Raw genomic sequence first — 56475 nt, 5'->3', positions numbered from 1 at the left:
CCGCTGCTGATCTCCAGGATCCTGACCCATGGGTCGACGGTTCACGGATCGTCGCAGGTGATCACCTGGACCGGTGAACCCGAGCCGCACCGGCGCACCTTCGCCGAGGTCGGGGCCCGCAGCGCCCGGCTGGCACACGCCCTGCGCGACGAGCTGGGGGTGACCGGCGACGACCGGGTGGCCACGCTCATGTGGAACAACGCCGAGCACGTCGAGGCGTACTTCGCCATCCCGTCCATGGGCGCGGTGCTGCACACGCTCAACCTGCGGCTGCCCGCCGAGCAGCTGGTGTGGATCGTCAACCACGCGGCCGACAAGGTCGTCATCGTCAACGGCTCGCTGATCCCGCTGCTCGCGCCGCTGCTGCCGAAGCTCCCGACGGTGGAGCACGTCGTCGTGACCGGTCCCGGCGACCGCGCCCCGCTGGCCGGCACCGCCGCCCGGGTGCACGAGTACGAGGAACTGATCGCGGACCGGCCCGCCCACTACGACTGGCCGGAGCTGGACGAACGCCGGGCCGCCGCCATGTGCTACACCTCCGGCACGACCGGCGACCCCAAGGGCGTGGTGTACAGCCACCGCTCGATCTACCTGCACTCCATGCAGGTCAACATGACCCAGTCGATGGGCCTGACCGACCAGGACACCTCACTCGTCGTCGTCCCGCAGTTCCACGTCAACGCCTGGGGCCTGCCGCACGCCACCTTCATGACCGGCGTCAACATGCTGATGCCGGACCGCTTCCTCCAGCCGGCCCCGCTCGCCGAGATGATCGAGCGCGAGCGGCCCACCCACGCGGCGGCCGTCCCCACCATCTGGCAGGGCCTGCTCGGCGAACTCACCGCCCGCCCCCGGGACGTGTCCTTCCTCGGCCAGGTCACGATCGGCGGCTCGGCCTGTCCGCCGTCCCTGATGGAGGCGTTCGACCGGCTCGGCATGCGGGTCTGTCACGCCTGGGGCATGACGGAGACCTCCCCCCTCGGCACGGTGGCCCGTCCGCCGGCCCACGCGGTCGGCACCGACGAGGAGTTCGGCTACCGGCTCACCCAGGGCCGCTTCCCCTCCGGCGTCGAGGCCCGCCTCACCGGTCCCGACGGCGAACGCCTGCCCTGGGACGGCGAGTCCGCGGGCGAGCTGGAGGTGCGCGGCCCCTGGATCGCGGGCGCCTACTACAACGGGCCCGACGCCGAACCCCTGCGCCCGGCCGACAAGTTCAGCGCGGACGGCTGGCTGAAGACCGGTGACGTCGGCACGATCTCCGCCGACGGCTTCCTCACCCTCACCGACCGCGCCAAGGACGTCATCAAGTCCGGCGGCGAGTGGATCTCCTCGGTCGAGCTGGAGAACGCGCTGATGTCCCACCCGGACGTCGCCGAGGCCGCGGTGGTCGCCGTACCCGACGACAAGTGGGGCGAGCGCCCCCTGGCCACCGTCGTCCTCCGGCCGGGCGCCACCGTCGACTTCGAGACCCTGCGCACCTTCCTCGCCGAGGAGGGCCGGATCGCCCGCTGGCAGCTGCCCGAACGCTGGACGGTCGTCGAGACGGTGCCGAAGACCAGCGTGGGCAAGTTCGACAAGAAGGTGCTGCGGCGCCAGTACGCGGACGGCGGGCTGGACGTCACCCTGATCTGACGGGACGGACCGTGGGGGCCGTCTCCCGGCCCCCACCTCATCGGCCCCCGCGTCCCGGGTCCCCGCGTCATCGGCCCCCGCGTCCCGGTCCCCGCGTCATCGGCCCCCCACGGCCACCGGCCCCCGCGTCCCGGTCCCCGGGTCGGCCCCCGCGATCCCGGGGACGCGTGACCGGGCGGCGGTGTGGTCACCGCCGCCCGGTGCGAAGTGGTGTGGTCACCGCCGCCCGGTGCGCGCCGTGGCCGCCCAGCCCAGCGCCAGCCACAGCGCCGCCACCGCGCTCACCCCGGTCCATCCCCAGTGTCCGAAGGCGGGGCCCGCGGCGGCCGAGGCGAGGGCCCCGCCGGCGAAGCCGGAGACGACGTAGGCCGTGTTGGCGGTGGCCGGCGTGCTGGTCGTGGTCAGGGCCACGGTCTGGTTGGCGACGTGGGAGGCGACCAGGGCCGCGTGGATCGCGATCGCGGCGGCGAACAGCGCCGGCAGCACGTGCCCGCCGAGCCAGAACAGCGGTACGGCGACCGCGGCCAGCGCATAGGCGGTGCCGACGACCTTCGCGGCACCGAAGCGGTCCACCAGCCCGCCGGCCAGCGGCGCCACCGCGCTGGCGGTCAGGCCGAAGAGGCCGAAGAGCCCGGCGGTCGCGGTGGACAGACCGTACGCGGGGCCGGTCAGCAGCAGCGCGAGCGAGGTCCACAGGGCGCTCCAGGCGCCGAACATCCCCGCCTGCCGCAGGCACGCCCGCCACAGGTCGGGCGAGCGGCGCAGCAGCCCCGGCAGCTCGGCCATGCCGGAGAACAGCCCGCCCTGCCGCACGCGCCGCTCGGCCGGCAGGGCCGCGGCGGTGGCCAGCCCCAGGGCGAGGGTCAGCACGGCGGACCCGGCGAACACCCAGCGCCAGCCGAAGGCCTGCCCGGCGAGTCCGCCGACGACCCGGGCCGCGACGATGCCGGTGAACAGTCCGGCGATGACGGCCGCGACGTGCCGGCCGCGCCGGTCGGCCGGGGCGCGGGCGGCGACCAGCGGGACGAGCAGCTGCGGTACGACGGTCGCCGCGGCGGCGACGAACACGGCGACGGCGAGGACCGCCGTGCCCGGGGCCACGGCCGCGCCGAGCAGCGCCACCGCGGTGGCCACGGTGAGGCCGGCGACGAGCGGGCGGCGGTTCACGCGGTCGCCGAGCGGGGCGAAGAAGAGCAGGCCGGCCGCGTAGCCGAGCTGGGCCACCGAGGCGATCCAGGCGATGGCCGCGGGCAGGGTGCCGAAGTCGTGGGCGATCAGGGGGAACAGCGGGGCCGCGAGGTAGATGTTGGCGGCCGTGACGGCGGTGCAGACGGCGATGAGCAGGAGGAAGAGGGTGCCGGAGGCGGACCGCTCACGTGCGGGGACCCGGATCTCGGCGGGCCGGCGGGTGGTGGTGGCTGACGGCATGAGCGGAGTTACTCCTTAGAGCCGACTCACACAACTAACTGGTTGGTTGAAACTGTGCAACAGCGTGCACCGTCCACCGCATTCCCGTCAACCAAACAGTTGGTTACCGGCCTGGATGCCCCTACCCTGTCCCCATGGCAGCAGTGAGGGACCCCGAGGCCACCAGGGCCCGCATCTTCGAGGCGGCGGTCGCCGAGTTCGCCCGGCACGGCATCGCGGGTGCCCGCATCGACCGCATCGCCACCGCGGCCAAGGCCAACAAACAGCTCATCTACGCCTACTTCGGCAACAAGGCGGAACTGTTCACCCAGGTCCTCGGCCGGTGCATGGTCGACCTGGCGGCGGACGTCCCCGTCGACCCCGACGACATCGACGGCTGGGTCGACCGCCTCCTCGACTACCACGCCACCCATCCCGAACTGCTGCGCCTCCTCTTCTGGGAGGGCATCGAGTACGGCAGCGCCGAACTGCCCGACGAGGCGGCCCGCCAGGAGCACTACGCCCGCAAGGTCGCCGCGCTCCGGGACGGCCAGGAGCGGGGGGTCATCACCGACGCCATCCCGCCCGGCGACCTGCTGATCCTGCTCACCGCGCTGACCAACTGGATGGCCGTGGTCCCGCAGATGCGGCGGATCCTCGCCGGCACGCAGGACGCCGACCAGGACCGCCTGCGGGCCTCCGTCAAGGAGGCGGCCCGCAGGCTGGTCGCCTGCTAGCTCCTGCCCGTCCGGTACCTAGTTGGTGCCGACACGGGCCAGCAGGTCCACGATCCTGCTCTGCACCTCGGTGCTGGTGGACCGCTCCGCGAGGAACAGCACCGTCTCGCCCGAGGCCAGCCGGGGCAGCTCGGCCTGGTCGACGGCGGCCGTGTAGACGACCAGCGGGGTGCGGTTGAGCAGGCCGTTCGCCCGCAGCCAGTCCACGATCCCGGCCCGCCGGCGGTGCACCTGCATCAGGTCCATCACCACGAGGTTCGGCCGGAACTGCCCCGCCAGCGTCACCGCGTCGTTGTCGTTCGCGGCCCGCGCCACCTGCATCCCGCGCCGCTCCAGCGTCGAGGTCAGCGCCAGCGCGATCTCCGCGTGCTCCTCGATCAGCAGCACCCGCGGCGGATGCTGCTCGCTGTCCCGGGGCGCCAGCGCCTTCAGCAGCACCGCGGGGTCGGCACCGTACGCAGCCTCACGCGTCGCCTGCCCGAGACCGGCCGTGACCAGCACCGGCACCTCGGCGGCCACCGCGGCCTGGCGCAGCGACTGAAGCGCCGTACGCGTGATGGGCCCGGTCAGCGGGTCCACGAACAGCGCGGCGGGGAAGGCCGCGATCTGCGCGTCGACCTCCTCGCGGGAGTGCACGATGACCGGCCGGTAGCCACGGTCGCTCAGCGCCTGCTGGGTCGTCACGTCCGGCGCGGGCCACACCAGCAGCCGGCGCGGGTTGTCCAGCGGCTCCGGCGGCAGCTCGTCGTCCATGGGCTGCGGACGCGGCGTGTCCGCCACTTCCACGGCCCCGCCGGGACCGTCCAGCGGCTCCGGCCCCTCGGCGGCGTCGGGTCCCGGTGCGCCTATGGCGTACGACCGTCCCGCCCCCTCGGTGCCCGGGGCCGTCCGGGACTGCCCGCCGAGCGAGGGCTGCGCCACGGGCGCCTGACCGGCCGGCGAGGGCTGCGGGACCGACGGCTGCCCGGCGAGCGACGGCTGTGCGGGTGCCGGTTCGGCCGCCGGATGCGGCCGGGCCGCCTGGTCCGGCTGCGGCTCCGGGCGCGTGGCCGGGTCGGGGGGCGTGCCGAGCTTGCGCCGCCGGCCCGAACCGCCCGGCGTGTGCGGCGGCGGTGTCGCGGTCGGCTGCTGCACCTGGGCGGCCTGCCGGGCGAACGGCACGCCCTGCCCGAGCGTGCGCACGCTGATCGCCCGCCCCTGTGTCGAGTCCGGGTCGACCGGTACGCCGCCCGCGGCCTCGGCGGGCAGCGGCTGGGCGGCCCGCTGGGGCGGCGCGCCACCGGGCCCGCCGGGAAGCGGGGCACCGGGCGCCACCGCCTGCGGAACGGGGGTGCCGGCGGCCGGGGTGCCGGGAGCGGGGGTGCCGGCGGTCGGGACGGGCGTGCCCGCTCCGGGAGCGTCGCCGGTACCCGGCCACTGCTGCGGGGCGCCGGTGCCGGGCGGCACCGGTACGGCCTGGGCGCCTTGCGCCGGTACCTGTCCGGTGCCGGACTCGGCGGGCAACGGCAGTCCGCCCGGGCCCGCCACCGCGGCACCGGCGGGCGGGGTGCCGGGCTGCGCGGCACCCGGGGCCTGCGGCGCCTGGGCGGGAACGGGGTGCGGGCCGGTGCCCTGGGCGGGCACGGCCGGAGGCTGCTGGGCGGGCACGGCGGGTCCGGGCTGCGCCGCGGCGCCCTGGGCCGGCGCGGCCGAGGCCGGTGCCGCCGGTGCCGGAGCGGGCTGGCCGGGCGCACCGGGCGTGGGCCGGCCGGGCCCACCCTGCGCGGGTACGGCGGCGTGGCCCACGGCTGCCGCCTGCGGGGCGCCGGGAGCCGCCGGTACGGCCGCCTGAGGCGCGGCGGGCCCGGCCTGTCCGGCGGGCGGCACGGCACCCGCCTGGACGGGGATGCCCCGACCGGCCGTGCCCTGCTCCGGAATGCCGTGTGCCGAGGTGCCCTGAGCGGGAGCCGTCGGTACGGCCGCCCCCTGCGGCACCTGGCCGGGAACGGGCGGCACCGGAACGGCCTGCGCCGGGACCTGCCCGGGTACGGCCCCCGGCGCCACCGGCTGCGCGGCCTCGGCCGGCCGGCCCACGGCCCGGCGCCGTCGGCCGGTGGGGGCGCTGGTGGGGTGCGGCTGCGGCGGAGTGTGGTCCTCGGCCTGGTCGAGCGGTACGGCGTCGTGCCGCCCGGCGTCATCCGGGACGCCCTCGGCGGTCACCGGCGGCTGGGCGGGCACCCGCACCTGGCCGGGCAGGGGAACGGAGGCCGGCCGGCCGCCGGCGGGGACGGCCGCCCCCGGGGCGACAGGAGAACCGGCGTCCGGGACCAGGGGCGCACCGGCGTCCGGGACCAAGGGCGCACCGCCGTCCGGCGGCAGGGGCACACCGGCGTTCGGGACCAGGGGCGCACCGGCGTCCGGGGGCAGGGGCGTACCGGCGTCCGGCGTCACCGGCACGGCGGTGCCGGACGCCGGGTTCGGGGGCTGCGGGGACCGGTCGGCCTCGGCCGGCGGCAGGGCGAAGACCGTCCGTGCGCCGGCCGCCTCCTGCGCGGCGGCGCGCTCGGCCGCGGCGGCCAGCGCACGCCGGCGCCGCCCCGTCGGCTGCGCGTCCTCGTCCGCGGCGGCCTCGCCGCCCTGCGCCGGAACCGGCGAGGTCCCCTCGGCGGGCACGGCCTGCGCGCCGGGCAGCGCCTGGGCCGCCGGCAGTGCCTGCGGGCCCGGTGCCGGCTCGCCGCCGGCCGCGGGAAGCGCCGCAGGCAGGGCGGCCTGCGGGGCGCCGGAGTCGCGGCGGGCACGCCGGCCCGAGGGCACGGGCACGCCCTGCGGCGGCACGGTGCCACCGAGTCCCGTACCGGAGGCGGCGGCCCCCGTGCCCTGCTCGGCCGCGGTCACCACGGCCCCCTCGGCCACGCCGTCGCCGTCGTCCGTGCCGGTGCCGTCGGTGCCGCGCTCGGCGGGCCGGCCACGGCGTCGCCCGGTCCCGCCGAACTCGTCCTCCGCGCCCTCGGCCGGGACCGCGGCATCCTCCTCGACGGAGGCGGCGGCACGCCGCCGACGCCGTCCGGTCGGTACGGCCGCCCCCGCCTCGACGACGTCACCCGCACCGGGCACGTCACTCTCCAGGAAGGCGTCCGTGGAGGCCCGCCGGGCCCGCCGCCGGCCGCCGGCCTGGTCCGCCGTGACGGCGTCGTCCGCGGCGGCACCCGGGACCTGCGCGGCGTTCGGGACCTGCGCCACCTCCGGAAGCCGCGCGGCGACCGCGCCCGCGCCGCCGCCGAGCGGCACTTCGAGCACGTACGCGCTGCCGCTCATGCCCGGCACCTCGTGCGTCTGGAGCACGCCCCCGTGGGCGCGCACGATCCCGCGCACGATCGGCTCGTGCACCGGGTCTCCCCCGGCATACGGCCCGCGTACCTCGATCCGCGCGACCTCGCCGCGCTGGGCGGCGGCGACCACGACGGTGCTGTCCAGGTAACCGCCCGCGGAGAGCGGCGTGTTGCCGGTGGCGTCGACCCCGGCGACATCCGCCACGAGATGCGCGAGCGCGGTCGCGAGCCGCTGCGGGTCCACCTCGGCCTCGATGGGCGGCGCGTGCACGGCGAACTGCACCCGTCCCGGACCGATCAGCTCGACCGCCCCGTCCACCCCGGCGGCGACGACGGCGTCCAGCATCACCTTCGTACGGGTGATGTCCTCGCTGCCCGCGTCCAGCCGCTGATAGCCGAGGACGTTGTCGATGAGGGTGGTGATCCGCGAGTACCCCGCGGACAGGTGGTGCAGGACCTGGTTCGCCTCGGGCCACAGCTGCCCGGCGTCGTCCGCCGCCAGCGCGGACAGCTCGCGGCGCAGCTCGTCCAGCGGCCCGCGCAGCGACTGCGCGAGCAGCGTCAGCAGCTGCTCGTGCCGGCCGGCGAGGGCCTCGTACCGGTCCTTCTCCCGCTCGGCGAGCGCGGCGTACCGGTCCTCGCCGGACGCCACCTCCTCCGCGTGCTTGTCCTGGAGTTCCTCCAGCTCGGTGACGTGCTGCTGGCGCAGGGCGGTCAGGTCGGAGGCGTGCTCCTCGGAGAGCCGCTCCAGCTCCTCGGCGTGCGCCTTCTCCAGCGCGTCCTTCTCGTCCGCCAGGGCGTCGAACGGCCGCCGGTCGGTGAAGGTCATCACGGCGCCGACGAGCTGGTCCCCGTCCCGCACCGGCGCGGTGGTCAGATCGACCGAGACCTTCGCGTCGCCCTTGGACCACAGCACCTGCCCGCGCACCCGGTGCTTGCGCCCCGAGCGCAGGGTGTCGGCGAGCGGAGACTCCTCGTACGGGAAGGGCGATCCGTCGGCGCGCGAGTGCAGCACCAGGGTGTGCAGTTCCTTGCCGCCCAGTTCACCCGCCCGGTACCCCAGTATCTGGGCGGCGGCCGGGTTGACGAGCACGATCCGCCCGTCGGTGTCGGTGCCCACGACGCCTTCCGACGCGGCCCGCAGGATCATTTCGGTCTGCCGCTGCGAGCGGGCCAGCTCCGCCTCGGTGTCGACGGTCCCGGACAGATCCCGGACCACGAGCATCAGCAGCTCGTCACCGGTGTAGCCGTAACCGTCGTACGCCTGCTGCCCGTTCTCCAGGTTCGCGCTGGTGACCTCGACCGGGAACTCGCTCCCGTCGGTCCGCCGGGCGACCATCCGGGTCGGCTTGGTCCGCCCCCGGGGATCCATGTGATCGGGGCGCCGCATGGACCCGGGGATCAGCCTGGAGTCGAACTGGGGCAGCAGATCGAGCAGCCCACGCCCCACGAGCGCCGTACCGGGCGCTTCGAAGGCCTCCAACGCGATGGTGTTGGCGTTGACGACCGTTCCGTTGGCGTTGACCAGGACCAACGCGTCCGGCAGAGCGTCGAGTATGGCTGCGAGGCGAGCAGCGCCTCGGGATGGCCTGCTGCTCACGAGACGCCTTCCTCCCTGTTACCGCACCTTGCCGACCGCTCGGGCCATCTTGCCAACCGGCCCGCGACGTGTCACGCGAGGGAGTCTAAGGGCATGGGTTGCGCTCGCGACGCCGGATGAGAGGGAGGTCCCACGAGGAAGTGACGGCGAACGCGTGACCGCATGCCGTCGCTCCCCGATACCTGCGCGGGACCTTTACGGAACCGGCGCGTCCGCCCAGTCCCGCGTTCCCCGGGCCGGGCCCATCCCCGGCAGCAGGGGCACCATGCGGTCCCACCGCCCGATCTCGCACCCGTCGCCGCGGTCGTACGAGGCGTCGACCGGGCGTCCGGCCCAGGTGCCGGTGACCCGGGCGGTGGCCGGGCCGCCGTAGAGCATGGTGCAGGTGGTGCCCGGGGCCACCGGCGCGAAGGGGTCACGCCCCCAGCGGGTGCGCGCGTCGAGCGCCCGGCAGGCCCCGTCGACGTCCGGGTGCCGGCCGGCCCCGGGATGGCAGCGGATCTCGTACGTCCCGTCCCGTCCCGCGCCGGCCCCGCGGACCACGACGGTGAGGTGATCACCCTGGTCCTCGGCCCGGACGGGCGGCGGTACGGCACCGGCCGCGGCGGCGGGCACGGCGGTGAGCGGGGCGAGGGACGCGGCGGAGGCCAGGGACGCGGCGAGCAGGCGCCACCCGGCGCCGGGCAGGACGGAGGTCATGCCCGGTCCAACGCGGAACCTCCCGAGACGTTGCGCCGCCCCGCCGGGCGAAGCCCTTTGCCCTGTGGCCCGAGTGCCTAGTACCGTGGGGGGCGATTGGTGACAGGGCACGCGCCTGTGTCATCATCTGCACGCACCACTCGCGCGCTCGCGGGAGCGGTTGTGCTGGAGGCGTCGCCTAGTCCGGTCTATGGCGCCGCACTGCTAATGCGGTTTGGGCCTTAAAGCCCATCGAGGGTTCAAATCCCTCCGCCTCCGCCCCAAACCGAAGCCCCGGTCCCCTGGACCGGGGCTTCGTCGTTTCCCCCCCGGCGCCCCTGCCCCCGCCCCCACATCCGGCGTTTTCGCAGGTCACAAGGGGTGAGCGGATCGGATTTCACATGACGGCGGCAGTCATGTAATGTTCTTCCTGTCGCCGGGAGCGGGCCGAAAGGGCCGGGAACGGGGACAAAACAAAAGAACAAGCACTCGTAGCTTAACGGATAGAGCATCTGACTACGGATCAGAAGGTTGCAGGTTCGAATCCTGCCGAGTGCACACAGGTGAGAGGCCCCGGAGAGATCCGGGGCCTCTTGCGTTTCAGGGGCGTACAGCGGCGAAGTACAGCAACGGGGCCTGGCTCAGCCGGTCTCGGTCCCGCCCATGGCGGCGGACATCTTGCCGAGCGCGGCCCGCCGAACTGATCGTGAGCGAGCTGAGGCGAACGAGATCCTCTGTGCCTGCGCACGGCGGACTTCCTGAAGTCCATCGGCTTCGGAGTCGACGAGGAGCTGTGGGCGATCGATGGCACGGACTGCTCGCCGTGCGACAACAAGGTCCCCGACAGCCACTGAATGGTCCTACCCTGGCCCCTGTCCTCGGTCCCCCGGAGGACAGGGGCCAGCCTTTTCGAAGAGGAATCGCCTTGCCCGCACAACACGACATCGCCGCCGAGACTGAGCTGTGGGACACCTTCGCCGCGTCCGCCTGCGCGGCATCGCGACTCGGGGCGTGGACCTGTCTCCCGTCATGGTCAAGAAGACCACCGCGAAGTGGGCCGGCACCGGCGCCGAGTTCGTGTGCTCAGAGGTTCTGGAGTACCTGAGCGAGCACACGGAGGCGTACGCCGCGGTCTACTCGATCTTCGGAGCCGCCTGGTTCACCGACCCGAGTCGTCTCTTCCCTCTTGTCCGTCAGCGGCTGAAGCCGGGGGGCGTCTTCGTCTTCTCGCAGCCTCCTGCCATCCCCGGCGCCTACGGGCCGCAGGGCATGTACAAGGGAGGCTTCGCCGGCAAGGCGATGTTCACCTACCGCTACAGCTACCGTCCGGCCGTGTGGGAGCGCCTGCTGACCCGGGCCGGCTTCGCCACGGCCAATGCGCAGATCCTCGACGCACCGCAGCCTGGGTATATCAGAACGCTCCTGGTCCGCGCCGTGACCCCATGACCTCTGGCTTTGCCTTGACGGCAGTGGGTGACGGCAACCGGCCTCAGAGGGGCGGGCGCGGGCCGCTCAGGGGTGTCGGGTGGACCATGGGACTCGCCCGGGCCGGGCTGAGTACTCCTACTCATGCGCCCGCCTCGCCCGCACCAGCAAGGTGGCGAGTATGAACCTACCCGTCGCCCCGCCGGCCTTCGACGCGACCACCGGTCCGGGACAGCACCGCCGTGCCGACCGGGGCGCGGACATCGGAGCCGGGTGCGGTCTGGTGTTCCTGGAGCTGACCGCCTTGGCGGTGATCTTCGGGCTCTGGTTCCTGTCCGGGTTCAACCTCGACCCGGGCAAGACCGTCACGACCGACTCGTTGTGGAACTACCTGGCCGCCGCCGGCGGGGTCGGAGTCCTCGCCATCGCGGCGGCTGTGATCGCCGCGCGGGCCGGGGCCGCCATGACGGTGGTCGCCCAGGCCATCATGGCCGCTCTGATCTGCGTCATCGTCTTCGGTGGGGCTGCGGCGCAGTCCCACGAGGACCGGTTGTGCCGTGACATGCCGTCAGCCGCCGGCTGCGAGGGCAGCCACTGGACGGCCACGACGGCACACGGGGACCGTTGAGCGCGATCATCGGCGATCAGTCGGGAGGGAGACGGAGCCCCGCCCAACTGCCTGCCCGGTCCCGCGGATCAGAAGGTCGCGGGTTCGGATCCCGCCGAGTGCGCACGGATCAGCGGCCCCGGAGAGATCCGGGGCCTTTGGCGTTCGCGGAGCCGGAACCGGTCCGCGGGGAGGGGGACGCGTTGCCGGGTCCCCTGGGCGGGGTCACACTGAGGGCGGTGGTCGCGTCCCGGAACGTCGGGCGGACGGGTCCCGGCCGGGACCCGTGCCCCGCTCCTGAAGCGTGTGTTCACCGCAGGGACGCCCACTCTCCGCCGCTTCCGCTACCCATGGACGGAGGGGCTTCATGCTGCGTGCCCCGTGGCGAACCCTGAAAGCATCCGCTCTGGCCTGGCTGGGTGCCGTCACCGTGCTGATCGCGCCGTCGGCCGCCACAGGCGCCCCGCTCCGGGCCGGGACGAGTGCGGCGGTTCCCGATGCCTCCTGCGCGTGGCCGGCCGTCGTCAGGCCCGGCAGGCTGAACCTCGCCTTCCCCGAGTCCAACGCGACGTACTGGATGATGCCGTACCGGCTGGACCGAGGAGACCGCCTGGTGGTGGAGGGAACGTACCCGGCCGCCCGGTTCACCTCGCTGACCTCCTACGACCTCACCGGCTCGCCCGTCGACTCCCTCGCCGACCACCAGATCGCCCCGCGTCCCGGCAGCAAGAACCCGTTCGCCGTCCCGGACGCGGGGACGGACCCGGCGCGGCACCGCTACCGGGTCACGCTGGAGCCGGGCGTCGCGGCCGGTTCCGGCGGCAACACGCTGGCCGCCACCGCGAAGAACGCCGCTTCGGGCGCGGGCTGGCTGGTGCTGCGGATCTACGCACCGGACAAGGAGTCCGACCCGGCGGCCGGTGTCCCGCTGCCCACGCTGACGAGGCAGCGGCAGGGCGGCAGCCCGGAGCCCGTCGCGACCTGTCCCCGGGCCGACGCGGTCCAGGGCCCCTCGGGTCCGGTCGCCACCGCGCTGAAGGACGTGGTGAAGAAGTACGCCCCGACCGGGGGGTTCGCCGGCTGCGGCACGTCCACGGCGAGCGCGCCGGGCTTCGCGCTGCCCAACCGGACCAGCGGGCTGTTCCCCAACCCCTACAACAAGTACCTGTGCACGGAGCTGGCGTACGAGCCCGGCCGCATCGCCGTCGTCCGCGGCAAGGCGCCCACCTTCCCCGACACCGCCAACGGCCAGTCCGTGCTCACCAAGGCCCAGGTCAGGTACTGGTCGCTGTGCCAGAACCAGGTGCGGCTCCCGTACCCGGTCAGTTCCTGCGCGGCCGACTTCCAGACGGCCCGGGACAAGGACGGCCGCTACACCTACGTGGTGTCCACCGCCCAGGACCGTCCCGCCGACGCGACCGCGAAGAACGGGGTGACCTGGATCGACTGGGGCCCCACCGATGTCACCGGCGTGCTCGTCCTGCGCAACATGCTGCCGGCGCGGGACTTCTCCGAGGCGGTCCAGAGCGTCGGGAAGGGGGACGACCCGGCGAAGGCGATGGGCGACTACTACCCGACCGTCACCTACTGCGCCAAGGAGGTCTTCGCCGAGGGCGGCCCCGACGCCTGCCAGGGCTGAGCCGCCGAGCGGGCGCGGAGGGAAGGCCCCGGAGCGGTCCGGGGCCTTCGGCGCGCTCCCTGTTCAGCACTCCTCGTCCGGATCGTTCCGGTTCAGCTTCTCCAGGTATTCGTGGGCCAGGGCCGTGGCGCGGGTGAACCAGTCGGTGATGATCGCCAGCTCCTCCGCGGAGTAGTCGGCGAAGAGGGCCGTCAGGCGCTTGTAGTGGCCCGCGTACACCGCCTCCACGCGGCTGACGGCGGCCGGTACGGCGGCCACCCGGACCCGGCGGCGATCCGCGGGGTCGGGGCGGCGGGTGACGTAGCCGGCGCGTTCGAGGCGGTTGAGGATGCCGGTGACCGCGCCCGTGGTGACGTGGGCGCGGGCCGCGAGGTCGCCGGCGGTCAGCAGGTCGTCGCCGGCCTCCAGGACGAAGGCGAAACAGGTCAGGTCGGTGACGGTCAGGCCCAGCCGCCGGGCCAGCTCCTGCTGTCCGATCAGGTGGGCGGCGATGAGGTGATCCATCGCCGACAGTGCCTGGGCCGGGGTGGCGGGCGGACGCGGCGTGCCGTGCATCTTTCGGAATCCCTTAGCTCGTGAGATATTCGGCCTGTAAACTTCTTAGCTACTAAGGGAACTTGGTACGTCCCCTGGAGGCGGCTCCATGAGTCTGTACGACGAGGGTCACACGATCGCCGGCTGGACCGGCTTCGGTATCGCGGCCGTGGGCAGCGCGGTGGTGGGATGGGGAGTGTGCGCGGCCTCGCTCCCGCTGGTCGTGGGCGGACTGGCGGTCGTGGCGGTGAGCGTCCTGGTGACCTGGGCCCTGCACCTGGCCGGCTGGGGCAAGCCGCCCGGAGTGCGGCCGCGCGGCCAATGGGGCATGCGGATCCGTGATGCCCAGGCCCGGCAGGGGCATCCCGGGTGCGTCAGCTGCCGGCTGGCGGGGCGGGGACGGACGGTGACGTCGGCGACGGCGACGGCGACGGCGTCGGCGACGATGTCGGCGTCCGGGCCGATCGCCGCCGAACCGACCCCGCTGTCCCCCGTCGAGTGAAGTCGAGTGAAGTCGAGTCCAGTCGCGAGCAGTCGCGTGAACGGGCTGTCCCCGGACGGTAGTTGAACACCCGCCTCGGCCTCCGGCGCGTATGAGCACGGGCCCTGGCCTCCGGGGCCGAGGTGACGGCCGGGGAGGCCCGGAGCGCGGCGCCGGGCCGCGGTCCGCCGGGCTCCTCCCCGCCGCCCCGGGCCGCTGTCGGACCCACCTCGTACCCTCACGAGTGATGGCACAGGTGTGGAAGTGCGCGGGGTTGCGCTGGACGGCGGACGGTCCGGCGCTGGAGTGGGACGGCGGGCGGCGCAGTGCGCTGCCCCGGGGGAAGCGGGTCGCCTTCGCCGTGCCGGAGCGGGGTGTGCGGACCTGCGTGGGGGCGCGGGGGCATGCCTGTCCGGTGCGGGCGGCCGTGCCGGGGCGGACCACGGGGGCCCGGTGCGAGGAGTGCGCCCGGCTGGACCGGGCGCACTCCGTGGCCGCCGACACGATCGCGGACGATCCCCGGCCGTACCGCGTCTATCTGGCCTGGTTCGGGCCGGCGATGGTGAAGGTCGGCATCACCGCGCTCGAACGCGGCCCGGCCCGGCTGCTCGAACAGGGCGCCGTCTGTTTCAGCTGGCTCGGCACCGGTCCGCTGATGGCCGCGCGGCGCACCGAGGAACTGCTGCGGGCCGCGCTGCGGGTGCCGGACCGGATTCCGTACGCCGAGAAACGGGCGGTGCGGTCGGCGCTGCCGGCGACCGAGCCGGAGCGGGCCGCCGAGCTGCGCGAGCTGCACGCGCGGGCCGCCGCGCTGTCCGGGTGGCCGGAGTCGCTGCGGCCCGAGCCCTGCCGGGTCGTCGATCACGCAAGGGCTTTCGGTATCGGCGGGGCCCCGGCGGCGTTCGGTGAGGTGATGGAGCTGGTGCCCGGGGGAAGCGTGTGCGGGGAACTGGTCGCGGCGGCCGGGCCCGATCTGCATCTGGCGGCCGGCGGTCGCGGCGCCGTCGTGCTCGACACCCGGCTGATGACCGGCTGGGAGCTGGTGCCGCCGGAGTCGGCGACGGCCGGATGCGCCTTTCCGGTAAGGGAGTTCAGGAGGGCCCCGGACGGGTTGTTCTGAACCCAGGAGTTTCCTGAGCGGCGCCTGTGTGTTTCTCAGGGAAATCACAGATTCGTGAAAGCGTGTTCTCAGAGGGCCCCGACAGGGTGTCCACCATGACCACGACCTCGCCCCAGGGGCGCACCGAACTGCTGAGGCCGGACGGGAGCCCCGTCCGCGTGCTTGTGGTGGACGACGAACTGTCGATCACCGAACTGCTGAGCATGGCTCTTCGTTACGAGGGCTGGCAGATCAGGAGCGCGGGGGACGGGCAGGGCGCCCTCCAGACGGCCCGTGAGTTCCGGCCCGACGCCGTCGTGCTCGACATGATGCTGCCCGACATGGACGGGCTGACCGTGCTGGGGCGGCTGCGGCGCGAGCTGCCGGACGTGCCGGTTCTCTTCCTCACCGCCAAGGACGCGGTGGAGGACCGTATCGCCGGGCTCACCGCCGGTGGGGACGACTACGTCACCAAGCCGTTCAGCCTGGAAGAGGTCGTGGCGCGGCTGCGGGGGCTCATCCGCCGGTCCGGGGCCGCCGACCGGCGGTCCGACTCCGTGCTCGTCGTGGGGGACCTGACCCTGGACGAGGACAGCCACGAGGTCTCGCGGGCCGGGCAGTCCATCCACCTGACCGCCACCGAGTTCGAGCTGCTGCGCTTCCTCATGCGCAACCCCCGGCGGGTGCTCAGCAAGGCGCAGATCCTGGACCGCGTGTGGTCGTACGACTTCGGCGGCCAGGCCAATGTGGTCGAGCTGTACATCTCGTATCTGCGGCGGAAGATCGACGCGGGCCGCGATCCCATGATCCACACCAGGCGGGGGGCCGGATACCTGATCAAGCCCGCCGTGTCATGAGCGGACGACGACGGCCGCGTCCGCGGAAGCGACGAGCTGGACAGCCGCGCACCCTGCGGACGCGGCTCGTCGTCGCGTCCGTGGTGCTGATCGCCGTGGTGTGCGCGGTCATCGGAACGGTGACGACGCTGGCGCTGCGGTCTCATCTGTACGAACAGCTGGACGGACAGCTGCGCGAGGCCGCGGCGCGTCTGTCGGGCGACTTCGCGCCGCCCGGCCCGGCCCGGAGCGGCGGCGTGCCGCGGCTGGAGATTCCGAGCCGCAAGCCGAGCGATCTCGGCGAGTTCGTCAAGCACGGCCCCCAGCCCAGCGGCTCGTTCGCGGCCGTCGTCGTCGACGGCACCGTCACCGACGGCCGGGTCGGCAAGAAGTCCACGTCCACGTTCGACATGAGCGCCGAGAAACTCACCGGCGCCCAGAAGCACGCCCTCGGCGAGGTCGCCCGGGACGGCCGCGCGCACACCGCGGAGCTGCCGGGGCTCGGCACGTACCGCGTCCAGTACAAGAGCGGCTACTACGTCGGCGTCCCCACCAAGGAGACCGACAGCAACATCAACACCCTCATCCTGGTCGAGGTCAGCGTCACCGCCGCCGGGCTGGGCGCCGCGGTCATCGCCGGATACGTCCTCGTCGGCCTCGCCACCCGCCCCCTGCGCAAGGTCGCCGCCACCGCCACCCGGGTCTCCGAACTCCCCTTGCACACCGGCGAGGTGAACCTCAGCGAGCGGGTGCCGGAGGCGGAGTGCGATCCGCACACCGAGGTCGGCCAGGTCGGTGCCGCGCTCAACCGCATGCTCGACCACGTCCACGGCGCCCTGCACGCCCGGCAGCGGAGCGAGACACGGGTACGGCAGTTCGTCGCCGACGCCAGTCACGAGCTGCGGACGCCGCTCGCCTCCATCCGCGGGTACGCCGAACTGACCCGGCGCGGCCGGGAACAGGTCGGGCCCGACACCCGGCACGCGCTCGGGCGGATCGAGTCCGAGGCCGGGCGGATGACCCTGCTCGTCGAGGATCTGCTGCTGCTCGCCCGGCTCGACGCCGGGCGCCGGCTCCAGTTCGAGCACACCGATCTCCTTCCGCTCGTCGTGGACACCATCAGCGACGCCCGTGCGGCCGGCATGGACCACAACTGGCGGCTCGACCTGCCCGACGAGCCGGCACCGGTGTCCGCGGACGCGGCCCGGCTCCAGCAGGTGCTGGTCAATCTGCTGGGCAACGCCCGCAACCACACGCCGCCCGGTACGACCGTCACCGCGCGGGTGCAGCGGCGCGGGCCCTGGATGTGCGTCGACGTGGAGGACAACGGGCAGGGGATTCCACCGGATCTGCTGCCGCACGTCTTCGAGCGGTTCGCCCGCGGGGACTCCGCACGGTCTCGCGCCACCGGGTCCACCGGGCTCGGCCTCGCCATCGTGCAGGCCGTGGCCGCCGCGCACGGAGGTGCCGTGACCGTGGACAGCGTGCCCGGCCGCACCGTGTTCACCGTGTATCTGCCCGCCCTCGCCCCGGTCGCCGCCCCGCCGGCGCCCGAAACGAACCGGCCATCGCACTCACAGGCGCAGCACAGTGCCACCACATGGGCGCAACAGGGCGCCTGACGAGAGTCGGTGCCATGCGAACCGACTCTTCTCCCGGCACCCTGCCGGCGCGGGAGCACCTCCCGGCCGGAGACGCCGGTGCGCCTGTCCTGGACGTAGTGATCCCCGTCTACAACGAGGAGAAGGACCTCCAGCCGTGCGTCCGCAGACTGCACGAGCACCTCACGCGCACCTTCCCCTACGCGTTCCGCATCACGATCGCGGACAACGCCTCCACGGACACCACCGGGCTGGTGGCGGCGCGGCTGGCGGCGGAACTCCCCGAGGTCACCGACTTCCGCCTGGAGCAGAAGGGGCGGGGGCGGGCGCTGCGGACCGCGTGGTCGGCGTCGGACGCCCCGGTCCTCGCCTACATGGACGTCGATCTGTCCACCGACCTCAACGCCCTGCTGCCGCTGGTGGCGCCGCTGATCTCCGGCCACTCCGACCTGGCGATCGGCTCCCGGCTCGCCCGCAGTTCGCGGGTCGTGCGCGGCCCCAAGCGGGAGTTCATCAGCCGGGCCTACAACCTGATCCTGCGCGGTTCGCTCCAGGCCCGCTTCTCGGACGCCCAGTGCGGCTTCAAGGCGATCCGGCGGGATGTGGCGCAGGTGCTGCTGCCGCTGGTGGAGGACACCGGCTGGTTCTTCGACACCGAGATGCTGGTGCTCGCCGAGCGGGCGGGGCTCCGGATCCACGAGGTGCCGGTCGACTGGGTCGACGACCCGGACTCCACCGTGCACATCGTGAGGACGGCCACCGACGACCTCAGGGGCGTGTGGCGGGTCGGCAAGGCCCTCGCCACCGGTTCGCTGCCGCTGGACCGGCTGACCCGGCCCTTCGGTGACGACCCGCGCGACCGCGAGCTGACCGACGTGCCCGGGGGCCTGGCCCGCCAGCTGGTCGGCTTCTGCGTGGTGGGTGTCCTGTCCACCCTGTTCTACCTGCTGCTGTACAGCCTCTTCCGGCAGTTCACCGGTTCGCAGAGCGCCAACGCGCTCGCGCTGCTGGTCTCCGCGACGGCCAACACGGCCGCCAACCGGCGGCTCACCTTCGGGGTGCGCGGCCGGGGCGGCGCGGTGCGGCACCAGGCGCAGGGCCTGGTCGTCTTCGGCATCGGCCTCGCGCTGACCAGCGGCTCCCTCGCGGCCCTGAACGCGGCCACGGACAGCCCGGCGCACTCCACCGAGCTGGCGGTGCTCATCGCGGCCAACCTCGCGGCGACCGTGCTGCGGTTCCTGCTCTTCCGCGCCTGGGTCTTCCCGGACCAGCGCTCGTACGAGCAGCCGTACCCGCCCACCCAGGTCCGCGCGGGACAAGCCGCGGACGGCAGCTGGAGGGACGCGCCCCTGCGCTTGCAGCCGGTGCGCCCTCACGACACCGAGCCGGGGGACGTCCGATGACCGCGCAGTACGACCCGCGGGCCACCCCGCACAGCGGTACGGCCGTCTGGGGACCGCCGCCCGCCGCACCGCCGCGGGCGCCCGGAGCGGACGAGCCGAAGCAGCCCTTCGTGCGCAGGGTGTGGCGCGGCCGGCCCGAGGACCCCCGCTGGGCGCGCCCGGCCCTCCTCGGCCTGCTGGCCGCCACCCTCCTGCTCTACCTCTGCAACCTCAGCGCCTCCGGCTGGGCCAACTCCTTCTACTCGGCGGCCGTCCAGGCGGGCAGCACGTCCTGGAAGGCGTTCTTCTTCGGTTCGCTGGACGCGGGCAACGCCATCACCGTCGACAAGCCGCCGGCCTCGCTCTGGCCGATGGAGCTGTCCGTCCGCGTCTTCGGGCTGAACTCGTGGGCGATCCTCGCGCCCGAGGTGCTGATGGGCGTGGCGGCCGTCGCCGTCGTCCACGCGGCCGTGCGCCGCCGGTTCGGCCCCGTGGCGGGTCTCATCGCGGGGGCGGTGCTCGCGCTCACCCCGGTCGCGGCGCTGATGTTCCGGTTCGACAACCCGGACGCGCTGCTGGCCCTGCTGATGGCGGTGGCCTGCCACCTCGTCGTCCGGGCCGTGGAGGACGGCCGTACCAGGTGGCTGGTGTGGGCCGGGGTCGCCATCGGCTTCGCGTTCCTCACCAAGACGCTCCAGGCGTTCCTGATCCTGCCGGCGCTCGCGGCCGTGTACGCGGTGTGCGCGCCGGTGCCGCTGAAGAGGCGGTGCGGGCAGCTGGCCGCGGCGACGCTCGCGCTGGTCGTCTCGGGCGGCTGGTGGGTCGCGATCGTCGAGCTGTGGCCGGCCGCCTCCCGCCCGTACATCGGCGGCTCGCAGCACAACAGCTTCCTGGAGCTGACCTTCGGCTACAACGGCCTCGGCCGTCTCAACGGCGACGAGACCGGCAGCGTGGGCGGCGGTGGCGGGGCGGCCGGCACCGGCATGTGGGGCGAGACCGGCTGGGACCGGATGTTCGACTCCCAGACCGGCGGCCAGATCTCCTGGCTGCTGCCCGCCGCCCTGATCCTGCTGGCCGCCGGTCTGGTGGCCACCCGCAGGGCCCGCAGGACGTCCGTCACCCGCGCCATGTTCCTGGTCTGGGGCGGCTCGCTGCTGATGACCACGGTGGTCTTCAGCTACATGGCGGGCATCTTCCACCAGTACTACACCGTGGCGCTCGCCCCCTACCTGGCCGCCGTGACCGGCATGGGCGCCGGGCTGCTGTGGGAGAGGCGGCGGGAGACGTGGGCGTCGGTCACGCTCGCCGCGTCCGTGGTCGCGGCGGCGGCCTGGGGGTACGTCCTGCTCGACCGGACCCCCGACTATCTGCCCTGGCTGAGGTGGCTGGTCCTGGTCGGCGGGCTGGCGGCGGCGTTCGGTCTGGTCTTCGCGGGCCGGATCGCCCGGCGGCTGGCCCTCGGGGCGGCGGCGGTGGGGGTGATGGCGGCGCTGGCCGGTCCGACGGCGTACACCCTCAGCACGCTCCAGGAGGGCCACACCGGCTCGATCGTCACGGCCGGTCCGGCGGGCGCGAGCACGAGGGGCGGCCGGGGCGGCTTCGGCGGCGGTGGCGGCGTGCGAGGCGGCTTCGGCGACGGCATGCCCGGCCGGCCGGGGCAGCAGAACCAGCAGGGGCAGCAGAACCAGCAGGGCAACGGCTTTCCCGGTGGCGGTGGCTTCGGTGGTGGCATGCCGGGCCGGAACCAGCAGAACGGCAACGGCACCACCGGTACGCGACCGGGCGTGCCGGGCGGGCAGAACGGCAACGGCTTCCCCGGTGGCGGCCGGACCGGCGAGGGCGGCACGGGCGGCGCCGGTGGCGCGGGCGGTCTGCTGAACGGCGCGAGCGTGTCGGCCGAGGCCAGGAAGCTGCTGGAGACGGACGCCGCGCGGTACACGTGGGTCGCCGCCTCCATCGGCTCCCAGAACGCGGCCAGTTACCAGCTCGCCACGGGTGAGCCGGTGATGGCGATCGGCGGCTTCAACGGCACCGACCCGTCCCCGACACTGGCCCGGTTCAAGAAGTACGTCACGGACGGGAAGATCCACTACTTCATCGCCGGGGGCGGCTTCGGCGCAGGGGGCGACAGCGGTACGGCCTCGCAGATCACCTCGTGGGTACAGAGCAACTTCGAGAAGGTGACGGCCGGTTCGGCCACGTTCTACGACCTCACGCAGAGGACGAGCGCCTGACGGACAACCTTGTTGTACACCGTATAGCGACGGCTATACGGTGTATGGCATGTCCGCTCCCCAAGGCCATCCACAGCGCTGGGTGATCCTCGCCGTCATATGTCTCGCGCAGCTCACCGTGCTGCTCGACAACACCGTCCTGAACGTCGCCATCCCCTCGCTCACCCGCGAACTGCACGCGACGACCTCCGACATCCAGTGGATGATCAACGCCTACTCCCTGGTGCAGTCGGGCCTGCTGCTCACCGCGGGCAGCGCCGCCGACCGCTACGGCCGCAAGAAGATGCTGATCACCGGCCTCGCCCTGTTCGGCATCGGTTCGCTCGTCGCCGGACTCGCCGGCAGCACCGGCCAGCTGATCGCCGCGCGGGCCGGAATGGGCATCGGCGGCGCGCTGCTGATGACCACCACGCTGGCCGTGGCGATGCAGATCTTCTCCCCCGAGGAGCAGCCGAAGGCGATCGGCATCTGGAGCGCGGTCAACGCGCTGGGCTTCGCCTGCGGCCCGCTGATCGGCGGGTTCATGCTCGACCACTTCTGGTGGGGCGCGATCTTCCTGATCAATCTGCCGGTCGCGGCACTCGGCCTGGTCGCCGCCGTGATCCTGGTACCCGAGTCCAGGAATCCGCGCGGCGAACGCCCGGACCTGCCGGGTGCGCTGCTGTCCACCGTCGGCATGGCCGCGCTGGTCTACGCGATCATCTCCGGCCCCGGCCACGGCTGGACGTCGGGGCGCGTGCTCGCCACGGCGGCCGTCGCCGTGCTGGTGCTGGGCGCCTTCGCCTGGTGGGAGAGCAGGGTCGACGAGCCGATGCTCGACGTCCACTTCTTCCGGGACCGGCGGTTCACGGGTGCGGTCGCCGGAGCCGTACTGATCGTGTTCGGCATGGGCGGTGCGCTGTTCCTGCTGACGCAGCACCTTCAGTTCGTGCTCGGGTACGAGCCGCTGGAAGCCGGTCTGCGGACCGCCCCGCTGGCGCTGACGGTGGTGGTGCTCAACTTCAGCGGGCTGTCGGCGAAGTGGTCGGCGCGGCTGGGCACGCCGGTGTCGGTCGCCCTGGGGATGGTGTGCATGGCCGGGGGCCTGGTGTGCATCGCGGAGGTGGACGACGGCGGCTATACGGGGACGCTGCTCGGGCTGCTGCTGATCGGCGTGGGGTGCGCTGTCGCCAACCCGGCGATGGCCCACGCCATCATGAGCGCGATCCCTCCGGAGAAGGCGGGGGTGGGCGCCGGGATCAACGGAACGCTGGCCGAGTTCGGGAACGGTCTCGGTGTGGCCGTTCTCGGTGCCGTCCTCAGCTCTTCCGTGGCGTCGGGGGATTCGTTGTCCGCCGCGCTGGGGACCGGTCAGCTGGTGGGGGCCGTTGCCGTGCTGCTCGGCGGGTTCGTGGCGGCGGGGTTGCTCCGGCGGGCGGAGCGGGCGTCCGCCTGACGGCCCGGACCGTGGGCGGTCGTCCCGCCCCGTAAGTTGGGACAGTGGCCGGAATCGAGAGAGGTGCGCCGGTGACGAAGGCAGCGGGTCGGTCGGCGCGGGACAGCGTGTGGCGGGAGGGCAGGCCCCGGCGCGGTGGGCGCAGCGGGCAGCCCTCCGGACTGGACCGGGAGCGGATCACCGAGGCGTCCGTGGGGCTGCTGGACGCCGAGGGGCTGGCGGGGTTCTCCATGCGTCGGCTGGCCGCCGAGCTGAACGTCACCGCGATGTCCCTGTACTGGTACGTCGACACCAAGGACGACCTGCTGGAACTCGCCCTCGACCGGACCTATGCCGAGCTGCGGCTGCCCGACCCGGAGAACACCGACGAGGACTGGCGGGAGCAGCTACGGGAGCTGGCCACCGCGTACCGGGCGCTGCTGGTCCGTCATCCCTGGCTGTCGCCGCTGGCCGGGCGCTACCTCAACATCGGCCCGAACTCGCTGGCCTTCTCCCGTGTGGTCCAGCGGGTCGTCCGCCGGGCGGGGCTGCCCACGCACGGGGTGACCGGGGCGATCTCGGCCGTCTTCCAGTTCGTGTACGGCTACGGCACGATCGAGGGCCACTTCCTCGCCCGGATCGCCGACACCGGGCTCAGCGCGGACGAGTACTTCGAGCAGGCCATGAGCGCGGTGGACGAGATCCCGGGGACCGCGGAGGTCATGAAGGAGTCCAAGGACCTCATGGCGGCCCGAGGCGGCGACACGGTGGCCGAGATGCTGGACCGCGACTTCACCTTCGCCCTGGACCTGCTGATCGCCGGCCTCGAAGCGATGGTCGCCCGCGGCTGACCGCGGGCGATGACCGCCGCCCCCTGCCGACTACCGGTCGTCGGCGGCCAGTCGTGCCGGGAAGCCTCCGGTGGCCACCGGGCCCCACCGCTCGGGGGTCACGCGGATGATGGACTTGCCCTGCTTCACCATCGCCGCCCGGTACTCGTCCCAGTCGGGGTGTTCGCCGGCGATGTTGCGGTAGTACTCGACCAGCGGTTCCACGGAGTCGGGGGCGTCGATGACCTCGGCCGTGCCGTCGATCTGGACCCAGGGGCCGTTCCAGTCGTCGCTGAGGACGACCAGGCCGACCCGGGGGTCGCGCCGGGCGTTGCGGGTCTTGGCGCGCTCGGGGTAGGTGGAGACCACGATCCGGCCCGTGTCGTCCACGCCGCAGGTCAGCGGTGACGCCTGCGGCGAGCCGTCCGCCCGGCGGGTGATCAGCAGGGCGCGGTGGCGGGGTCGTACGAAGTCCAGCAGCTCGTCCAGCGATACACGGGTGTTGGTAGCGATGTTCGGTGCCATGGAAGCAGCCTAGGGGCAACGCCTGCCCCGGTGTCCGACCCTGCCCGACCCCGCTGTGCCTACGCCTGGGGCAGGGACTCTCCCTGCACCGCCTGGATGTCCAGCTCCACCTTCAGCGTGGTGCCGATGGCGGCGATGCCAGCCTGGAGGACCTGGTTGTAGTGCATCGCGAAGTCCTCGCGGTGGAGTTCGGCCGTGGCCCGGAACGCGGCCCGGGTGCCGCCCCACGGGTCCGCGCCGGTGCCGAGGTAGGCGAGGTCCAGGTCCACCGGTCGTACGACCCCGTGCAGGGACAGCTCGCCGTGCACGGTCCAGCGGTCGGAACCCACGGCGGTCACCCCCGTGGAGCGGTACGTGATCTCCGGGTGCCGCTCGACGTCGAGGAAGTCCGCGGAGCGCAGGTGCGTGTCGCGCATGCCGTTGCCGGTGTCGACGGAGGACGCCCGGATCACCGCCTCCACCCGGGACTTGGCGACGTCGTCGGGCGCGATCTCGATCGTGCCGCCGAACTCGGTGAACCGGCCGTGCACGCTGGAGATCCCCAGGTGCTGGGCGACCGCGGCGACGGAGGAGTGCGCGGGGTCGATGGTCCAGGGTCCGGGCGGCGGCAACTCGGTGCCGCCCTGCCGGGCCAGTGTCACCGTGCCGACCTCGGCCCGGCCGCTCGCGGTGACGATCGCGCTGGACGCGGCCGGCGCGTACCCGACGGCCGTCACGATCACGGTGTACGCCCCCGGGGCCAGCTCGGTGGTGTCCCGTACGGCTCCCTCGGCGTCCGCCTCGGCCCGCAGCACCTGCGTACCGGTCATGTCGGTCACCGTGACGACCGCGTGCGACACGGCCCACCCGTCCCGCGTACGGATCTTCGCGGTCAGTCCCATCCCGTTTCTCCCTGAAAAAGGCTCAAAAATTGGTCGTACGAGACCGGCCCGTGGCGGGCGCGCCCTCCGCTCAAGGCGCGCGCCGCCACGGGCCGGGGTGTGAGCTACTCGCCGGGGTGGGCGAGTTCGATGTCGTGGCCGTCGACTCCGGGGCCGGCCACGGTCAGCGCGGTGGCCACCGGCGGGTAGCCGGTCGCGATGACGGTGTACTCGCCGCCGTCCAGGTCGGTGAAGGCGTACGCCCCGTCCGTACCGGTGGTGGCGGTGCCGACCACGTTGCCCGCCTGGTCGACCAGGGTCACCCGGGCGTCGGCCAGCGGACCGTGCGGGGCCCGGACGACACCCTGGAGACGGGCGCCGGCGTCCAGGTCGACCTCGACACGGGTGACGCCGGTGGCGCCGACCTCGACCGGCAGGGCGCGCGGCCGGAACCCGCTCGCGTTGACCGCGACGGTCACCGTGCCCGGCACCAGGTCGGCGAGGGCGAAGTCGCCCTGCTCCCCGGTGGCGGCGGTGGCCAGCAGATCGCCGCGCACATCGGTGACGATCACCATCGCGTCCTTGACCGGCAGCGCGCTCCCGGCGGCCCGGACCACACCGGTCAGCCCGCTGGTGCCGCTGAGCAGGATGTCGTACGCCAGCGCGTCCTCGCCCACCAGGACGGTGGAGGCCTGCGGCTGGTAGCCGTCGGCGGAGGCGATCAGGACGTACGAGCCGGCGCCGGGGGCACCGATCGCGTAGGAACCGTCGGCCTGGGCGACCGAGCGGCCCAGCTGCCGGCCGGACAGCGAGATCAGCGTGACCGCGGCCTGCGGGACCGGGGCGCTCTCGGCGCCGCGGACGAAGCCGTGCACCGGGGTGCCGCCGGGGGCGCCGGCCTCCGCCACGGTGGCGACGGCGGTCATCGGCAGGGTGGCGGTGGCGGTGGCCGTGCCCGGGGCGGTCTCGGCCACCGGGGCGGCGGCGACGGCGGCCGGAATCTGCTCGGCGGCCGGGGCCTGGGCCTCGGCGACCACGGGAGCGGCGGCCGGGTCGGTCACCGGGGCCTCGCTCTCGGCGCCCTGCGCGAGCGCGCCCTTGGTCTTCAGCGGGACCTCCTTGATGAACAGCGTGATCAGGAAGGCGACGGCGGCGAGGCAGCCGGCGATGAAGAAGACGTCGGCGATGCCGTGGCCGTAGGCGCTCTCCAGCAGCGTCCGGATGGGCGCCGGGAGCTTGTCCATGTCGGGGATGCTGTCGGTGGAACCGGAGCCCCCGGCCAGGGCTGCCTGGTACTTCGGGCTGAGGGCGGAGACGCCGTCCTTGACGTAGTCGGTGATCTTGTGGGACATCACGGCGCCGAGCGCCGAGACGCCGACCGCACCGCCGAGGGAGCGGAAGAAGGTGACCGTGGAGCTGGCCGAGCCGAGGTCGGAGGGCGCCACCTGGTTCTGCGTGGCGAGCACCAGGTTCTGCATCATCATGCCGATGCCGAGACCCAGCAGGGCCATCCAGATGGCCATCTTCCAGTACTCGGTGTCGTAGCGGAGGCTGCCGAGCATCATCAGGCCCGCCGTCACCAGCACGCCACCGCTGACCAGCCACGCCTTCCAGCGGCCGGTGCGGGTGATGAACTGACCCGAGAGGGTCGAGGAGACGAACAGACCGCCGATCATCGGGATGGTCATGACGCCCGACATGGTCGGGGACTTGTCGCGGGCCAGCTGGAAGTACTGGCTGAAGAACACCGTGCCGGAGAACATCGCGACACCGACGAACAGCGAGGCGAGCGAGGCCAGCGTGATCGTGCGGTTCTTGAACAGACGCAGCGGGATGATCGGCTCGCCCGCCCTGGACTCGACGAGCACGAAGATCGCGCCGAGCACGATCGAGCCGCCGACCATGGCGTAGGTCTGCCAGGACACCCAGTCGTACTTGTCACCGGCGAAGGTGACCCAGATCAGCAGCAGGGAGACGGCGGCGGAGATGAAGAACGCGCCGCTCCAGTCGACCTTGACGTCCCGCTTGACCACGGGCAGGTGCAGGGTCTTCTGCAGCACGATCAGAGCGATGATCGCGAAGGGGACACCGACGTAGAAGCACCAGCGCCAGCCCAGCCAGGAGGTGTCGGTGATGACACCGCCGAGCAGCGGGCCGCCGACGGTGGCGACGGCGAAGGTGGCACCGAGGTAGCCGGAGTAACGGCCGCGCTCACGCGGGGAGATCATCGCCGCCATGACGATCTGCGCCAGGGCGGACAGACCGCCGACGCCGATGCCCTGCACCACACGGCAGACGATCAGCATGCCGGGGTTCTGCGACAGACCGGCCGCCATCGAGGCGACCACGTAGATGATCAGGGCTATCTGGACGAGAGCCTTCTTGCTGTACAGGTCGGCGAGCTTGCCCCACAGGGGAGTGGCCGCGGTCATCGACAGCAGGGCGGCGGTGACCACCCAGGTGTAGGCGGACTGGCCGCCGCCCAGGTCCCCGATGATCTCGGGCAGGGCGTTGGAGACGATCGTGGACGACAGGATCGCCACGAACATGCCGAGCAGCAGCCCGGAGAGGGCCTCCATGATCTGCCGGTGCGTCATCGGGGCGTGGCCTGTGCCTCCCCCGTGCTTGGCGTGAGCCCGCACACCGGCTGGTGTGGTCGTTGCCATGGGCTTCCTTTGCTTACGTGCTTGCGGGTGTACGGGTGGTCTCTTCGACTACGGGGGCGGGGAGCCGCAGGGGGGCGGACCGGCAGTCGCCGAAGGACGCGCGCAGGCGCGTCATCAGCCGGGTCAGCTGGCCGACCTCGTCGTCGGTCCAGTCCGCCAGCCGCTCGGCGAGCAGATACGTGGTCCGCCGGGACAGCTCGTCGAGCTGCTCCCGGCCCTCCGGCGTCAGGCGCAGGATGCGCGAGCGCTTGTCCGCGGGGTCCGGGTGCCGTTCGATCCAGCCGCGTGCGGCGACGTGCGCGACGTGCCGGCTGGTGACCGACATGTCCACGGCGAGCAGCTCCGCGAGCTTGCTCATGCGCATGTCGCCGTGGCGGCCGAGCAGGGTCAGCACGGCGGCCGAGCCGGCCGGGCAGTCGGGCGGCAGGATCCGTCCCATGTCCCGGTTCACGGCTCCGACGGCACTGAGCTGACGCGCCAGCTCTTCGAACTGCGCCTGCTCGGCCATCACACCTCCCGTATTCGTTGCTTGGGGCAACCATAAGACTGTTTGGTTGCTGAAGGCAAACAAGCTCGGGACCGGCGGCGCAAAAACTTGGCAAAGGCAAGTATTGCTAACGTAAATATCCAGGTCGCTGAGGGTGAGGTGCCCCCGTCTGTCCCGGTGGCCCCCCACTTGGGTGCCCCGGCCCGTCTTCGCTAAGGTCTCGGGCCATGGCTAACACCCAGGGCCCCCAGGGCAATTACGACCCGGCAGGCAGCACCCAGATGTTCCGCGCGTTCGTCGACGAGGCACCCGCGGCCCCGCGGCAGCAGGCGGCCTCCTCCGGCCCCCGCGTCGGTCTGATCATCGGCGTCGTCGTGGTGCTCGCCGTCGTGGCCGGCGTCGCCTGGCTGGCACTGAAGTAGGGATCAGTCCCACTCGACGGACACGTCCCGCGTCTCGATGTGCATGCCGAGCGGCACCCGCCAGGCGTCCACGCACACCGTCCACGTGGGACTCCTGTGCGCGCCCGGCGCGAGCGGCACCGGCAGCTCCACGGTCGACCCGACCGTCGCCCAGTCGACGCCCAGCGCGCCGATGACGTGCGTCCCGAACGTCACTTCGCCCGAACGTACCGCCGTACCGCCCGAGTTGCGGAAGGCGACGGTCACCTTCTGGCACCAGCGCCGGTCCGTCTCCTCGGTCGCCGGCTCGCCCCAGGACAGATCGGCGGGCGTGGCGGGCGTCGTACGGCCGGGAGCCGGGCCGGGTGAGGTGGCCGGCGGTGTCGTGCCGCCGTCCTGACCGCCGCCGGGCCGCGGAGTGCCGGGGGCGGGGTCCCGCGCGGGACCGGTGGGCGTCTCGCCGGCGGCCGGTGCCGCCGTGGTGGGGCCCGGACCGCCGGAGCCCGCCGGGCCGTCCGGGCGCGCCGCGGAGCCGGCACCCCGCGAGGGTCCGGCGCCGCCTTCGCCGCGCCCCTTCTCCCCCGCGCCGTGCCCCTTACCGCCCGTGCCGTGCGCCTTCTCCCCGTCCAGCGGCACCAGCGTCACGGGCTCCGGCGGCGCGACGGCCGTCGGGCCGCCCCGGCCGGCGCCGACCGCGGTGTAGCCGCCCGAGCCGCCGCCCCCGCACGAGGCCAGGACCCCGCCCAGGCAGACGACGGCCGCCGACGCTGCCGTAACGGCGCCTCGGCGGCCACGCGTCCATGTCGACGTACGAAGCATCCCGGTACGCAGCATCCCGTCATGGTGACTGACGCCACGTCAGATGGGAATGCCGCTGCGTGCGGTGCTCAGTCGGAGATGAGCCCCTCGCGCAGCTGGGCCAGGGTCCGGGTGAGCAGCCGGGAGACGTGCATCTGGGAGATGCCGACCTCCTCGCCGATCTGCGACTGGGTCATGTTGGCGAAGAAGCGCAGCATGATGATCCGCCGCTCCCGGGGCGGGAGTTTGGCCAGCAGGGGCTTGAGGGACTCGCGGTACTCCACGCCCTCCAGGGCCGTGTCCTCGTAGCCGAGCCGGTCGGCCAGGGAGCCCTCGCCGCCGTCGTCCTCGGGGGCGGGGGAGTCCAGCGAGGAGGCGGTGTAGGCGTTGCCGACCGCGAGGCCGTCGACCACGTCCTCCTCGGAGACGCCGAGCACGGCGGCCAGCTCGGTCACCGTGGGGGAGCGGTCCAGCTTCTGCGACAGCTCGTCGCTGGCCTTGGTCAGGGCCAGGCGCAGCTCCTGCAGCCGGCGCGGGACGCGCACCGACCAGGAGGTGTCCCGGAAGAACCGCTTGATCTCGCCGACCACGGTGGGCATCGCGAAGGTCGGGAACTCCACGCCCCGTTCGCAGTCGAACCGGTCGATCGCCTTGATCAGGCCGATCGTGCCGACCTGGACGATGTCCTCCATCGGCTCGTTGCGCGAGCGGAAGCGCGCCGCCGCGTACCGGACCAGCGGGAGGTTCAGTTCGATCAGGGTGTCCCGGACATAGGCCCGCTCGGGGCTGTCCGCGTCCAGCGCGGCCAGGCGCAGGAACAGCGACCGGGACAGGGTGCGGGTGTCGATGTTCGCCGTGGACTGCGCGGCCGGGACGGCTTCGGCGGCCGGGTCGGCGGGCGGGGACGGCACGGCTTCGAGGGCCGTGACGCCCTCGAAGCCGTCGAGGACGTCGAGAGCGTCGAGCTCCTTGGGCGCTGCCTCGCTCTTCGTGGGCGTCAGCACCTTGGAACTGCCCTGGTCTGCGGACATGCCACCCCCTTTGGGTCGCGGGACGGTCGGGGCGGCGCTCCCTTTCGAGCAACGCAGCCTTCACCTGAATACCGGAGCCGGAGCCACGGCAAACGCGCTTCCCGCAGAATGTCACATGTCGGCAACACGCTGTACCGACATGTCGACACCGAAGATGCGAATCGCCCCTGGAAAAAAGGGGTCTGACGCTTATTCGGGACCCAACTGTCGGCATCTGGCCTGGTGAGCGATTCGCTCTCACCGGTTACCGCTCGATCGGGTTTGCGATGCAGTGCTGTTCGGGCCGTGCTTCCGTGCGCCTGCTATGCATCGACCGAACGCCCTCTGTGCTTCGGTCCGGCGCCTGCTATGCCTCGATCCGATTTGCGGAACGCAGCCGCTGGAAGCTACGCGCGAGCAGCCGTGAGACATGCATCTGGGAGACGCCGAGTTCCGCGCTGATCTGTGACTGGGTGAGATTGCTGTAGTAGCGCAGCAGCAGGATTCGCTGTTCTCGCTCGGGGAGTTGGACGAGGAGATGGCGGACCAGGTCGCGGTGCTCCACGCCGTCCAGGGCCGGGTCCTCGTAGCCGATCCGGTCCAGCAGGCCGGGCAGTCCGTCGCCCTCCTGGGCGGCCTCCAGCGAGGTGGCGTGGTACGAGCGCCCCGCCTCGATGCAGCTGAGCACCTCGTCCTCGCTGATCCGCAGCCGGTCGGCGATCTCGGCGGTGGAGGGCGAGCGGCCGTAGAGGGTGGTCAGGTCCTCGGTCGCGCTGTTGACCTGCACCCACAGCTCGTGCAGCCGGCGCGGGACGTGGACCGTGCGGACGTTGTCCCGGAAGTACCGCTTGATCTCGCCGACCACGGTGGGCATCGCGAAGGTCGGGAACTGCACGCCCCGGTCGGGGTCGAAGCGGTCGATGGCGTTGATGAGGCCGATGGTGCCGACCTGGACGACGTCCTCCATGGGCTCGTTGCGGGAGCGGAAGCGGGCGGCGGCGTAGCGCACGAGCGGGAGGTTCGCCTCGATCAGTGCCCCCCGTACCCGGGTGTGCTCCGGCGTGCCGGGGGTCAGCTCCTTCAGCTCGGTGAAGAGCACCTGGGTGAGGGCCCGGGTGTCCGCGCCGCGGCGCTTCTCGGGGGGCGGCGGGGGCGGTGTGGCCTCCTCCTCCTGGGGCGGCGCAGTACTGGCCGACACGGTCAACGCCACCTCTTCGTCCGTCAATCATCCGTCAAAAGCGGTCATAGCATCACAAGACATGTGCACTGTGTGCAAGCACCGCATAACGCCGTGTTGTGCGCAAACTTCGCCAAGTTGGAGCATGGGACACACGGGAAAGCCCCCCGCCGGGACGGCGGGGGGCTCCGGGGGGCGCGGGGCTCAGAACTCGTAGTCGGCGATCACCCAGGTGGCGAACTCGCGCCACAGCGCGACGCCCGCCTGATGGGCCGGATGCTCCAGGTAGCGTTTGAGGGCGTCGGCGTCCTCGACGGCCGAATTGATCGCGAAGTCGTGGGCGATCGGACGGTCGCTGATGTTCCAGCCGCACTCCCAGAAGCGCAGCTCCTCGATCCGGCCGCCGAGCGCCCGGAAGGCCTCCGCGCCCGCCACGACCCGCGGATCGTCGCGCTCGACACCCTCGTTGAGCTTGAACAGGACCAGGTGGCGGATCATGCGGTGTACCTCAGCTCTTTCCTCCGTGGGCGACCCAGGTCATGAAGTCGCCTATGGCCTTGGCCGCGTCCGATATGCCCTCGAAGCCTATCTGGACGTAGTCGGCCGCCTTGGCCGGGTCCGTGATGATCACGTACAGCGCGAAGACCACGAGCACGTACACGGCGATCTTCTTGGCGTTCACCGCCACCTCGGCCTCCCCAGTGCCAGTGCCCCGGAGGGCCCCCTGCTGCCGGCCGCGAGTGTAACCTTCGGCCCCTCTTCGCCGGCCAACGGCCCGTCGGCGCGGCACGGTTGCGCCGCCTCGGTCTCGGACACGCGAAAGGCCCCGCCGGTCGGCGGGGCCTTTCTGCAAGCGGTAGCGGAGGGATTTGAACCCTCGGTGACTTGCGCCACACTCGCTTTCGAGGCGAGCTCCTTCGGCCGCTCGGACACGCTACCGAGGGAGACCCTACAGCACAGTGGGGCATGGTTCGAAATCGATATCCGGGGGCACCTGCGCCGTCCCCGTCAGCGGTCCCGGAAGAACTCCGTGAGCAGCTGGGCGCACTCCGCCGCGAGAACGCCCTCGACGACCTCCGGCCGGTGATTGAGCCGCCGGTCGCGCACCACGTCCCACAGGGAGCCGGCCGCGCCCGCCTTCTCGTCCCGGGCGCCGTAGACCACCCGGTCCACCCGGGACTGGACGAGCGCGCCCGCGCACATCGTGCACGGCTCCAGGGTGACGACCAGCGTGCAGTCGGTCAGCCGCCACTCCCCGAGCCGGGCGGCCGCCCGGCGGATCGCGAGGACCTCCGCGTGGGCGGTGGGATCACCCGTGGCCTCGCGCTCGTTGTGCCCGGCACCCAGCACCGTCGTACCGTCCGGGGACAGCACGACGGCGCCGACGGGGACGTCTCCGCCCCGGACGGCCCGCTCGGCCTCGTCCAGGGCGAGTCGCATCGCGGGCCGCCAGCGGTCCCGAACCGGGTCCGGTGCGTCCTGCGGGTCGTGTGGCGGGGTCAGCGGACGGTCTCCAGCACCTCCGAGGCGCCCAGGGCCTCGGCGATCGCGCTCAGCGCGTCGTCGGCGTCCAGGGCGCGCAGCTCCTTCTCGCCGATGCCCAGGTCGTCCAGGATCTCGCTGTCGCCCACCGGGCTGTGCGGGACCGCGTCGGCCGCGGTCTCGTCCTCGTCGTCCTCGGACTCACCGTCCTCCGTGCCGTCGAGGTCCAGGGCGTCCAGGTCCGGGCCGTCGTCCGAGCCGGGCTCCCGGCCGAGCAGCTCGTCGGTGAGCAGCAGCTCCCCGTACGCGCTGCGCTGGGCGGCGGCGGCGTCCGAGACGTAGATGCGAGGGTCGTCCTCGCCGTCCACGCGGACGACGCCGAACCACGCGTCCTCCTGCTCGATCAGGACGAGCACCGTGTCCTCGTCGGGAGAGGCTTCCCGGGCCAGGTCGGCCAGATCCGACAGGGTCTCCACATCGTCGAGCTCTGTGTCGCTCGCTTCCCACCCGTCTTCGGTGCGCGCGAGCAGTGCGGCGAAGTACACCGTGACTCTCCCACTGGTCATAGGCGTGCCGGTTGGGGGTCCCCCCGGCGGAGGTACGTGGGCGGAGAGAGCCAGGGCTCCGAGCCCCACCCACTCGGAATCGTGGCAGAAACAAGGCGCTCAGGGGACGTCTTCGGCTCCCTGTGTCCGGCTGTTTCGACCGCGGATCCGCGATCGGCCCAGCAGTGCGCTCATTGCCGCCACCTGCGGATCGTACGCGGCTTTTCCCCGCGCTCACGCACGTCCGCCTCCCCAACACCGGCGCGGGCGTGGATCGTCCGCTCCGGGCACGGTCCCGCGGAGCTACCAGCGGAACGTCCGCATACGCATCGCGTGGCGCAGCCGGGCGGCCTTGGCGCGCCGGGGCTGGACCCGGGCGCGCAGCTCCCGGGCCTCGGCGAGATCGCGCAGGAATTGGGCGCGCCGCCGCCGGCGCTCGCTCTCCGTCTCGGGTTTGTCGGATGCGCTCCGCGCGGACTCCGCCCGGGAGCCGACCGCCCTGCGGGCCGGCCCGGGAGCGTCTGCGGGAAGATCAGGCAGGTCAGACACGTCACACCACCCCAGTCCGTCCCTCCCACTTTCCCTCGGACGGCCGGTTTGATGCCAGCGCGAGGGTGACGCGCGGCGCAGGTACCGTTAGGGGCATGCGTCTCCATGTCGTCGACCACCCCCTGGTCGCCCACAAGCTCACCACGCTGCGCGACCGGCGCACCGACTCCGCGACCTTCCGGCGGCTCGCCGACGAACTGGTCACCCTGCTCGCCTACGAGGCGACGCGGGACGTGCGCACCGAGGCCGTCGACATCGACACGCCGGTCGCCCGGACCACGGGTGTGAAGCTCGCCCGTCCCCGCCCGCTGGTGGTGCCGATCCTGCGCGCCGGCCTCGGCATGCTGGACGGCATGGTCCGGCTGCTGCCCACCGCCGAGGTGGGCTTCCTCGGCATGATCCGCAACGAGGAGACGCTCCAGGCGTCCACGTACGCCTCGCGCATGCCGGAGGACCTCTCGGGCCGCCAGGTGTACGTCCTGGACCCGATGCTGGCCACGGGCGGCACCCTGGTCGCGGCGATCCAGGAGCTGATCAAGCGCGGCGCGGACGATGTGACGGCCGTGGTGCTGCTCGCCGCCCCGGAGGGCGTCGAGATCATGGAGCGCGAGCTGGCGGGCACCCCGGTGACGGTGGTCACCGCGGCGGTCGACGACCACCTCAACGAGCTGGGCTACATCGTGCCCGGGCTGGGCGACGCGGGCGACCGGCTCTACGGCGCGGCCGAGTAGCGCTCCCTCAGCAGCTCTTCTTCTCCGTGACGGCCGTCGGCTCGGGCGCACTCAGCTTCGCGAGTGCCTGATCGGCGGCCGTCCGCTTGGCCAGCCCCTTGAATCCGTCCCCGATGACCAGGTCGACGTCGGCCCCCTTGCGGCCGTCGGCGCGCGACGGCGCGCCGGCGAGCTGGGTGCCGAGCACGCGCAGCGAGGTGCCCTGGGCGGCGGCGGAGCCGAGAAGTATCCCCGTGCCCTTGACCTTCTTGTCGAACTGCTTGCTCGCGTTGCCCACGGATCCGATCTTGAAGCCGCGCTTCTTCAGCTCGTCCGCGGTGGTCTTGGCGAGCCCGGTGCGCTTGGTGGCGTTGTAGACGTTCACGGTGATCCGGCCGGGCTCGGGCAGAGCCGCCGGCAGGGTCTTGCGCACCTCGGCCGCCGGTGCCGCCGCGGTCCTGGTGCGGCAGTGGGAGCCGGACGCGGTCAACTTGTCGCCGTGGCCGGTGAAGACGTCGATGAGCTGCAGAGTCCCCCAGCCGATCAGGCCGAGCACGGCGGCGGACGCCACCACGGCGGCCACGAGCCTGCCGTGCCGTCGGGGCGGGCGCATCCGAGGGTATTTGCCCCCCGTGATCCGGTACTGGCCGCCCATGCCGGGGGGAGTCAGCATGCTCATGGGCGCAGCGTAGTGCGCTGGAGCGGCAATGCCTATCTGATGATCAGCCGATGCGGCTCAGCGGAACCCGAAAGGGCCAACGGCCGTGTCGTGCCGGGTCAGTCGAGTTCGAGCACGCGCGCGTGCAGCACCTGGCGCTGCTGCAGGGCGGCGCGGACCGCGCGGTGCAGCCCGTCCTCCAGGTACAGATCGCCCTGCCACTTCACGACGTGCGCGAAGAGGTCGCCGTAGAACGTCGAGTCCTCCGCCAGCAGAGTCTCCAGATCGAGCTGCTGCTTGGTGGTCACGAGCTGATCGAGGCGGACCGGGCGCGGCGCGACGTCCGCCCACTGCCGGGTGCTCTCCCGGCCGTGGTCGGGGTACGGCCGGCCGTTTCCGATGCGCTTGAAGATCACACGGAAAGCCTACCGGTCAAGACGTTCCGGGCGCAGCCATGGCGGCCGAGTGCGACGCTTGAAAAGACGCAGCAAAACGGGCATACGGGTTACTACGGGAACAGAGGCCGGAGATGAGTGACAGCGAGACCGTGCCGCCCGCCGGCCCTCGGGGGGATGCCGCACTGCCCGTCGAGGCCCGGAAGATCGCCTCCGGCTACGCCTTCACCGGTCCCGCGCTCGACCTCGGTGCCCTCCTGTGGGACGGGCGGTGCCACGTCGACGCCCCGGTCCGCATCCCGCTGCCCGTGCTCAACCGGCACGGTCTGGTGGCGGGCGCCACCGGCACCGGCAAGACCAAGACCCTCCAGCTGATCGCCGAGCAGCTGTCGGCCCAGGGCGTCCCGGTGTTCCTCGCGGACGTCAAGGGCGACCTGTCCGGCATCGCGCGGCCGGGACAGCCGGGGGACCGGGTGCGGAAGCGGTCCGGCGAGGTCGGCCAGGAGTGGACCCCGGCCGGCTTCCCGGCGGAGTTCTACGCGCTCGGCGGAGTCGGCCACGGCATCCCCGTACGCGCCACCGTCACCAGCTTCGGCCCGGTGCTGCTCGCCAAGGTGCTCCGGCTGAACCAGACCCAGGAGCAGTCCCTCGGCCTGATCTTCCACTATGCCGACACCCGGGGCCTGGAGCTGATCGACCTCAAGGACCTGCGCGCGGTCGTCGCCTTCCTCACCTCCGACGAGGGCAAGGCCGAGCTGAAGAACATCGGCGGCCTGTCCGGCGCCACGGCCGGGGTGATCCTGCGTTCGCTGACGGCCTTCGAGGCGCAGGGCATGGCGGACTTCTTCGGCGAGCCGGAGTTCGACACGGCCGACTTCCTGCGCACGGCGCAGGACGGCCGGGGCATCGTCTCGGTGCTCGAACTCCCCGCCGTCCAGGACAAGCCGCAGCTGTTCTCCACCTTCCTGATGTGGCTGCTCGCCGACCTCTTCCACGACCTGCCCGAGATCGGCGACGCCGACAAGCCCAGGCTGGTGTTCTTCTTCGACGAGGCGCACCTGCTGTTCGACGGCGCCTCCACCGCGTTCCTGGACGCGATCACCCGGACGGTCCGCCTGATCCGCTCCAAGGGCGTCGGCGTCTTCTTCGTCACCCAGACCCCGAAGGACGTGCCCGGTGACGTCCTCGGCCAGCTCGGCAACCGTGTCCAGCACGCCCTGCGCGCGTTCACCCCCGACGACGAGAAGGCCCTGCGGGCGACCGTGCGGACCTTCCCGAAATCGGCGTACGACCTGGAGGAGCTGCTCACCGTCCTGGGCACCGGCGAGGCCGTGGTGACCGTGCTCGGCGAGACCGGCGCCCCGACCCCGGTCGCCGCCGTCCGGCTGCGTGCCCCTCGGTCCCTGATGGGCCCGGTGGACGCCGCCGGACTGGACCGGGCGGTCCGCGACTCCCCTCTCCACGACCGTTATGCACAGGCTGTGGACCGGGAGTCGGCGTACGAGAAGCTGAGCGCCGCCCGGCCGCAGGAGCCCGCGCGGCAGCAGCGGTCCCGGCCGGTGCCCGAGGACGAGCCGTCCCTGATGGAACAGGTCGTGAGCAGCGGGATGTTCAAGTCCCTGGCCCGCTCGGTCGGCACCCAGCTCGGCCGGGAGATCACCCGCTCGCTGTTCGGCACCGCCCGGCGGAGGCGGTAGCCCGCCTCCGCCGGGCGGTGGCTCAGCGGTCCCGGTCCTCGGGGGTCCGCTGCGGCTGCGGTGCTTGCCGGTCCGGCTTGGCCGCCGTACCGCGCCGGGCCTCCGCGCGCAGCAGGGCGCGCAGGACGGCGTAGGGATCCTTGGGCATGGCTGTGCTGCTCCTTGCGTCGAGCCGACTGACCTCGCGGGGACGCGGGTCTGTCAGCAGCGCAGGACCACCGTGCGCAGCAGGGGCGTGGTGTGCGGCACCCGGGACGTGGCGGGGCCGGGACGGGCCGCCGGGCGGACGGGCGCCGGGCCCGGGAGGGGGGCCGGGCGCTCGGGAGCGTCGGCCCGGTGGACGGTGCGGGCGGGCGGCCTCAGGGGCGTGTCGCAGGCGTCGTGCTCGGCCGTCTCGGCGGCGGCCACGACGGGATCGAGGACCCCCTGGGTCTGCACATGGGCGCCGGGCACCCACAGGGCGAGGAGCAGTACGAGGACGCGTAGCCCGCTACGGCCCCGAAGCGTGCTCCTGCTCCCGCTCCCGCTCACGGCATCTTTCTCCCCGGGGCGGGCGGGGGAGCCAGCACGCCGGGCGCGAGATCCGCCCGCTCGGCGTATCCGCGGCGCACCCGGTCGACGGTGGTCACACCGTCATACCGTCTGCGGCACGTGACGTGCCCGGCCGCGGATGCGGAACGCGGTGATGATCTCCACGATGCCCACCGCGATCAGCCAGATCCCGCCGACGAGGGTCAGCACCGCGACCGACTCGTACGGCGAGTCGATGAGCACGATCCCGGCGATGAAGGTGAGGATCCCGAGGAAGATCTGCCAGCCCCGGGCGGGGATGCGGGAGTCGTGCACGGCGGCCAGGGTCTGGGTGATCCCGCGGAACAGCCAGCCGATGCCGATCCACAGGCCGAGCAGCAGGATCGACTGCATGGGGCCGCGGAAGCAGAGCAGGCCGAGCAGGATCGACAGCGCGCCGCTGATGAAGGCCAGGACCCGCAGCGAGGTCCTCTGGTGCGTGCCGAAGGCGGCCACCAGCTGGAAGACCCCGCTGTACAGCAGGTAGAGGCCGAACAGCACGCCGATGACCAGCAGGGAAGGGCCGGGCCAGACCAGCACCAGGATGCCGAGCACCAGGGAGCCGATCCCGGTGATCAGGACGGTCTGCCAGGCGGCCCGGGACAAGGCGTGCAGCGGGCCCTCGAACGGTGGCTCGGGCTCGTGGTGGCCGTGGGACGGCTCCGTCGGACGCGGGCCGCCGGCCGGTGCCGGCTCGTGGACACGCCGGTCGTCGAATGCGCGGTCCCGGTCCGGGCCGCTGCTCGGTATGTCGGTCATGCCCCATGCTGTGACCGGCCGCCGGGCGGGGGCCATCAGGAGGGGGCCGTACGGGTGGTGCGAGGCCGTGGGCGTGCGGTGCGGCGGTGGTGCGAGGCCGTGGGGGTCCGGTGCGGCGGGGGCCACGGTGGGGCCGGGGCCGCGCGGCGGGAGCGCAGGCCGATACGGCCCGGGTCCCTCGGGGGTCAGGGTGGGGGCCGCGCGGCGGGAGCGCAGGCCGATATGGCCCGGGTCCCTCGGGGGCGTTGCCGGGCGCTACTTCTTCGCCGCCTTGGCCGCCTTCGCCGCCGCCTTCGTCTCCTGCTTGTGGGCGCGCACCTTGGCCAGCGACTCCGGGCCGGTGATGTCGGCGACGGACCGGAAGGACTGCGGCTCGCCGTAGGCCCCGGCGGCCTCCCGCCACCCCGCGGGGGTGACCTCGAGCTGCTTGCCGAGCAGGGCCAGGAAGATCTGCGCCTTCTGCTTGCCGAACCCCGGCAGGTCCTCCAACCGCCGCAGCAGCTCGGCCCCGCTGCCGACGCCCCGCCAGACCGCCTCCGCGTCCCCGTCGTAGTGCTCCACGAGGTACTGGCACAGCTGCTGGATCCGCTTCGCCATGGAACCCGGGTAGCGGTGCACCGCGGGCTTGTCGGAGAGCAGCGCGGCGAAGGTCTCCGGGTCCATCGCCGCGATGTCGTGCGCGTCCAGATCCTCGGCGCCGAGCCGGTCGGCGATGGTCCGGGGCCCCTTGAACGCCCACTCCATCGGGATCTGCTGGTCCAGCAGCATCCCGGTCAGCGCGGCGAGCGGGGAGCGCCCGAGCAGCGCGTCGGCCGCGGGGTCCTGGGCGAGGTGCAGGGTGACGTCCATGGGTCGATGATCTCGCGCACCCCCGCTTCCCGCCCGCGCAGCCCGCCCGCTCTCCGGACGCGCTCGGCACCGCTCGGCCCCCTCGGTCCGTACGGCTCTCCCGGCGCTCGGGTGTTCGGTGCTCGCCCCGCCCCGCTCAGTCCGCGCGCCAGTAGCCCAGGGCGTGCACCCGGTGCTTCGGCAGGCCCAGTTCCTTGCGGATGTAGGACGCGAGCGTGCGGGTGGTCGCCGTGTCGCAGGCGATCCAGACGTACGGGTGCGGGGTGCCGGCGAGCACGGCGGGCAGCTCGGCGCGGACCCGGTCCACCAGGTGGGCGCCCGCGTCCCGGCGCGGCACCGGCCGTATCTCGTGCCGGCCGGGCTCGGCCCGGCTGGGCAGCCCCGCCGGCTCCCCCTCGAACCAGACGGTCGCCGGCGCGGAACCCAGGGCGCCGAGCAGGGAGTTGACGGCGGGCAGCGAGGCGGGGTCGGCGATCGCGACGAGGTGTGAGGGCGCGGGGTCGGGGTCCTGGAAGCCGGTGCCCTGCACGGTCGCCTCGACGGTGTCGCCGGGCCGCGCGGCGCGGGCCCAGTCGGAGGCCACGCCCTCGTGCAGGGCGAACTCCAGGCCGAAGGTGCCGGCTGCCGGGTCGGCGTCGACCAGGGTGTAGGCCCGCTGGTGGGGCCGGCCGTCGGCGGAGAACCACAGCCGTACCCACATCGTGGGGTGGACCCCGGCCGCGGCGAGCAGCCCCCCGTCGCTCAGCCTCAGCCGGCGGTAGTGCGGGGTCACGTCCTCGGTGTCGAGGACGGTCAGCACGAAGTCCTTGGCGCGCAGCAGTCTGAGGACCGCGCCTTCCCAGCCCCGCCCCTGCCCCATGACCCCTCCATCGTTCGCGTACGATTCCGCCACGTAAAACTTAGGCAAGGCTAACCTAAAGCACGAAAGGGGTCTCCGGGTGACCATCGAGACCTACCGCGACGCCTGGGGCATCCCGCATCTGCGCGCCGCCGACGCGCGCGAACTCGCCCACGCGCAGGGCCGGGTCACCGCCCACGACCGGGCCTGGCAGCTGGAGGTCGAGCGGCACCGCGCCCAGGGCACCTCCGCCTCCTTCCTCGGCGCCGGGGCCCTCTCCTGGGACGTCTTCGCCCGTCGGGCCCGGCTCGACGACACCGCCCGCCGCTGCTTCGCCGCACTGGAACGCCGCGACCCGGAGACGGCCGAGTGGGTACGGGCGTACGTCGACGGCGTCAACGCGGGCCTGGCCGTCGGCGCCCGCCGTGCCCCCGAGTTCGCCCGCACCGGCCTGGCCCCCGGCCGCTGGCAGCCCTGGACGCCGCTCGGGGTCTGGCTCGGCACGCACATCCTGTTCGCCGGTTTCCCCGCCAAGCTCTGGCGCGAACAGGCGGTACGGCACCTCGGCCCGCAGGCCGTCGGTCTCTTCGCCACCGACGGGCCCGGCACCGCCGGCAGCAACGGCTGGCTGGTCACCGGCGAGCGCACCGCCACCGGGCACGCCCTCATCGCCGGCGACCCGCACCGCTTCATCGAAGACCCCGGTGTCTACCAGCAGATCCGCCTCTCCTGCCCCGAGTTCGACGTCGTCGGGCTGGCCGTCCCCGGCGTTCCCGGCATCGCCCACTTCGGCCACACCGGCACGGCCGCGTGGGCCATCACCAACGCCATGGCCGACTACCAGGACCTCTACCGCGAGCGGCTGCGCCGCACCGGCGCCGGCATCGAGGCCCTCGGCCCGGACGGCACCTGGCACCGGGCCACCCGTCACACGGAGACGGTGGCGACAGCGGGCGAGCCCGCCACGGAGATCGAGATCATCGAAACCCCCCGGGGCCCGGTGATCGCCGGAGGCCCGGAGGGCCTGGAAGCGTCCGGCATCGGCTTCGGAACCAGTGCCGGCTTCGGAACCAGTGCCGGCTTCGGAACCAGTGCCGGCTTCGGAACCAGTGCCGGCATGGGGACCGGTACCGGCTTCGGGAGCAGTGCCGGCATCGGGACCGGTACCGGCTTCGGGAGCAGTGCCGGCGCCCGCGACGTTGGCTCCGGCGCCGCCGAAGCCGAGGCGCTCGCCCTGCGCTACCCGCCCCGGGTCACGGAGGACCTCGGCTTCAGCGCCCTCCTCCCCCTCCTCCGCGCCCGCACCGTCGCCGACATCGACAGCGCCCTGGACGCCTGGACCGAGCCGGTCAACGTCGTACAGGCCGCCGACACCGCCGGAGGCACCCTGCACCGTGTCGCCGGCCAGGTCCCCGTCCGCGCCGAGGCCAACCGCGTCCGTCCGGTCCCCGCGTGGGAGCCAGGACACGACTGGCACGGCACGCACCGGACGCCGTACGCCGAGCCGGTCGACGGCATCGCGGTGATGGCCAACGGCCGCGGCCTCGCCACCCCCTTCGGCGTCGAGTTCGCCCCGCCCCACCGCGCCGCCCGCATCCGCACCCTGCTCGACGCCCGCCGCACCTGGACCGCCGACGGCATGCCCGCGATCCACACCGACACCCACCTCGGTTCCGCCGCCCCCCTCCTGGACCGCATCGCCGCCCTCACCGGCCTCACCCCCGCCGCGGCGGCCCTCCGCGACCGCCTGCTCGTCTGGGACCGCCGGATGGAGGCGGACAGCACCGCCGCGGCGGCGTACGCGGCGGTGCGCGGCGCGCTCGTACGCCACCTCGCCGCGCACCCGGTGTTCGCCGCGCTCACCGAGCCCCCGGCCTACCCGGACGTCCTGCTCCCCTGGCTGGCCCTCGTCCCCCGGATCGGCTTCGCCCTCGAACACCTGCTGAGCGCCGAGGACCTGTACGGCATCGACCGCGCGGCAGCCGTCCGCGCCGCCCTGGAGGAGGTGGCCGCCGCACCGCCCACCCGGCCCTGGGCGGCCGTCCACCGCCTGGCCCCGTGGAAGGCCCTGCCGGAACAGCCGGACACCACGCCGGACGGATCCGCCGAGCCCGGCCTCGCCGGCGACCACGACTGCGTGCTCTGCACCTCCGCCGTCCCCGGTCTCACCGACCGCGCCGCCCGCGGCCCGGCCGCCCGTTACGTGTGGGACCTGGCCGACCGCGACAACAGCGGCTGGGTGGTGCCCTTCGGCGCCGACGGCGTACCCGGCGCCGCCCACCACCGCGACCAACTCCCCCTGTGGACAGAGGGCCGACTGGTCCCGGTGATCACCGACTGGACCCGGCTCACCCCCGAGCCGACGGAACCGGCCGAACCGGCGGAACCGGCGGAACCGGCCGCCACCTGAGCCTTCGAGCCGGCCGCCACCTGAGCCTTCGAGCCGGCCGCCACCTGAGCCTTCGAGCCGACCGACCCGGCCGCCGCGCCTCCAGCACCCGAACCCCACCGAGCAGTCAGGAACCCGATGACCGACCTGCACGCCCAGCACGTCGACGGCTACGGCACCGTCCGCGTCCGCGCCCTCGACCCCGAGGGTGACGCCGACCTGATCCACTCCTGGGTGAGCGACGAACGCGCCGCCTTCTGGGGCATGAACGGCCTCACCCGGACCCAGGTCGCCGAGATCTACGCCCACATGGCCACGCTCGACACCCACCACGCCCACCTGGTCACCAAGGACGGCGAACCGGCCGCCCTGTTCCAGACGTACGAGCCGTCCGCCGACCGGGTCGGCGAGTGCTACGACGTCCGCCCCGGCGACCTCGGCGTACACCTCCTCCTCGCTCCCGCGGGACCCGGAGGCCCGCTGCCCGGCTGGACGTCCGCCCTGCTCACGGCGATGACGACGTACGCGCTGCGGGTCCTGGACCGGCAGCGGATCGTGGTCGACCCGGACGTGCGCAACGCCAGGGCGATCGCCCGTTTCGAACGCCAGGGCTTCCGCCGCGGCCCCGTCGTCGTCCTCCCCGAAATCGATCTCCCCGACGTGTACCTGCCGGAGAAGCACGCACAACTCGCCTTCCTGGACCGGGCGGTAGCCTTCCCCGGGTGACGACGCCGGAAGAGCTGATCGCGCACTACGACCTCGAACCCATCCCCCGCGAGGGCGGCCTGTTCCGCCGTACCTGGACCGGGCCCGACCGGCCCGACGGCCGCCCCGAGGGCACCGCCATAGTCGCGCTGCTCACGGCCGACGACTTCTCCGCCCTGCACCGCCTGCCCTTCGCCGAGGTGTGGCACTTCTACCTCGGCGACCCGCTCCGGCTCCTGCTCCTCGCCCCCGACGGCACCACCAGCGCCCCCGTCCTCGGCCCCGGCGGGCACCCCCAGCTGACCGTGCCGGCCCGCACCTGGATGGGCGCACGGGTGGCACCGGGCGGCGCGTGGACGTTCTTCGGCTGCACGATGGCCCCCGGATTCACCTACGCGGACTACGAACACGGGGACGCGGCCCGTCTGACGGCGCGTTACCCCGCCGAGGCCGGCCCGATCACGGAACTGTGCCGCCCATGACCCTGCTCGACGGACAGACCGCCCTGGTGACCGGTGCCGGCGGCGGCATCGGCCGTGCCATCGCCCTGCGCTTCGCGGCACAGGGCGCGGCGGTGGCCCTCCACTGCCGTACGGCGGTCGCCGCGGCCACCGAGGCGGCGGACCGCATCCGGGACGCGGGCGGCCGGGCGGTCGTGCTCCGGGCGGACCTGACGGACGAGGCCGCCTGCCACCGCCTGGTCGCGGAGACGACGGCCTGGTCGGCCGGCCGACTCACCGCCCTCGTCAACAACGCGGCCGTGCAGCCCGTCCAGCCCCTGCCCGGCATGACGGCGGGGGACTGGCGCGCGGTCGTCGACACCGACCTCACCAGCGTCTTCGCCTGCACCCAGGCCGCCGCCGACCACATGCGCGCCCACGGCGGCGGCACCATCACCCACATCGCCTCCATCGAGGCGGGCCACCCCGCCCCCGGCCACGCGCACTACAGCGCGGCCAAGGCGGCCGTGGTCCTGCACGCCCGCGCGGCGGCCCTGGAGTACGGTCCCGACGGCATCCGGGTCAACACGGTCTCGCCCGGCCTCGTCGACCGCCCCGGCCTCGCGGAGTCCTGGCCGGACGGCGTACGCCGCTGGCTCGCCGCCGCCCCCACCGGCCGCCTGGGCCGCCCCGAGGACGTGGCCGACGCCTGCGTGTTCCTCGCCTCCCCGCTGGCCTCCTGGATCAGCGGTCACGACCTCGTGGTGGACGGCGGGGTGACGGCCCGTCCGACCTGGTGAGCGGCGCGGGCGGTCCGTGCCCGGTGACCGCCTGTTCCCCGCCTCCCCGCCGGCCTCCTGGATCAGCGGTCACGACCTCGTGGTGGACGGCGCGTCCGACCTGGTGAGCGGCGCGGGCGGTCCGTGCCCGGTGACCGCCTGTTCCCCGCCTCCCCGCCGGCCTCCCGGACCAGCGGTCCGACCCGGTGGCGGACGGCGGGGCGACGACTTGCCCGGCCCGGTGAGCACACGAGCCGTTCTCCGCGTACGTACAGGGAGGCTCTGTCACGGAGCACGGGTGCCGGTGGGGACGGAGGCTGAGGGTGCTGGGCGAGGAACACCGAGGACCGCGACGACCGCACCGCACGGCCCGGCTCACCCGGGCCGTGCTCCTGCTCCTCCCCGCCGTCCTGTTCGGCCTCCTCGTCGGCACGGCCTCCCCCGCCTCGGCCCACGCGGTGCTGCGCGCGTCGGACCCCGCCGACGGCACCGTGCTGCGCACCGCGCCCCGCCAGGTGACCCTCGCCTTCACCGAGTCGGTCGGCCTGCTGACCGACTCCTTCCGGATCTACGACCCCGGCAACCACCGCGTCCGCACCGGCCCCGCCGGCCACGCTCCCGGCCGCTCCGACACGGCCCGCGTCCGCCTCCCGGCCAAGCTCGCCACCGGCACGTACACGGTGGCCTGGCGGGTGGTGTCGGCGGACAGCCACCCGGTGTCCGGCGCCCTCACCTTCTCCGTGGGCAAGCGCACGGCGAACGCGGTCACCCCGCCCCCGGAGCGCACGGAGAACCCCGCCACCACGGCGCTGCACACGATCGCCCGCTATCTCGCCTACCTCTCCCTGGCCCTGCTCCTGGGCACCGCCGCCTTCGTGGCGTACTGCCGTCCGCCGTCCACCGCCCACCTGCGCGCCCCCGCCCTGGCCGCCCTCGCCGTGCTCCTCGTCTCCACGGCCGCCCTGTACCTGCTGCGGGCCCCGTACGAGGAGGGCGCCTCCCCGGCGACGGCGTTCACCCTCCGGTCCCTCGGCCACACGGCGACGACCCGCCCCGGCCTGCTTCTCCTGGCCCGTCCGGCGCTCCTGCTGCCGGCGGCGGCCGGCGTGGCCCTGCTGAGGACCCGCAGGGCCCGGTTCCCGCGCCGCGCCACCCTGGCTGCGGGCGCGGTCCTCGCCCTCGCCCTGTCCCTGACCTGGTCGGCGTCCGATCACGCCTCGGCCGGCATCCAGGTCCCGGTGGCCATCGCCGCGACCACCCTGCACCTGCTGGCCATGGCGGCCTGGCTGGGCGGCCTGGCCGCCCTCCTGTGGACGCTGCGGCGCACCCCGGCACCGGCGGGCCTGCCGGCCTCGGTCCCGGCCCGTTTCTCCCGCCTGGCCTTCGCCTCGGTGACGGTCCTGGTCGTGACCGGCGTCTACCAGTCCTGGCGCGGCCTCGGGTCCTGGCAGGCGCTGACGGACACGACGTACGGCCGTACCCTCCTGGCCAAGCTGGCGGCGGTCACCGCGCTCCTGCTCGCGGCGGCCTGCTCCCGCACCTTCACCGCCCGCCTGGCCCGAGCAGGCGCCCCCGCCCCCGCCCGCGTCCCCGAACCGGCCACCGGCCCCCCGCTTCCGCCCGAACCGGCCACCGGCACCGGGCCTGCCTCCGTCACCGCCCCCGCCACCACCGCCCTGTACCTGCTGCGCCGCTCGGTCCTGGTGGAGGCGACGGTCGCCATGCTGGTCCTGGCCCTGACCACGCTCCTCACCAGTACCGTGCCCGGCCGCGCGGCGACGGAGTCCGCCCCGCAGGCCCTCCCGGTGACGGCGGGCATCCCCACGGCCTCCGTCACCACGATCCCCTTCGACATCGGCACCCCCGGCGGCCAGGGCAAGGTCCAGATCACCCTGGACCCCGGCCGCGTCGGCACCAACTCCGTCCAGGCGGTGATCTACGGCCCCGACGGCGGCCTCTCCACGGTCCCCGAACTCCGCGTCACCCTCACGCTCCCGGCCCAGCGCGTGGGCCCCCTGGACACCAAGGTCACGGACCGCGGCGGCTACTGGGCCGCCGACGCCTTCACCCTCCCCCTCCCCGGCACCTGGACCCTGAAGGCGACGGTCCGGACCTCGGACGTGGACCAGACGACGGTGACGGCACCGGTGCGGGTGACGCGGTGAGCACGGGCCTTGTTCACTCCAAGAGTCTGACCGTCAACAGGCCCGTATCGAGGCCGATGACCAGATGACCCTCGGCCTCGACCACCGAGTAGACCTCTCGTCGCACGGGGATGTTCATCACCTGGCGCAGGCCGTCCAGGGTCCACAGTCCGACGGTCCGAGCGGTCTGACCGGCGCTCGCGAGGAGCGGACGGGAACCTGGCCGCACGCAGGCGATGGAGTTCACCCAGCCGTTGTGCAGTTCTCGCCCGAACACTCTGCGGCCGGTGACCGGATCGACGACCGACACGGCCCCCACGCCCCATGAGTCGGTGTCGTCGGACTTCACCTGCTGCTTGAGTGCCAGGAAGGTGCCGGTGCCGGTCTCCAGCACACACATGGATCCGAAGTCGGCATCAGGAATCTCCCAGGACGCCGTCACTTCCGCGCGGTCCAGGTCCCACAGGGTGAGCGTGCCCTGGTTCCCCGGCCACCCACTGCCGAGGGCCGCAAGCACCGGGTGACCTGCGACCGGCAGACTGCAGAGGTCGTTGGTCAACCCTGCTTCGAGGATCTGCAGGTACCGCAGGGTTTCGCCGGACGACGGGTCCCAGACCGAGATCGACTGCGTCTTCTCCGCATAGGCGGCCACCGCGAGGCACGGCCGGCCGTTCACCTCCACCTGAGTGATCTTGCGAGGTTCCGGTCCCGTCCACGTCTGATGCACGGCACCGGAGGAGGGCTGCCAGAGCTGGACGGCGCCCTCTCCGTCGCCACGGCTGGCGATGGCCAGGCAGACACTGTCGTCCACCCGCACCGTGCATACGTCGGAGACAAGCGGGTGAAGACTGTCGAACCGGTCGACGAGCTGCCCCGTCACCAGGTCGTGGAGCCGCACGCCTCCGTTCGAGCCGGTGTCGGCGATCACCGTCCGCCCGCCGACCTGGAGCGTGCACAGGGAGCCGACCCAGCCCCCCGGGTCCTCTGCCTGCTCCGGAGACCGGTGACGGTCGAGGTCCCACAGACGCACGGTGCGGTCCTCACCGGTACTCGCAACCAGCCACTCCCCTTCCGATTCCACCGCGCACACATCGCCCACCCATCCGTCATGACCTTCCAGGCGGTGCGTGCGCACGCCGGTAACCGGATCCCAGACCACGATGGTGCCGTCGTCGTCCACGGCATAACCGGCAGCCACGAGCGATCCGTACGCGCTGCGCACCACGGAGATGGAGAACAGGTCGCCTCCCTCACCCGCGAGCAGCTCGACGGGCGTCCCGGTGCGCGGATCGAGGAGCAGCACGTCATCGCCGTGATTGGTGGCCAGAAGAGGACCGTTCCGGCAAGGGACGGTGGCGAGTTTGCGGGTCACGATGTCGCCGCTGCGTGCGGAGAAGAGACGGACGGTCTCACCTGTGCCCGGGTCCCAGAGACGAATCTGGTCGTAGCGCTGCGAGCGATGGATCCCGATGGCCAGCAGTGTTCGTCCGTCCAGCTCGATCGCGCACACATCGCCGAGACGATTGGTCCGGGTGCGGAACGTACGCCGTGCTTCGCCGGTCCCGGTGTCCCAGACCGTCACCCGGTTGTGCCCGGCGGTGACCAGACAGACCGTCCCGGCGATGTCGATGGTGCACATCGTCTCGATCGACGTGCGGTGCCCCCGCAGTTCCCGGACGACTTCGCCGGTCTGCGAGTCCCACAGCCGCACCGTGCCGTCGCTTCCGGCGCCGGCCAGGAGACGGCGACCGTCCACGACCACCGGGCACAGCGCCCCTATCCATCCGGAACCATGGTGGAGAGTGCGCACCGCGTCCCCCGTCACCACGTCCCAGAGCCGGATGGTGTCCTCGTCCGCACTCGCGAGGAGTCCGCGCCGCCCGGTGTGAACGAAGCAGAGGGCGTCCACCTGTTTGGTGTGCCCCTCGAAGACGGCTACTTCCAGCGAGGGCGGAACGGTCGACCACACGGCCCTGTACGGAGCGGCGACAGCGCTGTGCCGGTATGCCTCCCCGAGGTGCTCCTGAACCTCCGTGACACTGAACAGAGCCGCCCGCACGGGCGCAGCGGCATCGAGAGCGCGCGGCGTCCGGCGCAACAACTCGGCACGTCGGCGCCCGTCTTCGGTGACCGCCGAGCGCGCCTTCGGTATGAGGCGGCGAAGGTCGGCATGGAGGAGGTAGTCGTCCTCCAGCAGCAGGCGGTCCATGACGCCTCCACGGTCCGCGTGCGTGGCAAGGGACCGGAGCAGGTAGGGGTGTGTACTCGCCCAGGCGTTCTCCGCACCCTCGTCGATGAAGGCGAGCGTCATGGCTCGTTCGTCCGCGGCCAGGAGGGCGAGGTCGGCGCGGGCGGTGCGCAAGGCATCGTTCAGAGCTTGGTGGAAGAGCCGGAACATGAGGTGGCGCGAGCCGCTGCCCGTGGTCTCGATGAGGAAGTTCGCTGCGGAGGACCGGGCAAAGGCCAGCAGGTTCTCCTCGGGAGGAGCCGTGCCGAACAGCGCCGCCAGCGCCGTCTGCCACAGCTTCGGGGGCAGACCGGGACTCTCGGCGTGGGCGAGTGGGACGAGCAGCTTCTCGGCGGACAGCCCGCCGACAGCGGGCAGGTGCCGCAGGTATTCGCGCAGTGATGTGTCCACGCTCACCGGGAACGACAAGGTGCCGGGGTCCACCGCCTGCGGGTCGTGCATACCGTGGGAACGGGCGACCAGACCGGCGACCAGAAAGTTGCCGTCGGAGAGGGCCGCAATGCGTTCCGCGACCGGCAGAGCGCGTCCGTGGTCCGCGTAAGGATTGCCTGAGCGCTCGTCGCCCTGCAGCTGAAGGGTGGCCAATGCGTACGCGATGAGATCGGAGCGGTCCGAAAGCCCGGGGGCGTCGAGATCGAGGACCCGCGCGGACCGCCCGAAGCTGCCCAGGAGGTCACCGGCATCGTCCCGGCGCCTCGTACCCACCACCAGACGGGCTCCCACGTCGGCGCAGGTCTCGGCGAGCGGCATCGCGATGTGGTGCACGATCGCCCGCGCGTCGGCGGGGGAGGCTGCTTCGTCGAGCGCGTCGATGATCAGTGCGAAGTTCCGGCAGGGGCCCTCTTCGAGACGGGAACGCACGCAAGGCAGCAGATCGACGAGCTGGCCGGGCACAGGGGCGGACGCGGCGCGTGCGATCTCCTGGGCCACCTCCAGCGCCGTCTTGCCCTTGGCGTGCACCGCACAGGCGACGGATCCGGGACGAGCCCGCAGAGCCGTGTCACCGGACGGCAGCGATGCGGTGAGCTCCGGGTCGGCGGTTGTGATGATGCGGCCCAGCACCGCGGACTTCCCCGAGCCCGGGGCGCCCGTCAGCACCAGGACCTGGCGCTGCGTCCGGTCGGCGCCGATCCATTCGGTGATCTTACGCAGTGCGGCGGTACGGCCGCGGAAGCGAAAGCCCCGCTCGGCGTCGGTGCTCACTCCCCGAGCCCGGGGTCGCCAGTGCCGCGTGGCTTCCGGATCGGTGCCCAGGGACCAGCCCCAGGCGGCGAGGGTGCTCTCTTCCGCGGCTTCGAGCGAGGTTTTCGTGAGCGCGTGCAGATTCTGGTCCGGCAGCAGCCGGTCGATCTCCCGCACGGTGAGGGCCAGTGCGTCGCCGGTACTGCTGTGCGCCTGGCCGACTATGCCGACCACCGCTCGGAGCGCCGCAGACCACACGGGGGCGCCGCTGTATCCGCCTTTGACCGGGTAGCGGCTGTCCCGGACGTCCAGCCGCATCCAGCCGTGCCCCAGCGTCTCGCCCACGGCACCGGAGGCGGAGTTGCCGAGCACTCCTTCCGGGAAACCGAACGACCACCACCCCGTGCCGACGAGATCGTTGGGTACGGCTCCCCGGAGACGCGCGGCCAGGACTTCGGGTAATTCGTCGGCCAGGTGCAGCATCGCCACGTCCCGCACCTCGTCGGCACCGCCTGTCGGCAGCGTCACATCGACGACCGGGACCCGCCGGCCGACGAACTCTCCCGCCTTGGGCAGCGAAACCCACAGGGCCCCACTTTTGCTCCAGGTCGGAACCACCACGTGAGCGCAGGTCAGCACCCGCTTGCCGTCGATCAGGACACCGGAGCCCAGCGGGCGCATGTCCTGCTCGGTGCTGTGGACCGCCGCGACCCAGGTGTCCCCTTGGGGCCGGGCTCCCGGCACGGCCGTGCTCACGGCGTGGAGGTGTCCTGGCCGGCCGCGGTCTCGGCGTTCCAGGCGAGGGTGATCTCGAAATTGGCTTCGGTGGCCGCTCTGGCCACGATCCAGTTCGCCGTGCCGTTGACCTTGATGCCGAATTTGACCTCGACCTGGTCCGGACGCAGCTCGGTGACCCTGTCCAGCACGGTCCGTGCGGCCTCCACAGCGGGGCCGACGGCGTCCCGGACACGGCCGGCCGTCTCGTTCGCCCCGACGGGGTGCCAGTCCCCGGTGGGCTCCACCTCGATGTGGACCACCGTCTCGTCGTCCAGTGCGTAGGACACGATCTGTTGTGCCACCCCGCCCCCTCAGCTCGTGTGGGCGAAAAGCCTACTGCTCTGGGCCGGAAACGCCGGAGGATTCGGACCGGGTGCGGACGCCGCTCGGGGGGCGAGCCGGGAATGTCGTTCAGGAAACGTCTGGGGCGCTCGGAGCCCTCGTACGGGGGCGTTCACCTGCGTTCATGCACGGTCAGTTTTTGGGCTGCTCCGGGCTCCGCGGCTCGGAAGATCGAGCGAGCCATTTGGGGAGCGCCGGAAAAACATCCTGTGGACAAAAACCAGGACAACGAGCGCTGACACACGTCGAAGGGCCCCACCGCGAACGGTGGGGCCCTTCGACATCGTGCCCGGTGAGGCACTGGCGGAGGATACGAGATTCGAACTCGTGAGGGGTTGCCCCCAACACGCTTTCCAAGCGTGCGCCCTAGGCCTCTAGGCGAATCCTCCGCCGAGAACATTACATGACCGAGGGGAGTGCTCGCGAACCCGTTCTCGCAGGCAGTCGTCGGGTGGGTTCGTGGGCGGGACGGGTTGGAGTCCGGGGCCCGCGATCGGGTACTGTGGGGCACAGCCCCTCACGCGGCGCTATCTGACTGAACTCCCCCAGGGCCGGAAGGCAGCAAGGGTAGGTCGGCTCTGGCGGGTGCGTGGGGGGCCCTTGCGTTCCCCGGGGCCGCGGGCGGGCCCCGTTGTCGGTGGGCGCCATTAACCTCGTATGCGTGTCGTCTCTCGCGCTGTACCGCCGCTATCGCCCGGAGACCTTTGCCGAGGTCATCGGGCAGGAGCATGTCACCGACCCGCTGCAGCAGGCGCTGCGGAACAACCGGGTCAATCACGCGTACCTGTTCAGCGGGCCGCGCGGCTGTGGCAAGACGACCAGCGCGCGCATCCTGGCCCGCTGCCTGAACTGTGAGCAAGGTCCCACGCCGACCCCCTGCGGGGAGTGCCAGTCGTGCCGCGACCTCGCCCGGAACGGCCCGGGTTCGATCGACGTCATCGAGATCGACGCGGCCTCTCACGGTGGTGTGGACGACGCCCGTGAGCTGCGCGAGAAGGCGTTCTTCGGACCCGCGAGCAGCCGGTACAAGATCTACATCATCGACGAGGCCCACATGGTCACGTCGGCCGGCTTCAACGCGCTGCTGAAGGTCGTCGAGGAGCCGCCCGAGCACCTCAAGTTCATCTTCGCCACGACCGAGCCCGAGAAGGTCATCGGGACCATCCGGTCGCGTACCCACCACTACCCCTTCCGGCTCGTGCCCCCGGGCACCCTGCGGGACTACCTGTCCGCGGTGTGCCAGAAGGAGGGCATCCCGGTCGAGGAGGGCGTGCTGCCGCTCGTCGTGCGCGCCGGCGCCGGGTCCGTGCGTGACTCCATGTCCGTCATGGACCAGCTCCTCGCCGGTGCCGCCGAGGATGGTGTGACATACGCCATGTCGACCTCCCTCCTCGGCTACACCGACGGGTCCCTGCTCGACTCCGTGGTGGAGGCCTTCGCCACCGGTGACGGAGCCGCCGCCTTCGAGGTCGTCGACCGGATCATCGAGGGCGGCAACGATCCTCGGCGCTTCGTCGCCGACCTGCTGGAGCGGCTGCGCGACCTGGTGATCCTCGCCGCGGTGCCGGACGCCGTGGAGAAGGGGCTCTTCGACGCCCCGGCCGACGTCCTGGAGCGCATGCAGGCCCAGGCCGAGACGTTCGGCGCCGCCGAGCTGAGCCGCGCCGCCGACCTGGTCAACGGGGGCCTGACCGAGATGCGCGGCGCCACCTCGCCCCGCCTCCAGCTGGAACTGATCTGCGCCCGCGTCCTGCTCCCGGCCGCCTACGGCGACGAGCGGTCCGTGATGGCCCGTCTCGACCGTCTGGAGCGCGGCGTCAACTTCTCGGGCGGCGCCGGCGCGCCCGCCATGGGGTACGTCCCGGGCCCCGAGGCCCACGGCGGCGCCTTCGCACCGGGCGCCGGTGCCGGTGCCGGTGCCGCCTCCGGGGCGATGCCCGTTCCGCCCGGCGGGGGACCCGCGGCGGCCCGCGCGGCCGTCCGGTCCGCGGGTGCTCCCGCGGGTCCGGGCGCTCCGATGGCTCCGGGTGTCCCGGCGGGGCCTGGTACCCCGGTCGAGCCGGTCGCGCCCGCCGCGGTGCCGGCCACACCCGCTCCCGCTCCCGCCCCGGCCGCCCCTGCCCCGGCCGCCCCCGCGGCGCAGACCCCCGCGGCCCCGCCCCCGGCACCGGCCCCCGCCCCGGCCGCCCCCGGCGCCTGGCCCGCCGCCGCCTCCGCCGGCGGCGGCCGGCGCCCCGGTGGCTGGCCCACGGCCGCCGCTCCCGCGGGCGGTCAGCCGGGCCCGGGCCCGGGAGGCCCCGGCCGAACGGCTCCCGCCCCGCAGCCCCCGCAGCAGCCCGCCCCGGCGGCGCAGGCTCCCGCGCCCGCCCCGGCCGCCCCCGTCGGCGGTGTCGATCCCCGCGCGCTCTGGCCGAACATCCTGGAGGCCGTCAAGAACCGCCGCCGCTTCACCTGGATCCTGCTCAGCCAGAACGCCCAGGTCACCGGCTTCGACGGCACCACCCTCCAGCTCGGCTTCGTCAACGCCGGCGCCCGGGACAACTTCTCCGGCAGCGGCAGCGAGGACGTGCTGCGGCAGGCGCTGGCGGAGCAGTTCAACGTGCAGTGGAAGATCGAGGCCGTCGTCGACCCGTCGGGCGGCTCCGCCCCGCCCGCCCCGGGCGGCTCCTCCGGCTACGGCGGAGGCGGAGGCTACGGCGGCTCCCCCGCCGGCGGTGGCTACGGCGCCCCCGCGGCCCCCCGCCCCGCGACCCCCCAGCCGGCCCCGCAGGCCCCCGCCGCACCCCGCGGCACCGCCCCGGCCGCGCCCGCAGCACCGGCCCCCCGGCCGGCCGCCGCCCCCGAGCCGCCGCCCGTCGCGCCCGAGGACGACATCCCCGAGGACGACGATCCGGATCTGGACGAGTCGGCCCTGTCCGGGCACGAGCTGATCGTGCGGGAGCTGGGGGCGACCGTGGTGGAGGAGTTCTCGAACGAGTGAGGGGGCGGCCCGGCGTCCGGGGCCCATGACGGCACCGTTGGAGAAAAGTCCAACAAACCCGGGCCCCGGCCTTCGGCGACCTTGCCAGTAGGCTGACCCCGTGAAGGTCCTCGTCATCGGCAGCGGCGCCCGCGAACACGCCCTGTGCCGCTCCCTGTCCCTCGACCCCGACGTCACCGCGCTGTACTGCGCCCCCGGCAACGCCGGCATCGCCGAGGTCGCCGAGCTGCACCCGGTCGACGCGCTCGACGGTGCCGCGGTGACCGAACTGGCCACCGGCCTCGGCGCCGAGCTGGTCGTCGTCGGCCCGGAGGCCCCGCTGGTCGCCGGTGTGGCCGACGCCGTCCGCGCGGCGGGCATCCCGGTCTTCGGCCCCTCCGGGGAGGCCGCGCAGATCGAGGGGTCCAAGGCCTTCGCCAAGGACGTGATGGCGGCGGCCGAGGTGCCGACCGCCCGCTCCTACGTGTGCACCACCGCCGAGGAGGTCGCCGAGGCCCTCGACGCCTTCGGTGCCCCCTACGTCGTCAAGGACGACGGTCTCGCCGCGGGCAAGGGCGTCGTCGTCACCTCCGACCTCGAGGCCGCCAAGGCGCACGCCGCCGGCTGTGAGCGCGTGGTGATCGAGGAGTTCCTCGACGGCCCCGAGGTGTCGCTGTTCGCCATCACCGACGGCGAGACCGTCGTCCCGCTCCAGCCCGCCCAGGACTTCAAGCGCGCCCTGGACGGCGACGAGGGCCCCAACACCGGCGGCATGGGCGCCTACTCGCCGCTGCCCTGGGCCGACCCGAAGCTGGTCGACGAGGTGCGGGAGACGGTGCTCCAGCCGACGGTGGACGAGATGCGCCGCCGGGGCACACCGTTCTCCGGGCTGCTCTACGCCGGTCTCGCGATCACCTCGCGCGGGGTCCGGGTCATCGAGTTCAACGCCCGCTTCGGCGACCCGGAGACCCAGGTCGTGCTGGCCCGGCTGAACACCCCGCTGGCCGGCGTCCTGATGGCCGCCGCCACCGGCAACCTCGCCGACCTGCCGCCGCTGCGCTGGAGCGAGGACGCGGCCGTCACCGTCGTCGTCGCCTCGCACAACTACCCGGGCACCCCGCGCACCGGCGACCCGATCACCGGTCTGGACGAAGTGGCCGCCGAGGACGCCCCGCACGCGTTCGTGCTGCACGCCGGCACCAAGCGGGACGGCGACGCGGTCGTGAGCGCGGGCGGCCGTGTGCTGTCCGTCACCGCCACCGGCGCGAACCTGGCCGAGGCGCGCGAGCGGGCGTACCGGGCGGTGGGCCGGATCGGGCTGGACGGTTCGCAGCACCGCACCGACATCGCGGCGAAGGTGGCGCAGGCGTAGGGCGAGGCGGCGAACGCGCCGGTCGCGCGCGTCCTCGTACCGGATCAGGCCCCGGAGACAATCCGGGGCCTGATCTTTGCTTTCTGTCACCCAGCTCTGACCAGAGCCATTCCATCGAGTGAGCAATCAGCCATCCGGCTGACGGGGGCCGAGGCCCCAACTAGGGTGCCGCGCAAGCGTTCCGGCACTTGGCCCACCGGCATTGCGATGTCACTGGCGGGTGCCACAGTGGGGGAGTGAACAAGACCAGGGCAGGACGCGATCGGCGGGGAGGGGGCGAGGTCGGCACGTGAGCGGAGTCGGTGTGGAGATGGGCGCGCAGGCCGCGCGCTCCCGGGCCCTTGCCGTGCTGCGGGTCCGCGGCCGGGCGCTGGCCGTGGCCCTGCTGCCCGCGGGCGCCGCGGTGATCCTGCTGACCGGCGCCACCACCGGCCATCTCGTGGGCCGGGGCTGGGACGTCGCCCGCTGGATCGTGGGCGTGCTCGCCGTGCTGGTGCTGCTGGCCGCGGCCGGCATCGGTCTGGTCGTGGCCCGGGCCCGCCCCGCCACGACCCCCACGGTGCCGATCCCGGAGAAGTCCGCCCCCGACCTGTACCGGATGGTGCGCGACCTCGCCGACCGCCTGGACGTGCCCGCCCCCTCGGCGATAGCGCTCACTCCGGACTGCGACAGCTGGCTGGAGGACCGCGCGCACTCCGCCCACGGGCCGCCCCCGCGC

Annotated in this window: 48 protein-coding genes, 4 tRNA genes, 1 other RNA gene and 1 pseudogene (2 of these 54 running past the window's edge); 27 read left to right on the top strand and 27 right to left on the bottom strand. The window is 73.1% G+C overall.

Annotated elements, in window-relative coordinates; translation table 11 throughout:
* Positions 1-1632 carry the 3' portion of a long-chain fatty acid--CoA ligase gene (locus ACZ7KF_RS14975; RefSeq protein WP_471074471.1) on the top strand. It extends 12 nt beyond the left edge of the window, so 1632 of the gene's 1644 nt are visible here — the last part of the coding sequence; the start codon falls outside the window, past its left edge; it ends in the stop codon at positions 1630-1632.
* A gap of 216 nt (positions 1633-1848) precedes the next feature.
* On the opposite strand, the gene ACZ7KF_RS14970 is transcribed toward ACZ7KF_RS14975, so the two are convergent.
* Entirely contained in the window at positions 1849-3060 is a 1212-nt protein-coding gene (locus ACZ7KF_RS14970; protein ID WP_471073653.1) for an MFS transporter, read from the bottom strand.
* 134 nt (positions 3061-3194) lie between these two features.
* Between ACZ7KF_RS14970 and ACZ7KF_RS14965 the strand changes: the two genes are divergently transcribed.
* Positions 3195-3776: a TetR/AcrR family transcriptional regulator gene (locus ACZ7KF_RS14965; protein ID WP_471073650.1), complete on the top strand. Its 582-nt coding sequence runs from the start codon at positions 3195-3197 to the stop codon at positions 3774-3776.
* An 18-nt stretch (positions 3777-3794) separates the two neighbouring features.
* Here the strand turns inward: ACZ7KF_RS14965 and ACZ7KF_RS14960 are convergent, their stop codons facing one another.
* Together ACZ7KF_RS14960 and ACZ7KF_RS14955 are read right to left on the bottom strand one after the other, a co-directional pair.
* A complete protein-coding gene (locus ACZ7KF_RS14960) occupies positions 3795-8684 on the bottom strand; it encodes a hybrid sensor histidine kinase/response regulator (RefSeq protein ID WP_471073648.1) in 4890 nt (1629 codons plus the stop codon).
* Between the two features lie 195 nt (positions 8685-8879).
* Positions 8880-9383, bottom strand: a complete 504-nt coding sequence (locus ACZ7KF_RS14955; protein WP_471073645.1) for an SSI family serine proteinase inhibitor — start codon at positions 9381-9383, stop codon at positions 8880-8882.
* Between the two features lie 167 nt (positions 9384-9550).
* On the opposite strand from ACZ7KF_RS14955, the gene ACZ7KF_RS14950 reads away from it, so the two are divergent.
* From ACZ7KF_RS14950 to ACZ7KF_RS14930, 5 genes and pseudogenes are all read left to right on the top strand, one after another.
* Positions 9551-9641, top strand: a tRNA-Ser gene (locus ACZ7KF_RS14950).
* 206 nt (positions 9642-9847) lie between these two features.
* Positions 9848-9920 (top strand) — tRNA-Arg (locus ACZ7KF_RS14945).
* A gap of 367 nt (positions 9921-10287) precedes the next feature.
* Positions 10288-10808, top strand: a pseudogene (locus ACZ7KF_RS14940) (methyltransferase domain-containing protein).
* 160 nt (positions 10809-10968) lie between these two features.
* The gene (locus tag ACZ7KF_RS14935; protein ID WP_471073642.1) at positions 10969-11415 is read left to right on the top strand and encodes a DUF6234 family protein; all 447 of its coding nucleotides are present in this window, start codon (positions 10969-10971) and stop codon (positions 11413-11415) included.
* A 346-nt stretch (positions 11416-11761) separates the two neighbouring features.
* On the top strand, positions 11762-13033 hold the full coding sequence (locus tag ACZ7KF_RS14930; protein WP_471073639.1) for a hypothetical protein: 1272 nt from the start codon (positions 11762-11764) through the stop codon (positions 13031-13033).
* Between the two features lie 63 nt (positions 13034-13096).
* Here the strand turns inward: ACZ7KF_RS14930 and ACZ7KF_RS14925 are convergent, their stop codons facing one another.
* A complete protein-coding gene (locus tag ACZ7KF_RS14925) occupies positions 13097-13588 on the bottom strand; it encodes a MarR family transcriptional regulator (protein WP_471073636.1) in 492 nt (163 codons plus the stop codon).
* 88 nt (positions 13589-13676) lie between these two features.
* Here ACZ7KF_RS14925 and ACZ7KF_RS14920 point away from each other — a divergent pair, with 88 nt between their 5' ends.
* The 8 genes from ACZ7KF_RS14920 to ACZ7KF_RS14885 all read left to right on the top strand — a co-directional run bounded on the left by ACZ7KF_RS14920 (position 13677) and on the right by ACZ7KF_RS14885 (position 23465).
* Entirely contained in the window at positions 13677-14069 is a 393-nt protein-coding gene (locus ACZ7KF_RS14920) for an HGxxPAAW family protein (RefSeq protein WP_471073634.1), read from the top strand.
* A gap of 226 nt (positions 14070-14295) precedes the next feature.
* The gene (locus ACZ7KF_RS14915) at positions 14296-15168 is read left to right on the top strand and encodes a DUF2797 domain-containing protein (RefSeq protein ID WP_471073632.1); all 873 of its coding nucleotides are present in this window, start codon (positions 14296-14298) and stop codon (positions 15166-15168) included.
* A gap of 95 nt (positions 15169-15263) precedes the next feature.
* Positions 15264-16004 (top strand): response regulator transcription factor, encoded by a 741-nt coding sequence (locus ACZ7KF_RS14910; RefSeq protein ID WP_471073629.1) that lies wholly within the window; start codon positions 15264-15266, stop codon positions 16002-16004.
* A complete protein-coding gene (locus ACZ7KF_RS14905) occupies positions 16001-17605 on the top strand; it encodes a sensor histidine kinase (RefSeq protein ID WP_471073627.1) in 1605 nt (534 codons plus the stop codon). Before ACZ7KF_RS14910 ends, ACZ7KF_RS14905 begins: the two co-directional genes overlap by 4 nt.
* A 14-nt stretch (positions 17606-17619) precedes the next feature.
* The gene (locus tag ACZ7KF_RS14900; RefSeq protein WP_471073626.1) at positions 17620-18987 is read left to right on the top strand and encodes a bifunctional glycosyltransferase family 2/GtrA family protein; all 1368 of its coding nucleotides are present in this window, start codon (positions 17620-17622) and stop codon (positions 18985-18987) included.
* On the top strand, positions 18984-21200 hold the full coding sequence (locus ACZ7KF_RS14895) for a glycosyltransferase family 39 protein (RefSeq protein ID WP_471073624.1): 2217 nt from the start codon (positions 18984-18986) through the stop codon (positions 21198-21200). Before ACZ7KF_RS14900 ends, ACZ7KF_RS14895 begins: the two co-directional genes overlap by 4 nt.
* A 49-nt stretch (positions 21201-21249) precedes the next feature.
* On the top strand, positions 21250-22635 hold the full coding sequence (locus tag ACZ7KF_RS14890; RefSeq protein ID WP_471073622.1) for an MFS transporter: 1386 nt from the start codon (positions 21250-21252) through the stop codon (positions 22633-22635).
* 71 nt (positions 22636-22706) lie between these two features.
* Positions 22707-23465 carry a TetR/AcrR family transcriptional regulator gene (locus tag ACZ7KF_RS14885; protein ID WP_471073620.1) on the top strand — a complete coding sequence of 253 codons (759 nt, stop codon included), beginning with the start codon at positions 22707-22709 and terminating at the stop codon, positions 23463-23465.
* A gap of 30 nt (positions 23466-23495) precedes the next feature.
* On the opposite strand, the gene ACZ7KF_RS14880 is transcribed toward ACZ7KF_RS14885, so the two are convergent.
* The 4 genes from ACZ7KF_RS14880 to ACZ7KF_RS14865 all read right to left on the bottom strand — a co-directional run bounded on the left by ACZ7KF_RS14880 (position 23496) and on the right by ACZ7KF_RS14865 (position 28003).
* Positions 23496-23969, bottom strand: a complete 474-nt coding sequence (locus tag ACZ7KF_RS14880) for a PPOX class F420-dependent oxidoreductase (RefSeq protein WP_471073618.1) — start codon at positions 23967-23969, stop codon at positions 23496-23498.
* 59 nt (positions 23970-24028) lie between these two features.
* Positions 24029-24850, bottom strand: coding sequence for a YceI family protein (locus tag ACZ7KF_RS14875; protein WP_471073616.1), 822 nt, complete (start codon positions 24848-24850; stop codon positions 24029-24031).
* 104 nt (positions 24851-24954) lie between these two features.
* Positions 24955-27426 carry an MFS transporter gene (locus tag ACZ7KF_RS14870; protein WP_471074468.1) on the bottom strand — a complete coding sequence of 824 codons (2472 nt, stop codon included), beginning with the start codon at positions 27424-27426 and terminating at the stop codon, positions 24955-24957.
* Positions 27427-27508: 82 nt separating this feature from the next.
* Entirely contained in the window at positions 27509-28003 is a 495-nt protein-coding gene (locus ACZ7KF_RS14865) for a MarR family winged helix-turn-helix transcriptional regulator (RefSeq protein WP_471073614.1), read from the bottom strand.
* Between the two features lie 206 nt (positions 28004-28209).
* On the opposite strand from ACZ7KF_RS14865, the gene ACZ7KF_RS14860 reads away from it, so the two are divergent.
* Complete coding sequence (locus ACZ7KF_RS14860; RefSeq protein WP_471073612.1) at positions 28210-28404, top strand: hypothetical protein; 195 nt, start codon at positions 28210-28212, stop codon at positions 28402-28404.
* Between the two features lie 3 nt (positions 28405-28407).
* On the opposite strand, the gene ACZ7KF_RS14855 is transcribed toward ACZ7KF_RS14860, so the two are convergent.
* The 9 genes from ACZ7KF_RS14855 to ACZ7KF_RS14815 form a co-directional block, all read right to left on the bottom strand.
* Positions 28408-29217, bottom strand: coding sequence for a hypothetical protein (locus ACZ7KF_RS14855; protein WP_471073611.1), 810 nt, complete (start codon positions 29215-29217; stop codon positions 28408-28410).
* Positions 29218-29270: 53 nt separating this feature from the next.
* Entirely contained in the window at positions 29271-30212 is a 942-nt protein-coding gene (locus ACZ7KF_RS14850) for an RNA polymerase sigma factor SigF (RefSeq protein WP_471073609.1), read from the bottom strand.
* Between the two features lie 346 nt (positions 30213-30558).
* The gene (locus ACZ7KF_RS14845; protein WP_471074465.1) at positions 30559-31395 is read right to left on the bottom strand and encodes an RNA polymerase sigma factor SigF; all 837 of its coding nucleotides are present in this window, start codon (positions 31393-31395) and stop codon (positions 30559-30561) included.
* 177 nt (positions 31396-31572) lie between these two features.
* Positions 31573-31866 carry a Dabb family protein gene (locus ACZ7KF_RS14840; RefSeq protein WP_471073608.1) on the bottom strand — a complete coding sequence of 98 codons (294 nt, stop codon included), beginning with the start codon at positions 31864-31866 and terminating at the stop codon, positions 31573-31575.
* A 10-nt stretch (positions 31867-31876) separates the two neighbouring features.
* On the bottom strand, positions 31877-32056 hold the full coding sequence (locus ACZ7KF_RS14835) for a hypothetical protein (RefSeq protein ID WP_103817756.1): 180 nt from the start codon (positions 32054-32056) through the stop codon (positions 31877-31879).
* Positions 32057-32222: 166 nt separating this feature from the next.
* Positions 32223-32307: transfer RNA gene (locus ACZ7KF_RS14830), tRNA-Ser, on the bottom strand.
* A gap of 69 nt (positions 32308-32376) precedes the next feature.
* Positions 32377-32808, bottom strand: a complete 432-nt coding sequence (gene tadA / locus ACZ7KF_RS14825) for a tRNA adenosine(34) deaminase TadA (RefSeq protein WP_471073606.1) — start codon at positions 32806-32808, stop codon at positions 32377-32379.
* Between the two features lie 59 nt (positions 32809-32867).
* Positions 32868-33395: a tRNA adenosine deaminase-associated protein gene (locus ACZ7KF_RS14820; RefSeq protein ID WP_471074462.1), complete on the bottom strand. Its 528-nt coding sequence runs from the start codon at positions 33393-33395 to the stop codon at positions 32868-32870.
* 303 nt (positions 33396-33698) lie between these two features.
* Positions 33699-33944 (bottom strand): hypothetical protein, encoded by a 246-nt coding sequence (locus ACZ7KF_RS14815; protein ID WP_471073604.1) that lies wholly within the window; start codon positions 33942-33944, stop codon positions 33699-33701.
* 95 nt (positions 33945-34039) lie between these two features.
* Here ACZ7KF_RS14815 and upp point away from each other — a divergent pair, with 95 nt between their 5' ends.
* Positions 34040-34675 carry a uracil phosphoribosyltransferase gene (gene upp, locus ACZ7KF_RS14810; protein ID WP_471073602.1) on the top strand — a complete coding sequence of 212 codons (636 nt, stop codon included), beginning with the start codon at positions 34040-34042 and terminating at the stop codon, positions 34673-34675.
* 7 nt (positions 34676-34682) lie between these two features.
* Here the strand turns inward: upp and ACZ7KF_RS14805 are convergent, their stop codons facing one another.
* Both ACZ7KF_RS14805 and ACZ7KF_RS14800 read right to left on the bottom strand, forming a co-directional pair.
* Complete coding sequence (locus ACZ7KF_RS14805; RefSeq protein WP_471073600.1) at positions 34683-35333, bottom strand: LytR C-terminal domain-containing protein; 651 nt, start codon at positions 35331-35333, stop codon at positions 34683-34685.
* Positions 35334-35431: 98 nt separating this feature from the next.
* Complete coding sequence (locus tag ACZ7KF_RS14800) at positions 35432-35728, bottom strand: type II toxin-antitoxin system VapB family antitoxin (protein ID WP_004943146.1); 297 nt, start codon at positions 35726-35728, stop codon at positions 35432-35434.
* 113 nt (positions 35729-35841) lie between these two features.
* Between ACZ7KF_RS14800 and ACZ7KF_RS14795 the strand changes: the two genes are divergently transcribed.
* Positions 35842-37404 (top strand): helicase HerA-like domain-containing protein, encoded by a 1563-nt coding sequence (locus ACZ7KF_RS14795; RefSeq protein ID WP_471073598.1) that lies wholly within the window; start codon positions 35842-35844, stop codon positions 37402-37404.
* Positions 37405-37426: 22 nt separating this feature from the next.
* On the opposite strand, the gene ACZ7KF_RS14790 is transcribed toward ACZ7KF_RS14795, so the two are convergent.
* From ACZ7KF_RS14790 to ACZ7KF_RS14770, 5 genes are all read right to left on the bottom strand, one after another.
* A complete protein-coding gene (locus ACZ7KF_RS14790) occupies positions 37427-37552 on the bottom strand; it encodes a hypothetical protein (protein ID WP_471073596.1) in 126 nt (41 codons plus the stop codon).
* Positions 37553-37605: 53 nt separating this feature from the next.
* Entirely contained in the window at positions 37606-37935 is a 330-nt protein-coding gene (locus ACZ7KF_RS14785; RefSeq protein WP_471073593.1) for a hypothetical protein, read from the bottom strand.
* Positions 37936-38037: 102 nt separating this feature from the next.
* Complete coding sequence (locus ACZ7KF_RS14780; RefSeq protein ID WP_471073590.1) at positions 38038-38733, bottom strand: HdeD family acid-resistance protein; 696 nt, start codon at positions 38731-38733, stop codon at positions 38038-38040.
* A gap of 255 nt (positions 38734-38988) precedes the next feature.
* Entirely contained in the window at positions 38989-39582 is a 594-nt protein-coding gene (locus ACZ7KF_RS14775; protein WP_471073587.1) for an HhH-GPD-type base excision DNA repair protein, read from the bottom strand.
* Between the two features lie 136 nt (positions 39583-39718).
* The gene (locus ACZ7KF_RS14770) at positions 39719-40441 is read right to left on the bottom strand and encodes a siderophore-interacting protein (protein WP_471073584.1); all 723 of its coding nucleotides are present in this window, start codon (positions 40439-40441) and stop codon (positions 39719-39721) included.
* Positions 40442-40520: 79 nt separating this feature from the next.
* Here ACZ7KF_RS14770 and ACZ7KF_RS14765 point away from each other — a divergent pair, with 79 nt between their 5' ends.
* The 5 genes from ACZ7KF_RS14765 (at position 40521) to ACZ7KF_RS14745 (ending at position 46898) form a co-directional block, all read left to right on the top strand.
* Entirely contained in the window at positions 40521-42830 is a 2310-nt protein-coding gene (locus tag ACZ7KF_RS14765) for a penicillin acylase family protein (protein ID WP_471073581.1), read from the top strand.
* A gap of 117 nt (positions 42831-42947) precedes the next feature.
* Positions 42948-43535, top strand: coding sequence for a GNAT family N-acetyltransferase (locus tag ACZ7KF_RS14760; RefSeq protein ID WP_471073578.1), 588 nt, complete (start codon positions 42948-42950; stop codon positions 43533-43535).
* Positions 43532-43996, top strand: a complete 465-nt coding sequence (locus ACZ7KF_RS14755) for a cupin domain-containing protein (protein ID WP_471073575.1) — start codon at positions 43532-43534, stop codon at positions 43994-43996. The genes ACZ7KF_RS14760 and ACZ7KF_RS14755 overlap by 4 nt, the downstream gene beginning before the upstream one ends.
* A complete protein-coding gene (locus tag ACZ7KF_RS14750) occupies positions 43993-44754 on the top strand; it encodes an SDR family NAD(P)-dependent oxidoreductase (RefSeq protein ID WP_471073572.1) in 762 nt (253 codons plus the stop codon). Before ACZ7KF_RS14755 ends, ACZ7KF_RS14750 begins: the two co-directional genes overlap by 4 nt.
* Positions 44755-45125: 371 nt before the next feature.
* Positions 45126-46898: a copper resistance CopC/CopD family protein gene (locus ACZ7KF_RS14745; protein WP_471074460.1), complete on the top strand. Its 1773-nt coding sequence runs from the start codon at positions 45126-45128 to the stop codon at positions 46896-46898.
* A 13-nt stretch (positions 46899-46911) separates the two neighbouring features.
* Here ACZ7KF_RS14745 and ACZ7KF_RS14740 read toward each other — a convergent pair whose 3' ends face one another.
* The 3 genes from ACZ7KF_RS14740 to ACZ7KF_RS14730 all read right to left on the bottom strand — a co-directional run bounded on the left by ACZ7KF_RS14740 (position 46912) and on the right by ACZ7KF_RS14730 (position 51815).
* On the bottom strand, positions 46912-51063 hold the full coding sequence (locus ACZ7KF_RS14740; protein WP_471073570.1) for a trypsin-like peptidase domain-containing protein: 4152 nt from the start codon (positions 51061-51063) through the stop codon (positions 46912-46914).
* Positions 51060-51386, bottom strand: coding sequence for a CU044_2847 family protein (locus tag ACZ7KF_RS14735; RefSeq protein WP_471073567.1), 327 nt, complete (start codon positions 51384-51386; stop codon positions 51060-51062). The genes ACZ7KF_RS14740 and ACZ7KF_RS14735 overlap by 4 nt, the downstream gene beginning before the upstream one ends.
* 341 nt (positions 51387-51727) lie before the next feature.
* A tRNA-Ser gene (locus ACZ7KF_RS14730) sits at positions 51728-51815 on the bottom strand.
* Positions 51816-51934: 119 nt separating this feature from the next.
* Between ACZ7KF_RS14730 and ffs the strand changes: the two genes are divergently transcribed.
* The 4 genes from ffs to ACZ7KF_RS14710 all read left to right on the top strand — a co-directional run.
* Positions 51935-52031: signal recognition particle sRNA small type (ffs, locus tag ACZ7KF_RS14725), an RNA gene on the top strand.
* Positions 52032-52087: 56 nt separating this feature from the next.
* The gene (locus ACZ7KF_RS14720) at positions 52088-54406 is read left to right on the top strand and encodes a DNA polymerase III subunit gamma and tau (protein WP_471073564.1); all 2319 of its coding nucleotides are present in this window, start codon (positions 52088-52090) and stop codon (positions 54404-54406) included.
* Positions 54407-54506: 100 nt separating this feature from the next.
* A complete protein-coding gene (purD, locus tag ACZ7KF_RS14715; protein ID WP_471073561.1) occupies positions 54507-55757 on the top strand; it encodes a phosphoribosylamine--glycine ligase in 1251 nt (416 codons plus the stop codon).
* A gap of 310 nt (positions 55758-56067) precedes the next feature.
* A protein-coding gene (locus tag ACZ7KF_RS14710; RefSeq protein ID WP_471074457.1) for a M48 family metalloprotease crosses the window boundary here: on the top strand, positions 56068-56475 show its 5' portion. 1545 nt of this gene lie beyond the right edge of the window; the window shows 408 of its 1953 coding nt (coding positions 1-408); the start codon lies at positions 56068-56070; its stop codon lies beyond the right edge, outside the window.

Source organism: Streptomyces sp. NPDC038200 (assembly GCF_055600785.1).
This window is presented reverse-complemented; position numbering and strand designations above follow the sequence as displayed.

Bases quoted from the DNA above. Each gene is read 5' to 3' on its own strand.
- ACZ7KF_RS14970 (WP_471073653.1), bottom strand. From the start codon at position 3,060: ATGCCGTCAGCCACCACCACCCGCCGGCCCGCCGAGATCCGGGTCCCC.
- ACZ7KF_RS14965 (WP_471073650.1), top strand. From the start codon at position 3,195: ATGGCAGCAGTGAGGGACCCCGAGGCCACCAGGGCCCGCATCTTCGAG.
- ACZ7KF_RS14955 (WP_471073645.1), bottom strand. From the start codon at position 9,383: ATGACCTCCGTCCTGCCCGGCGCCGGGTGGCGCCTGCTCGCCGCGTCC.
- ACZ7KF_RS14935 (WP_471073642.1), top strand. From the start codon at position 10,969: ATGAACCTACCCGTCGCCCCGCCGGCCTTCGACGCGACCACCGGTCCG.
- ACZ7KF_RS14930 (WP_471073639.1), top strand. From the start codon at position 11,762: ATGCTGCGTGCCCCGTGGCGAACCCTGAAAGCATCCGCTCTGGCCTGG.
- ACZ7KF_RS14925 (WP_471073636.1), bottom strand. From the start codon at position 13,588: ATGCACGGCACGCCGCGTCCGCCCGCCACCCCGGCCCAGGCACTGTCG.
- ACZ7KF_RS14920 (WP_471073634.1), top strand. From the start codon at position 13,677: ATGAGTCTGTACGACGAGGGTCACACGATCGCCGGCTGGACCGGCTTC.
- ACZ7KF_RS14915 (WP_471073632.1), top strand. From the start codon at position 14,296: ATGGCACAGGTGTGGAAGTGCGCGGGGTTGCGCTGGACGGCGGACGGT.
- ACZ7KF_RS14910 (WP_471073629.1), top strand. From the start codon at position 15,264: ATGACCACGACCTCGCCCCAGGGGCGCACCGAACTGCTGAGGCCGGAC.
- ACZ7KF_RS14905 (WP_471073627.1), top strand. From the start codon at position 16,001: ATGAGCGGACGACGACGGCCGCGTCCGCGGAAGCGACGAGCTGGACAG.
- ACZ7KF_RS14900 (WP_471073626.1), top strand. From the start codon at position 17,620: ATGCGAACCGACTCTTCTCCCGGCACCCTGCCGGCGCGGGAGCACCTC.
- ACZ7KF_RS14895 (WP_471073624.1), top strand. From the start codon at position 18,984: ATGACCGCGCAGTACGACCCGCGGGCCACCCCGCACAGCGGTACGGCC.
- ACZ7KF_RS14890 (WP_471073622.1), top strand. From the start codon at position 21,250: ATGTCCGCTCCCCAAGGCCATCCACAGCGCTGGGTGATCCTCGCCGTC.
- ACZ7KF_RS14880 (WP_471073618.1), bottom strand. From the start codon at position 23,969: ATGGCACCGAACATCGCTACCAACACCCGTGTATCGCTGGACGAGCTG.
- ACZ7KF_RS14875 (WP_471073616.1), bottom strand. From the start codon at position 24,850: ATGGGACTGACCGCGAAGATCCGTACGCGGGACGGGTGGGCCGTGTCG.
- ACZ7KF_RS14870 (WP_471074468.1), bottom strand. From the start codon at position 27,426: ATGACGCACCGGCAGATCATGGAGGCCCTCTCCGGGCTGCTGCTCGGC.
- ACZ7KF_RS14865 (WP_471073614.1), bottom strand. From the start codon at position 28,003: ATGGCCGAGCAGGCGCAGTTCGAAGAGCTGGCGCGTCAGCTCAGTGCC.
- ACZ7KF_RS14860 (WP_471073612.1), top strand. From the start codon at position 28,210: ATGGCTAACACCCAGGGCCCCCAGGGCAATTACGACCCGGCAGGCAGC.
- ACZ7KF_RS14855 (WP_471073611.1), bottom strand. From the start codon at position 29,217: ATGCTGCGTACCGGGATGCTTCGTACGTCGACATGGACGCGTGGCCGC.
- ACZ7KF_RS14850 (WP_471073609.1), bottom strand. From the start codon at position 30,212: ATGTCCGCAGACCAGGGCAGTTCCAAGGTGCTGACGCCCACGAAGAGC.
- ACZ7KF_RS14840 (WP_471073608.1), bottom strand. From the start codon at position 31,866: ATGATCCGCCACCTGGTCCTGTTCAAGCTCAACGAGGGTGTCGAGCGC.
- tadA (WP_471073606.1), bottom strand. From the start codon at position 32,808: ATGCGACTCGCCCTGGACGAGGCCGAGCGGGCCGTCCGGGGCGGAGAC.
- upp (WP_471073602.1), top strand. From the start codon at position 34,040: ATGCGTCTCCATGTCGTCGACCACCCCCTGGTCGCCCACAAGCTCACC.
- ACZ7KF_RS14805 (WP_471073600.1), bottom strand. From the start codon at position 35,333: ATGAGCATGCTGACTCCCCCCGGCATGGGCGGCCAGTACCGGATCACG.
- ACZ7KF_RS14795 (WP_471073598.1), top strand. From the start codon at position 35,842: ATGAGTGACAGCGAGACCGTGCCGCCCGCCGGCCCTCGGGGGGATGCC.
- ACZ7KF_RS14790 (WP_471073596.1), bottom strand. From the start codon at position 37,552: ATGCCCAAGGATCCCTACGCCGTCCTGCGCGCCCTGCTGCGCGCGGAG.
- ACZ7KF_RS14780 (WP_471073590.1), bottom strand. From the start codon at position 38,733: ATGACCGACATACCGAGCAGCGGCCCGGACCGGGACCGCGCATTCGAC.
- ACZ7KF_RS14775 (WP_471073587.1), bottom strand. From the start codon at position 39,582: ATGGACGTCACCCTGCACCTCGCCCAGGACCCCGCGGCCGACGCGCTG.
- ACZ7KF_RS14770 (WP_471073584.1), bottom strand. From the start codon at position 40,441: ATGGGGCAGGGGCGGGGCTGGGAAGGCGCGGTCCTCAGACTGCTGCGC.
- ACZ7KF_RS14760 (WP_471073578.1), top strand. From the start codon at position 42,948: ATGACCGACCTGCACGCCCAGCACGTCGACGGCTACGGCACCGTCCGC.
- ACZ7KF_RS14750 (WP_471073572.1), top strand. From the start codon at position 43,993: ATGACCCTGCTCGACGGACAGACCGCCCTGGTGACCGGTGCCGGCGGC.